The sequence below is a fragment of the Lactiplantibacillus plajomi genome, assembly GCF_005405405.1.
Lineage (GTDB): Bacteria > Bacillota > Bacilli > Lactobacillales > Lactobacillaceae > Lactiplantibacillus > Lactiplantibacillus plajomi.
Genome location: NZ_BJDZ01000023.1, coordinates 1 through 46602, shown reverse-complemented (window position 1 = coordinate 46602; position 46602 = coordinate 1). Strand labels below are relative to the sequence as shown.

General features: G+C 49.2%; 43 protein-coding genes and 1 pseudogene. 15 read left to right on the top strand and 29 right to left on the bottom strand.

The window, feature by feature from the left end; all coding sequences use genetic code 11:
- Window positions 1-188 precede the first annotated feature (188 nt).
- The 4 genes from FFM82_RS09880 to FFM82_RS09865 all read right to left on the bottom strand — a co-directional run bounded on the left by FFM82_RS09880 (window position 189) and on the right by FFM82_RS09865 (window position 7227).
- Window positions 189-851, bottom strand: coding sequence for an ABC transporter ATP-binding protein (locus FFM82_RS09880; protein ID WP_137645674.1), 663 nt, complete (start codon window positions 849-851; stop codon window positions 189-191).
- An 11-nt stretch (window positions 852-862) separates the two neighbouring features.
- Complete coding sequence (locus FFM82_RS09875; protein ID WP_137645673.1) at window positions 863-2338, bottom strand: ABC transporter permease; 1476 nt, start codon at window positions 2336-2338, stop codon at window positions 863-865.
- 201 nt (window positions 2339-2539) lie between these two features.
- A complete protein-coding gene (locus tag FFM82_RS09870; RefSeq protein ID WP_137645672.1) occupies window positions 2540-3100 on the bottom strand; it encodes a DNA-3-methyladenine glycosylase I in 561 nt (186 codons plus the stop codon).
- A gap of 74 nt (window positions 3101-3174) precedes the next feature.
- Window positions 3175-7227 carry an MMPL family transporter gene (locus tag FFM82_RS09865; protein WP_137645671.1) on the bottom strand — a complete coding sequence of 1351 codons (4053 nt, stop codon included), beginning with the start codon at window positions 7225-7227 and terminating at the stop codon, window positions 3175-3177.
- A 181-nt stretch (window positions 7228-7408) separates the two neighbouring features.
- On the opposite strand from FFM82_RS09865, the gene FFM82_RS09860 reads away from it, so the two are divergent.
- Window positions 7409-7987: a TetR/AcrR family transcriptional regulator gene (locus FFM82_RS09860; protein WP_137645670.1), complete on the top strand. Its 579-nt coding sequence runs from the start codon at window positions 7409-7411 to the stop codon at window positions 7985-7987.
- Window positions 7988-8286: 299 nt separating this feature from the next.
- Here FFM82_RS09860 and FFM82_RS09855 read toward each other — a convergent pair whose 3' ends face one another.
- From FFM82_RS09855 to FFM82_RS09845, 3 genes are all read right to left on the bottom strand, one after another.
- Complete coding sequence (locus FFM82_RS09855) at window positions 8287-8991, bottom strand: GTP pyrophosphokinase (protein ID WP_137645669.1); 705 nt, start codon at window positions 8989-8991, stop codon at window positions 8287-8289.
- 38 nt (window positions 8992-9029) lie between these two features.
- A complete protein-coding gene (locus tag FFM82_RS09850; protein ID WP_137645668.1) occupies window positions 9030-9317 on the bottom strand; it encodes a hypothetical protein in 288 nt (95 codons plus the stop codon).
- Between the two features lie 96 nt (window positions 9318-9413).
- On the bottom strand, window positions 9414-10808 hold the full coding sequence (locus tag FFM82_RS09845; RefSeq protein WP_137645667.1) for an FAD-binding oxidoreductase: 1395 nt from the start codon (window positions 10806-10808) through the stop codon (window positions 9414-9416).
- A gap of 251 nt (window positions 10809-11059) precedes the next feature.
- Here FFM82_RS09845 and FFM82_RS09840 point away from each other — a divergent pair.
- Window positions 11060-12088, top strand: a pseudogene (locus FFM82_RS09840) (LCP family protein).
- A gap of 75 nt (window positions 12089-12163) precedes the next feature.
- On the opposite strand, the gene FFM82_RS09835 reads toward FFM82_RS09840, so the two are convergent.
- A complete protein-coding gene (locus tag FFM82_RS09835; protein ID WP_137645666.1) occupies window positions 12164-12418 on the bottom strand; it encodes a hypothetical protein in 255 nt (84 codons plus the stop codon).
- A 232-nt stretch (window positions 12419-12650) separates the two neighbouring features.
- Here FFM82_RS09835 and FFM82_RS09830 point away from each other — a divergent pair, with 232 nt between their 5' ends.
- Window positions 12651-12962: a hypothetical protein gene (locus FFM82_RS09830; RefSeq protein WP_137645665.1), complete on the top strand. Its 312-nt coding sequence runs from the start codon at window positions 12651-12653 to the stop codon at window positions 12960-12962.
- 64 nt (window positions 12963-13026) lie between these two features.
- Here the strand turns inward: FFM82_RS09830 and celB are convergent, their stop codons facing one another.
- The 3 genes from celB to FFM82_RS09815 form a co-directional block, all read right to left on the bottom strand.
- Window positions 13027-14349: a PTS cellobiose transporter subunit IIC gene (gene celB, locus FFM82_RS09825; RefSeq protein ID WP_137645664.1), complete on the bottom strand. Its 1323-nt coding sequence runs from the start codon at window positions 14347-14349 to the stop codon at window positions 13027-13029.
- A gap of 307 nt (window positions 14350-14656) precedes the next feature.
- Window positions 14657-15388, bottom strand: coding sequence for a MurR/RpiR family transcriptional regulator (locus FFM82_RS09820; protein WP_137645663.1), 732 nt, complete (start codon window positions 15386-15388; stop codon window positions 14657-14659).
- Window positions 15389-15463: 75 nt separating this feature from the next.
- Entirely contained in the window at window positions 15464-15751 is a 288-nt protein-coding gene (locus FFM82_RS09815; RefSeq protein WP_170178270.1) for a hypothetical protein, read from the bottom strand.
- A 160-nt stretch (window positions 15752-15911) separates the two neighbouring features.
- Here FFM82_RS09815 and FFM82_RS09810 point away from each other — a divergent pair, with 160 nt between their 5' ends.
- Window positions 15912-16610, top strand: coding sequence for a response regulator transcription factor (locus tag FFM82_RS09810; protein WP_137645661.1), 699 nt, complete (start codon window positions 15912-15914; stop codon window positions 16608-16610).
- Window positions 16603-17997: a sensor histidine kinase gene (locus FFM82_RS09805; protein ID WP_137645660.1), complete on the top strand. Its 1395-nt coding sequence runs from the start codon at window positions 16603-16605 to the stop codon at window positions 17995-17997. Before FFM82_RS09810 ends, FFM82_RS09805 begins: the two co-directional genes overlap by 8 nt.
- A 105-nt stretch (window positions 17998-18102) precedes the next feature.
- On the opposite strand, the gene FFM82_RS09800 is transcribed toward FFM82_RS09805, so the two are convergent.
- Window positions 18103-18639, bottom strand: coding sequence for a GNAT family N-acetyltransferase (locus FFM82_RS09800; protein WP_137645659.1), 537 nt, complete (start codon window positions 18637-18639; stop codon window positions 18103-18105).
- A 344-nt stretch (window positions 18640-18983) separates the two neighbouring features.
- On the opposite strand from FFM82_RS09800, the gene FFM82_RS09795 reads away from it, so the two are divergent.
- The 3 genes from FFM82_RS09795 to FFM82_RS09785 are packed head-to-tail and all read left to right on the top strand — an operon-like array spanning window position 18984 to window position 20213.
- Window positions 18984-19235: a hypothetical protein gene (locus FFM82_RS09795; protein ID WP_137645658.1), complete on the top strand. Its 252-nt coding sequence runs from the start codon at window positions 18984-18986 to the stop codon at window positions 19233-19235.
- 31 nt (window positions 19236-19266) lie between these two features.
- Window positions 19267-19557, top strand: a complete 291-nt coding sequence (locus FFM82_RS09790) for a hypothetical protein (RefSeq protein WP_137645657.1) — start codon at window positions 19267-19269, stop codon at window positions 19555-19557.
- A 14-nt stretch (window positions 19558-19571) separates the two neighbouring features.
- Entirely contained in the window at window positions 19572-20213 is a 642-nt protein-coding gene (locus FFM82_RS09785) for a hypothetical protein (protein ID WP_137645656.1), read from the top strand.
- 28 nt (window positions 20214-20241) lie between these two features.
- Here FFM82_RS09785 and FFM82_RS09780 read toward each other — a convergent pair whose 3' ends face one another.
- Window positions 20242-21630, bottom strand: a complete 1389-nt coding sequence (locus tag FFM82_RS09780) for an Nramp family divalent metal transporter (protein WP_137645655.1) — start codon at window positions 21628-21630, stop codon at window positions 20242-20244.
- 160 nt (window positions 21631-21790) lie between these two features.
- The gene (locus FFM82_RS09775) at window positions 21791-22477 is read right to left on the bottom strand and encodes a TetR/AcrR family transcriptional regulator (RefSeq protein ID WP_137645654.1); all 687 of its coding nucleotides are present in this window, start codon (window positions 22475-22477) and stop codon (window positions 21791-21793) included.
- Between the two features lie 184 nt (window positions 22478-22661).
- Between FFM82_RS09775 and FFM82_RS09770 the strand changes: the two genes are divergently transcribed.
- On the top strand, window positions 22662-23102 hold the full coding sequence (locus FFM82_RS09770; protein WP_137645653.1) for an Rrf2 family transcriptional regulator: 441 nt from the start codon (window positions 22662-22664) through the stop codon (window positions 23100-23102).
- Window positions 23103-23156: 54 nt separating this feature from the next.
- On the opposite strand, the gene lpdD is transcribed toward FFM82_RS09770, so the two are convergent.
- The 3 genes from lpdD to FFM82_RS09755 form a co-directional block, all read right to left on the bottom strand.
- Window positions 23157-23567, bottom strand: a complete 411-nt coding sequence (lpdD, locus tag FFM82_RS09765) for a prenylated flavin chaperone LpdD (RefSeq protein WP_137645652.1) — start codon at window positions 23565-23567, stop codon at window positions 23157-23159.
- A gap of 2 nt (window positions 23568-23569) precedes the next feature.
- Window positions 23570-24133 (bottom strand): UbiX family flavin prenyltransferase, encoded by a 564-nt coding sequence (locus FFM82_RS09760; protein WP_137645651.1) that lies wholly within the window; start codon window positions 24131-24133, stop codon window positions 23570-23572.
- 124 nt (window positions 24134-24257) lie between these two features.
- Window positions 24258-26441, bottom strand: a complete 2184-nt coding sequence (locus tag FFM82_RS09755; RefSeq protein WP_137645650.1) for a glycoside hydrolase family 65 protein — start codon at window positions 26439-26441, stop codon at window positions 24258-24260.
- A gap of 184 nt (window positions 26442-26625) precedes the next feature.
- On the opposite strand from FFM82_RS09755, the gene FFM82_RS09750 reads away from it, so the two are divergent.
- On the top strand, window positions 26626-27417 hold the full coding sequence (locus FFM82_RS09750; protein ID WP_137645649.1) for a hypothetical protein: 792 nt from the start codon (window positions 26626-26628) through the stop codon (window positions 27415-27417).
- Window positions 27418-27555: 138 nt separating this feature from the next.
- Here the strand turns inward: FFM82_RS09750 and FFM82_RS09745 are convergent, their stop codons facing one another.
- The 4 genes from FFM82_RS09745 to pnuC all read right to left on the bottom strand — a co-directional run bounded on the left by FFM82_RS09745 (window position 27556) and on the right by pnuC (window position 32974).
- Window positions 27556-29553, bottom strand: coding sequence for a PTS sugar transporter subunit IIABC (locus tag FFM82_RS09745; RefSeq protein ID WP_137645648.1), 1998 nt, complete (start codon window positions 29551-29553; stop codon window positions 27556-27558).
- A gap of 15 nt (window positions 29554-29568) precedes the next feature.
- Window positions 29569-31212 (bottom strand): alpha,alpha-phosphotrehalase, encoded by a 1644-nt coding sequence (treC, locus tag FFM82_RS09740; protein ID WP_137645647.1) that lies wholly within the window; start codon window positions 31210-31212, stop codon window positions 29569-29571.
- Window positions 31213-31229: 17 nt separating this feature from the next.
- Window positions 31230-31958, bottom strand: coding sequence for a trehalose operon repressor (gene treR, locus FFM82_RS09735; protein ID WP_137645646.1), 729 nt, complete (start codon window positions 31956-31958; stop codon window positions 31230-31232).
- Window positions 31959-32191: 233 nt separating this feature from the next.
- Complete coding sequence (pnuC, locus tag FFM82_RS09730; RefSeq protein WP_137645645.1) at window positions 32192-32974, bottom strand: nicotinamide riboside transporter PnuC; 783 nt, start codon at window positions 32972-32974, stop codon at window positions 32192-32194.
- A 395-nt stretch (window positions 32975-33369) separates the two neighbouring features.
- Between pnuC and map the strand changes: the two genes are divergently transcribed.
- Entirely contained in the window at window positions 33370-34161 is a 792-nt protein-coding gene (map, locus tag FFM82_RS09725) for a type I methionyl aminopeptidase (protein ID WP_137645644.1), read from the top strand.
- Between the two features lie 67 nt (window positions 34162-34228).
- On the opposite strand, the gene FFM82_RS09720 is transcribed toward map, so the two are convergent.
- A complete protein-coding gene (locus tag FFM82_RS09720) occupies window positions 34229-34777 on the bottom strand; it encodes an NADPH-dependent FMN reductase (protein WP_137645643.1) in 549 nt (182 codons plus the stop codon).
- A 132-nt stretch (window positions 34778-34909) separates the two neighbouring features.
- The gene (locus FFM82_RS09715) at window positions 34910-36259 is read right to left on the bottom strand and encodes a DUF2252 domain-containing protein (protein WP_137645642.1); all 1350 of its coding nucleotides are present in this window, start codon (window positions 36257-36259) and stop codon (window positions 34910-34912) included.
- A 174-nt stretch (window positions 36260-36433) separates the two neighbouring features.
- Here FFM82_RS09715 and ndk point away from each other — a divergent pair, with 174 nt between their 5' ends.
- Entirely contained in the window at window positions 36434-36898 is a 465-nt protein-coding gene (ndk, locus tag FFM82_RS09710) for a nucleoside-diphosphate kinase (RefSeq protein ID WP_137645641.1), read from the top strand.
- 273 nt (window positions 36899-37171) lie between these two features.
- Entirely contained in the window at window positions 37172-37555 is a 384-nt protein-coding gene (locus tag FFM82_RS09705) for a hypothetical protein (protein ID WP_137645640.1), read from the top strand.
- 70 nt (window positions 37556-37625) lie between these two features.
- Here the strand turns inward: FFM82_RS09705 and FFM82_RS09700 are convergent, their stop codons facing one another.
- A complete protein-coding gene (locus FFM82_RS09700; protein WP_137645639.1) occupies window positions 37626-37835 on the bottom strand; it encodes a hypothetical protein in 210 nt (69 codons plus the stop codon).
- 238 nt (window positions 37836-38073) lie between these two features.
- Window positions 38074-38448, bottom strand: a complete 375-nt coding sequence (gene trxA / locus FFM82_RS09695) for a thioredoxin (RefSeq protein WP_371852250.1) — start codon at window positions 38446-38448, stop codon at window positions 38074-38076.
- 123 nt (window positions 38449-38571) lie between these two features.
- Here trxA and FFM82_RS09690 point away from each other — a divergent pair, with 123 nt between their 5' ends.
- Window positions 38572-39069 (top strand): MerR family transcriptional regulator, encoded by a 498-nt coding sequence (locus FFM82_RS09690; protein WP_137645637.1) that lies wholly within the window; start codon window positions 38572-38574, stop codon window positions 39067-39069.
- 66 nt (window positions 39070-39135) lie between these two features.
- On the opposite strand, the gene FFM82_RS09685 is transcribed toward FFM82_RS09690, so the two are convergent.
- Genes FFM82_RS09685 through FFM82_RS09670 form a run of 4 tightly spaced genes read right to left on the bottom strand, consistent with a single transcriptional unit; the run spans window position 39136 to window position 44709 of the window.
- Window positions 39136-40293 carry a mannitol-1-phosphate 5-dehydrogenase gene (locus tag FFM82_RS09685; protein WP_137645636.1) on the bottom strand — a complete coding sequence of 386 codons (1158 nt, stop codon included), beginning with the start codon at window positions 40291-40293 and terminating at the stop codon, window positions 39136-39138.
- Between the two features lies 1 nt (window position 40294).
- The gene (locus FFM82_RS09680; protein ID WP_137645635.1) at window positions 40295-40744 is read right to left on the bottom strand and encodes a PTS mannitol transporter subunit IIA; all 450 of its coding nucleotides are present in this window, start codon (window positions 40742-40744) and stop codon (window positions 40295-40297) included.
- Between the two features lie 14 nt (window positions 40745-40758).
- A complete protein-coding gene (locus FFM82_RS09675) occupies window positions 40759-42834 on the bottom strand; it encodes a BglG family transcription antiterminator (protein WP_137645634.1) in 2076 nt (691 codons plus the stop codon).
- Window positions 42835-42867: 33 nt separating this feature from the next.
- A complete protein-coding gene (locus FFM82_RS09670; RefSeq protein WP_137645633.1) occupies window positions 42868-44709 on the bottom strand; it encodes a PTS mannitol transporter subunit IIBC in 1842 nt (613 codons plus the stop codon).
- A 352-nt stretch (window positions 44710-45061) separates the two neighbouring features.
- On the opposite strand from FFM82_RS09670, the gene FFM82_RS09665 reads away from it, so the two are divergent.
- The gene (locus FFM82_RS09665; RefSeq protein ID WP_137645632.1) at window positions 45062-46483 is read left to right on the top strand and encodes a C69 family dipeptidase; all 1422 of its coding nucleotides are present in this window, start codon (window positions 45062-45064) and stop codon (window positions 46481-46483) included.
- The last annotated feature ends 119 nt before the right edge of the window (window positions 46484-46602 follow it).

The window sequence follows — 46602 nt, the reverse complement described above, 5'->3', positions numbered from 1 at the left end:
TCCTAAACACGGTCTCGAAGACCAACATACTTAAACCTGAATTACTAAGAATAATGGCGGTGATCGGTTTGTAATACGGACTTGAAGTCCAAAGGGCATATTCGATCTTTAGCTCCACATATTCCACTGTAATTCAAAAAGCTCTGTAAAACCGGTTTGGTTTTACAGAGCTAATCTTAGTATGTTTACTAAACCTGTTCTAACTTAAATTCGTGCTTAGCCAACCGGTACGACTGGTCGCAAGCCGCGGCCACGTCCGGTTCGTGGGTCACAATGATCACGCACTTTTGTTGCTCGTGAGCAATCTTTTGAAACAACTGGATGACGTCACGGGTGTTGGCTTCATCCAAGTTACCGGTCGGCTCATCCGCCACCACTAACTTGGCATCGCAGACCATTGTACGGGCAATCGCGACCCGCTGCTGTTGGCCCCCGGATAAGCGTTGGACGTTTTTAGTCATCTGCTCATCTGTCAATCCCAATTTTCGTAACATCTCCTGGGCGTACTGCTTATCGCCCCGGTGACTAGAATTGGTAATTGCCATCGCCGTCATCAGGTTATTCAACGGCGACATGTACGTTAGCAGATTGTACGACTGAAAGACAATTGAGACGTGCGACTTGCGGTAGTTTGTTAACCCAATTTGATTGATCGGGTCACCGTTCAACGTAATTTGACCTGCCCGTGGTTTATCCAATCCGGCTAACAAGGATAAAAAGGTTGTTTTACCGGAACCACTCTGCCCAACAATTGCGTAGGACGTCGCGGATTCAAAGTTTAAATTAACGTGTTCGAACAAACTATTTTCTTGGCGGTCGTACCAGTAGCCTAAATCTTCAACTTTTAACAAAGAATCGCCTCCTAATCAATTAGTACCTTCTTCGGTTGTAATCGTAAAATACCGCCGGACGCTAACATAATCGATAGGAACATGATGCCGAGGCCTAAGCCACCCAGTTGCACCAGATCCAACACCGTGACGTTGACGTCCAGATCAGTTTGCTGGCTAGTTGCACCACTGGCTTGTTGGTTAGGACCGCCTTGCATTTGCCCACCGCTTGGTTTTTGACCACTTGGCTGACTGCCACCGGCGTTACCACTCGGCATGCCACCACCACCGGGTTGACCACCCGTTTGACTAGTCGTGGTTGCCGTGGTCGTCTGTTGTGAAACCAACTGGTCGCTTAATTGGTTGCCCACAAACTTACCGCCGAAGCCGGCAACGACGATGGAAACGACAAGCACCATCACCATTTCAACGAAGAACTGGGCCACGATCTTCCAACGGCTTTCGCCGAGTGAAAGTAGCACGCCAATTTCATAACGCCGTTCGCGAACCATCAAAATGACGATCAACGCTAAGATAATCGTACCGGCAATCGCGACTAGCCAGACGATCTTATCGGCAAACGACTTCACGTTGTCCATCGACGCTTTGACTGTCTGGTAACTACTGTCATCGGTGCTTAACGAGTACTTAGACGTGTTGATCAACTGATTACCAGCCTTTTTCACGCTGCTGACCTTGGCCGGATTCGAAATCGAGAAGGTCACGGAGTCAGCCGTGTTCTTATACTTGGATCCTTTAATGGTGTTAGCAAAGCTGGTTGCCGTGTAGACACTATTGGCGGGGTCGGTTGCGCCGGGGCCTTGCTGGGTCGTCGTCGAAGACGTCTTATAAATCCCGACGATTTTCATCGTATAGGTCTTCTTCTGACCAGTCGTGGCCTTCAGCTTAATGGTGTCGCCCACGCTCAGGCTATCCTGCTTAGCAAGTTCACTTTCGATCACCACGTTGTTGGTGCCGCTATCACTGGCAGTGATACCGCGGCCCTTCGTGATTTTACTCGTTTTGCTTTGGAAGCTGGAGACGCTGCTAGTGGCGGTCACGCCGGAAATCGCAATGTTACCACTGCTGCTACTCATCGCGCCGCCCATGCCCTTCATGCCACCACTACTGCTACTACTGGTGGAAATCACGTCAAAGCCCTTGGCGTTAGCGGACGTTGACGCAGTCGCGTTATAGCCGGAAACGTTGGCTAACGCGGCAATTTTCTTTGCATCGCTTAACTTGACCGGCGAAGTCGTCAACTTGGGCCGACTCTTTTGCTTAGTTGTCGACTGCCGCATTTTTTTAAAAGCCGCTTGGCGGTTCGCCGACAGAGTAACGGTCGCGCCAACGCTCTTCTTTGCGTTAGTCGTGGCGGTATCCGCCGCGTTACGAATCAGCAACCCCGCTAAGACAAATAACATAATTGCGGAAGTGACTAAAATTAATAGAATTGAACGGCCCTTCTTTGCCGTTAGATTAAGCCATGCTCGTTTAAAAAAATTCACGCTTAACCCTCCTTCAGTTAGGATTGTGACTTGAACACCTCCTAACTTAACGATTAAATGGGGCTAAATTGTGAACACGGCGAGGACTTTTTGCGCCGTTCGCGCGAATATTTTCAGTTTGTCAGAGCCACTACTCCAATCAGCGGGGTTATATAAAAAAGGGCGCTCGAAAAATTATTTCGAACCCCCTCCAATTAACGATTAGCTTTGATTTTCCGGTGCGAACGCACAACTGATCAAATGGTCATTAATTAATCCGGCTGCTTGTAAGTAGGAATAAACGGTAGTCGGGCCAACGAACTTAAAGCCCCGTTGCTTCATCGCCTTCGTGACCCGCTTCGCTAAATCGTTAGTTGCCGGCATTTGCTGGGCACTAGTCCACGGCTGGCGCACCGGTTGACCATCCACGAAGGCCCACAGCCACTCAGTAAACGATTGCGCCCCCGCCCAGTCGCGGATCACACGGGCGTTATGCACGGTCGCGTTAAGTTTCAAACGATTGCGAATAATCCGCTCATCGGTCATTAACCGATCCACGTCAGCCGGCGTCATGGCGGCTACCCGCGCAACTTCAAAGTGCTGAAAGTCTTCCTCAAAGGCGGCCCGTTTATTCAAAACCGTTTGCCAGCTCAAACCCGCCTGGTAAGTTTCTAAGCACAGTAACTCGAACAGCTCGCGTTGATCGTGGTGCGGTCGTCCCCATTCATAATCGTGGTACGCCTGCATGTTCGCCGAACTGTCGGCCCATGGACATCGTTGCATGGTCAGTTCCCCTTTCAGACTAAAAAAGGTGCCGGAAATCATTATCCGTCACCCTTTCTAGCTAATTAATTCAATTAGTGTTTACGTTTTGTTGGTTCATCCGCAGTCGTTTCATCTTCCATCCGATCGGTTAACGGGTAAGTTAAACGAATCAAACTTGGAATGACGGCCGGAATAAAGAATACCAGGATAATTAACCCGATAATAACAACCATCGCCACTTGAATCAAGGTCAAGACACCGGACGGCATCAAGGCGGCAAAGGTTCCGCTTAAGATCAGAGCGGCCGATAAGACTACGGCCCCGATGACGGCAGAAGCCCGCACGATGCGCGTGCTTGGCGTTGCGGCCGAATTATCGAACTCACGGTACTTCATCATTAAGAAGATACTGTAATCAACCCCGAGGGCAATCAGCATAATGAAGCCAAAGAACGGTGTGTTCCAAGTCAACATATCCTGACCCATAAACCAGCTACTCAACATCCGGGTAATACTCAAGGACATGATGTAGGCCAAGAGTAACGTCCCTAAGATGTAGAATGGTTGCAGTACGGAACGGGTAATTACCATCAAGGCTAACAGAATCCCGATCAGCATAATCGCAGCGGTCCGGACGAAGTCACTCGAAGCAATCGCTTGGGTGTCGTTCGTTTCGGACGTTTGACCACCAATGGCAATCGTCGAACCGTCTAACGCCGTCCCCTTCAAGCTGTTTTCAGCCTGCGTTTGGATAGCGGAAACCTTGTTCATCGCGGCCTTCGAGCTTGGATTACTATCCAGCACGATGGTCAGCTTGGTTGCGTGGTTATTTTCAGACATGTAGGCCGTCAGCGCGGACTTAAAGGTCTTACCCTTCAAGACGCTCTTCGGAACGTAGTAAGTCTTAGCCGCGTCGGAATCTTGAAGACCGGTCAGGTAACTGTTGGCTGAGCCAACCCCCTTATTGATCTTCTTGGTCCCGTCACTAGCCGTAGTTAAGCCACTTTGCAAGGTCTTCATCTGACCAACTAAGCCCTGCATCGTCGTGTACATCGTCTGGTTACCAGCGGCAATTTGGCTTGCCCCACTGTTAAGGGTGGCGGAGTTAGCGTTTAACTTGTTGGTCCCGGTAGCTAAGGCTTGCACACCACTGACGAGGGTCGGCACTTGGTTATTCAAGGTCGTTAAACCGCTTGAAAGCTGGTTAGCCCCGCTCGTTAACGAACTAGAATTATTAGCCAACTGGTTCGTCCCACTCGTTAAGGCGCTAATGGCACTGGTTAACGTTGGAATTTGACCTTGCAGGCTCGACATACCAGAAGAAACTTGCGAAGCACCGTCCGTTAAGCTGTTAGCGCCATCAGCGGCACTCGCAACTCCGTTCGTATACTGCGTTAATTGTGTCTTCAAGCTGCTAGTCCCGTCTGCCAACTGGGTCAACCCACTAGTCAGTTGCTGAGAACCGTTAACCAACCCGGTTTGCCCGGCCGTGCCGTTTAAGCCGGCCTGTAACTTTTGCATACCGGTAATGGCTTCTTGTAATTGATCAATCACTTTCAACGAAGCATCATTAGCGTCAATCGACTTCTTAGCTAAAGTTTGCAAACTTGAAAGCTGACTCAGTTGTGAGCTTAACGACTTCAGCGTCTGTAACTGGGTCGTTAAGTCCTGACCACTGGTGTTCAACTTATTCAAATCAGACTTCAACGCTTCGGCACTCGTATTGGCACTTTGAACGCTGCTGGCTGCCGAATTACTTGCATCGGCAACCTTGGTACTGATCTGCTTACCCAGTGCTTGAAGCGCTGCCGTCAGCACCGCGGTCTGTGAATCGGTCAACTTCGTATCACTCTTCTGGTTGACCGCACCCACGATGGTTTGAATATCACTATCACTCAGGCTAACTGAGGAGCTGGATTTCAATTGGGTTTGTAAGTCGGTTAGTGCCGTTTGTAACTTAGTAGCGTCGCTTTGAACGGCTTGACTATTTTCTGATAACGCGTTCGCAGTCGTCGTTATCTTACTAATATCGGGCATCTGAGTCGACCCGTTACCCAATTTGGTAATCAAGCCATTCATGGCCGTATTGAGTTGGTTTAGACCCGACTGTAGGTCCGCCAACTGCTTTTGACTGGCGGCACTCGTGCCCGCGTTAACGGAATCATTAACTGCCGATTGCATTTGTTGCAAGCCGGCCGTCACACTGGTTGACCCCGTTCGTAATTGCGACACGCTGGAAGCTAAGGTCCCCGTTCCGTTTGCAATGGCCCCTTGCTTACTATTCAAGGTGTTTAAGCCGTTGCTGAGGGTGTTGCTCCCGGTAAATAGGCTGTTGGCACCAGTTGCTAACTGGTTGACGCCGCTAGCTAAGGTCCCGGTCTTACTATTTAACTGGTTCAAACCGCTGTTAACGGTGTAAACGCCATTCGTATAGGTGACCAAGCCCTTGCTGAGTTTCGTTGATCCACTAGCTAATTGGGAAACACCGCTCGACAGGGTCCCGGTACTACTATTAAGCTTATTGACCCCGTTATTAACGGTATAAACGCCGTTCGTATAAGTTAAAACGCCGTCTTGCAACGTCTTCGATCCGTCCGCCAATTTCTTGACGTCCTTAACGCTCCCCGCAATGTTGGCTTTTTTCAACTTACCGTTGGCTTCGTCCAACCCGCTACTGATCTTGGTCAGGCCCTTGCCCGCGGTCTTCATCCCGCCGGTCACGGTACCTAACTGATTCTTAACGTAGAGGTCCTTAATCGCGGAACCCCCTGGTTGGGTAACGGAAGCCACCGTTTTAACGCCCTTAACCTTCTGTAACTGTTTGGTTAAGTTATCAATGGCCTTCAAATCTTTTTCGTTATTTAACGCGTGGTCGGACTTAATGTAAAGTGTCGACGGTTCGGCCGTCCCCTTTGAGAAGTGTTTCTGAACAACCTTGAACCCCTTCTTAGCGGGAATCGAATCGTTTAATTCGGCCAACGTATCGTAGTTTAACTGGTTATTATACGTAAAGACGAATGGTAATGAAACGCCCAGAACGATGATCAGCGCAATAATTGGATAGCGCACCGAGTTCCAAGCGATTCCGTGCCACATCTTACTGGTACTACCACCGGCAAATTTCTTGGTCGGCCAGAACAGCCGCGGACCAAGCAAGGCCATAAAGAACGGGTTCAACGTCAGTAGGACCAGCAGTAAGACCGCAACGGCCACCGCAACCCCAACGGCGGACTTGTAAATGGAGAAGTTCGCTAACCCGAGGGCGGTAAATCCGATCAGTACCGACGAACCACTGTAAAGAATCGTTCGACCGGCAATCTTTAACGCACGCCCAGTCGCGGCTATCGGATTATCGCCGTGACTGAGTTCCTCTTTGAATTGATCAAACAGTAGGATGTTGTAGTCAGTCCCAATCCCGAACAGGACCACGACCATGAAGACCTGGGTAAAGTTCGACAGTGGAAAGTTAAATTTATCAACTAAGTTCATCACGATACTTAGCGAAATGATAAATGATACCCCGACCGATAGTAGCGAAACTAACGGTGTAATCGGCGACTTAAAGACTAACGTCAGGACAATAAAGATAAAAATCACGGTGATAATTTCGGTCTTTTGAATCCCAGCCTCCGTCACCTGAGTAAAGTCATCGTTTAAAATGTCACTCCCGGTCACGTAAGTTTTAACGCCACTAGTCTTGGCCCCCGCCGTGATGTTCTTAGTCATCGCCGACACGGTCTGGTTCTTACCGACCATCAATTGTAATAATTCGGTTGATTTATCTTTCGAAATCAACTGTTTCTTGGCCGCAGCGTTATCACTTGCAGCGGTCATTGACTTCACGTGGTACTTCGACTTTTGCACCTTGAAGCGTTGAATCGTCCCATCGATTTTCTGCTTCTGAATGTCAGTTAGCGGTGAATCACCATTGCTGAAGATAACGACCACCTGACGGGTATTATCTTGATTACGGCCCCAGTGATTTTGAATCACCTGCGCAACCTGACTCTTCGCACTACTTGGCAACTTGGTCTGACCCTTTTCACGGACCAGACTGCTCATGTTCGGCAAGAAGATGATGGCCGCTACCATCACGACTAGCCAAATAATCGCTTGAATTGTAAAGCGTCTACGGCTCCCTTTCAATCTATATCCCTTCCCTAATAAAGAATTTATAAAACGACATCGTGACATTTAATGAACAACGTGTTTAAATAATAACAATATGTTAAATGAAAACAAAAGAAATTTCAATCAACAATTTTCATAAAACTGTCATTAAATAAACACAACTAATCAACATGTTCAAATAATGAGGTGAAGCTAAGTGGTAGGTACTAAAAACAACCGGCGCTCGCAAATGACCAAGCGGCTGATTCAAGATAGTTTAATTCGACTACTGCAAAAACAAACAATCGATGAAATTACCGTGACCGCCGTCTGCAAGGCGGCGGACATCAACCGCGGAACGTTTTACGCGCACTATGAAGACGTTAAGGATTGCATGGAAAAGATGGAAGAAGACGCAACTACCGAATTATTGGCGGTCATCGATGCTAATTCGCATCCCGACTCACTGCAAGCCATCTTGACGGGGATTTTTGAGGTGGTCAAAAAGCGCCACGCCATCACGTCGTTCATTCTAACGACCGATCAGGATTTCCTCATGCGCTTTATCGCAACGACTAAGCGCGAAATCTTGGCCCAAAATCGTAACCAAATTAATGATATTGGCACCCGCGAAAAGGAATACATGATCGAATACTACCTCAACGGTATCGTCGGTGTCGTTCGCTACTGGTTAAAAACCGGGTTAACGGAGTCCCCCGAACAACTTGCGCACTTCATTAACGATTGGTGGTACCGCGGTAAACCAGTCAAAGACTTATCCCAACCACTTAACTAGGCCATCACCCCCACGCTGGTTAACGTTGATGAAGAAAGTGGCGTCAGCCGGTTGCCCGTTTGCAACTAGTCACCGTCACTCTATTATTAAAATCTTAATTTCTAGTCTAAAATAGCATGTTCACCAGCGAAGCGAAAGTAAACTCACTTCCGATTATTTTGGGGTTCAAGTCAACAAAACCTAGTATGCCAAAGTACGGTCATCATTAACTTGACGACCGTCAAGTTTAGCAGTAACGCACTCAAAAAGCGGCAAGTACCGTCAGAAATTTTTCTGACGGTACTTGCCGCTTTTAATTATCACTTCCGCGACTGCTCAGCCGCGGAAGCTGTTTTCGGTTGGTACATCTTACACTTGATTTCGTCCATTTCACGGTCCAACTGCGTAATTAACTGGGCCTTTTTCGTCAATGACTCACGTAACGCTTCTTGGTGGGGAACGTTCTTCTTATAATTCAACTCGTGCTCCAATGACGCCCAGAAGTTCATCGCGATGGTTCGAATTTGTAGCTCAACGTCAACTAAGTGGGGACCGTCAACGGTGTAAATTGGCACCCCTAAAATCAGGTGCAAACTTTGGTAGCCATTCGGCTTGGGGTGGTGAATGTAATCCTTGACCTTCAGCACCTTGATGTCCGCCTGGGTGGCCAACAAGTCCTCGACCGTCTTAACATCGCTTAAAAAGCGGACGATTAGCCGGACCCCGGCAATGTCGTGTAAATTTTCAAACGCCGCGTTCAGTGTCAGTGGTAAGTGCTTACGCTTTAACTTACCCACAATGCTGTCCGGCGACTTGATCCGCGACTGTTTGCTATCAATCAGCGCGTAGCCGTACCGAATTTCGTATTCACGACTAATGTAATCCAACTTATCTAAGACGAGTTTCATCGCCACTTCGTACCTTAATGAATAGGTCTTTAACTGGTCGACCGCCTGGATAAGCTCGGGCTCAGCCGGCAGTAGCTGGTCATCACCCGCAATTATCTGAGAATCTGCTGCACTCACTAAATCTCGCTCCAATGTCTAGACGCTTTCTCTCTTACCTATTGAATCGTTACCATCCATTCACGGGCGATTTGATCATACGCCGTTCGGTAGGGTTGATCCCCGGCAACGTAGGCGAGCTGGCCGTCCGCGTCATTAAAATCGCTTGGAATCAAGCCATGGCCTTCCAAGACATTCAGGTGGCCGACAACCATTCGGTCACCTAAGAAATGCTCAAAGCGTTTCCAAAACCGTTCAAAACTCTCGAAGTCGTGCACGTCAAAAATCTCGTTTCGTAGCACTTCCGCATCAAATTCGAGTCGTACGTTCGAAACTTTCCGTGTCAACCGACTCCCTCCCCATGGATAGCTAATACTTTCATCATAAGCATAATTTAGTCGTTCCGCAACCGTTCTCCGCAACCCTCATCCGAATCTTAATCTCTAATTAATCTTTCGCTTCGGGTTCAAAATATTCATTGGATCAAACAAAGCCTTAATTTGATGCTGCAGTTGGTCAACGTCTTCACCAAGTTCGGCGTTGTTCCACTGGTTTTTCAGCATCCCAACGGCGTGTTCACCGGAAATCGTCCCGCCGAGCGCTAAGGTCTGCTTAAACATTTCTTGAAGGGCCACGATAACCTTTTCCGGTACTTCGGTCTCGTCTTTCGGCCAAACGACGGTCGGGTGCACGTTGCCATCGCCAGCGTGACCGGCCGTATAAATGCCCACGTTCAGGCGCCGGGAGAGGTCAGCAATGTAATCCATTAGTGGTGCTAACTGCGATAACGGCACCGCCATGTCTTCCATAATATGGTTCTGACCGGCAAAGACCGCGGGCAACATATCGCGCCGCAGCTGTTCAAGCTTGGCCATCTCGTCCGCTGCCGTCGTAATTTGTACGTTCGCCGCTTGTTGCTCTTCTAATAACTTCTTAACGACGTTCATGCTAGCTTCACCGCCATTGTCCAGCTTAAAAATTAACATGGCCGCACTGTCCTTAGCGTAGTGGGTCCCCTCGTAACGGTCTAAAGCCGCCACGGTGTTGCCATCCAGCGCTTCCAACATGGTCGGATAGACCCCCGAAATTCGAATGGCAGTAACGGCCTTAGCTAGTGCCGTCATGTTATCGAAGAACGCCACGCCCATAACCGGGGTCCCCAACGGAATCGGCATCAACTTGACCGTCACTTCGGTAATGACCCCCAGCGTGCCTTCCGACCCAACCATCAGTTGGGTCAGGTCGTAACCAAAGGCCTGTTTGAGCGTCCGCCCACCGAGCTTTAGCTCGCGGCCGTCCGCCAAGACGACTTTAACGCCCAAAACGTTGTCCTTAGTGGCACCGTACTTAACAGTACTCATCCCGCCAGCATTGGTTGCGACGTTCCCGCCAATTCCTGACATCGGTTTAGAACCCGGATCCGGCGCGTAAAACATTCCCTGCTTGCGGGCCGCTGTATCCAAGTCACCGTTAACAACGCCGGGTTCGACGACCGCTAGCGAGTCCGCCTTACTAATTTCTTTAATCCGGTTCATCTTCGCCGTTGATAGTAACAGGCCCCCCGTAATCCCGTCCGAACCAATCACGGTACTAGTCGTTTGCGATTGCGGGATAACTGGTAAGTGAAACTTACGGGCGGTCCGCAACGTTCCCTGAATATCCGCGGTCGACTGGGCTTCAATGTAAGCCAGCGCTAAGCCGCTATCATCATCGTTTAAGTTGGCACTGAAAGAATACTTTTTTAACGTGGCGGGGTCGGTAACTACTTGGCCATCGCTAACTTGCTGTTTTAAATAGGTTAAAATATCTTGATCACTAAATGCCCGAAAAATTGTCATCTGCAAAACCTCACTTGATTAGTTAAGTACACGGTTAGTATAGGACACTCAACTAAATTTGACAGGTTTGCTGTCCGTCCGTCAATTTACTCAATTTGTTTACTTACGGATTCAAGCCCACCTAGTGGTATCTATTTTTTGAATTAGGTACACTCAAAATAAGTATTTTCCAGGCAGACGCTTGCTGGCGTATGCTGGTTTTGTAGTCAATAAATTTTGGGGAAAGTTCCACTAAGTGAGGTTTTTAAAAAATGCAACACATGGGGAAATCAAAAGCACGGCCAATTCTACTGGCCATCGCTCTGATCGTTTTAATGGCAGTTATCGGCGTCGGCGTTTTAATTTGGCAGGCACAGGCCCGCTACCAGTCCGACGTGTACACGGGAAATAATGCAAAGGTCAATCCGAACAAGCCACTCAGCGTCCTACTGCTGGGGGTCGACACCGGGGCAGACGGCCGGATCGATAAGGGTAACTCGGACACCATTATGGTTGTGACCATCAATCCCAAGACTAAAAAAACGGTAATTCACAGTATCCCGCGGGACACCTTAGCCGAGATGATTGGTACGAAGAAAACCAACGTCCAGAAGTTGAACGCCGCCTATAACATCGGCGGTTCCAAAATGGCTAAGGCTAGCGTGAGTCACCTACTCAACGTACCAATCGATTAATATGCCACCATCAACATGGGCGGCCTTAAACAAATCGTGGACGCGGTCGGTGGGGTCACGATCAAGAGCCCAATTGACAGCAACTTTGACGGGGTCAAAATCTCTAAGGGCACCCACCACCTCAATGGCAAGCAGGCGTTGAGCTATTCGCGGATGCGTTATCAAGATCCGCGTGGTGATTACGGTCGCCAAATGCGCCAACAGCAAGTCATGCGCGCGGTCCTCGTCAAGCTCACCAAGACCAACACTTACAGCAACTACAGTCAGTTAATGAGTTCCTTAAAGGGAAACCTCAAAACCGACCTCAGCTTTGATGACCTAGTAGCGTTGGCCACTCACGACCACGCAAACTTGAAGGCCATTCAATCAACCCAGATTATCGGTCAACCGGCTTGGATCAACACCAGTTCCTACCAGATTTTAAGCACCGCGACCTTGCAACAATCGTCGAACCAAATTCGCAAAGAACTCGGTTTAAAATCCGCCAAGCTAACCAATATGGAAACTAAGCTAAACGCCTTGAACACCACTTACGATGGTCAGACTAATTTAAACTACGATACTAACGGGTTAGATAACATCACCTATACGGACGGAACCCATTAACAATAAAAGCGTATTCGGACTTACCACGTGCTGGCAAATCCGAATACGCTTTTTGCGTTGATTGATTGTTATGAATTAGCGGCTCCAAGCCTTCAACTGGGTAAGCAAGCCACCGGTATCGTCGTTAAATTCATACTTATTATGGCCGCGCGCCGCACTAGCATGGTCGTGACCGACCCGTAAATCACTGACCTTAAATGTCAGCTCCAACGGTTTAAACGCCTGCGTTGAGTGAATGACGATCCGATCCGCTTGGCGCTGTGCCACCACGTAAAAATAACGAGCCGTTGTCGTCTGCAAATCAATTTGTTTTAAAATTCCCGTTTCCATCTAAGCCGCCCCCCGTTCCTTTTTCTACACCCCCAATATAATTGATGAAACGCGTTTCAGGTCAAGCTTTAAATGCTATTTTTTTAATTGAAACAATAATTATTACATTTTAGTAACAGCGGAGCAAAAAAGCTAGGCAATTTAGTCAAACGGTTGTACTATATCAGTAGGAAAATATTCGGGTGATGTGCCGTGACCATCATTCAACCTCACCATAAAGGAGTGACCCGCAATGATTAATTCCAATCCAGTTCATGATCAAAAGTACTGTTACTTCATCGAACTCACCGGTGACCGCCAGACGGAACTACTGTCAGCTTTAACTCCGGCCGAAGCCGCCCTCGGTGATTGGGAGCGGGTTTACGCTGCCAAGTTACCAACGTGGCGACTCTGGACCGACGCTAACGCCGACACGGTACGCTACGCAGTGACCCACCTAATCGCCCGCCACGGGTTACCGCAAAATGATTACTGGCTGATTCAGTACGAGGGGGATAACCATCGCCACCCGAAGATGTTGCACCCTCAATTTCATACCCGCTAAGGTGACCCTTAGCCCATTAAAAAAGACTTGCCGCGGGCAAGTCTTTTTTTGTTCTATGTCAAATTTAGGCGTTGGCAGTTTGACCAGCCGCTTCTTGAGCAGCAAACTTCTTTTCTTCCTTAACCTTATCACGATCCAAGGCTTTGAAGAAGAAGTAGTAAATGGCCCCGTCAACAACGATGTTAACGATTTGAAGTACCGCACCAGAAATATGACCGGTTGCTAAGAACCCAGAAATAATTGGTGGCGTGGTCCAAGGAACCATGACACCCATCGTTTTGGCAACTAACCCGGTGGACATTGCCACGTAGGTTGCCGTAACGTTCCATAATGGTGCCACGATGAACGGAATGGCCATCCGGTAGTTCATAACGATTGGTAACCCAAAGACGATCGGTTCGTTAATGTTGAAAATCGCTGGTCCAATGATTAACTTACCTAAAGTCTTAAATTCAGCACTCCGTGAAACAAAGGCAATCATGAAGGCTAACCCTAAGGTCGCACCGGAACCACCCATGTGAACGAAGTTATCGAAGAATTGTGACGTTACGACGTTTGGTAACGCCTTACCAGCTTTGATTGCGGCCGCGTTTTGAGACATCGCTGCCAACCAGATTGGTGACATAACCCCGGAAACCACGTTGGCACCGTGAATCCCGAAGATCCAAAGCAGACAGATAACGAATTCGGCAACTAACGCCCCTGGTAACGTGTTACTCAATAAGCCCAGTGGTTTTGCCAAGACGAAGGAAATAACGTTTGGAATGCTTTGCATTGGCGTTGCTTCGATGCCCATCCGTAAGACCCACATTAACGTCAGGATAACGAACCCAGGAACTAACGCAGCGAACGAGTTGCTGACAGCCGGTGGAACGCTTTCCGGCATCTTGATCGTCCAGTTGCGGTGAACCATGAACACGTAAAAGTCGGTGATGAATAAACCAATTAGAAGAGCAGTAAACAAACCGGCTGAATCAAGTTGTGTCAATGGTACCCAAAGTGCCCCTGCTTTATCGGTGTTCAGCGGAATGGTTAACATCCACGCACCGAGTGAAACGATTGAGGCTGAGATTGGATCGACTTTATAACTCTTGGCCAAGTTATAAGCAATCCCGATAACGGCAATCAATCCCATGATGTGGAATGACGCGTTCGTCGGATATTGAACAATGGTTGCCCAGTTCTTACCAAAGGTATTTGCCATAAAGGTCTGATAACCTTGAATTGGGAACTGCGCGATAATCATGAAGACCGACCCAATGATGATCATTGGTACGGCTAGTGTCATCCCGTCACGTAACGCGATTAAGTGACGTGAACCAGCAATCTTACCAAATAATGGGATGAGTCGGTCATTAACGAAACTACTATTTTTATTTTCGCTCATGTCGTTGACCCCCTAGAATAATTTCGACAGAAATCACATTCTGAAACAAACCGTTCCGGATATCACGGAACGTCACTAATCGAAATTGATAATGGCCAGTTATCTGATTAGTTAAAGACGCGAAGTAATTTGTTTCATAATCGTCGCATTTAAGTGACTCGAACGCTTTTTGAATGCGCTTTCTATATTTTCATTATACCGTTGAATGCCTAGTTGTATACCCTTTCAAGCAAAGTAGAACGTCGTTCCTATCAAAAAAACATGTTCCATTTAAGAAACATGTTCCAACATTTTTTATCTGAATGGTCTACGACAACGGCTGAACCATGATGGCCAGTTGTTCTAAATAGTAGACGACCGGTAGCTGTGATAACGCCCGCCCACCACTAATCGCTTGGACTTCGGGGATGTCGTAGGTTAACGTAATATCCGCAATTTCTGCCAACGTTGAGTGGGCACTCGCGGTGATGCCAATCAACTTGGCCCCGTTCTGCTGATAATAGAGCCCCTGTTGAATGACGTTATTCGTCTGGCCGGATACCGACAAAATCAGCAAAACGGTGTCCGCTAAGTCGATTTTCCCGACCGGGCGCGGTTGAAACGCGTTCGCCAGTAACATGCTATAAATCCCGAAATCGGCTAGTAGGTGGTTGCCATAATTAGCGAGTCCCGCGCTAGTTCCCGTCCCTAATACCACCACCATTTTCGCGTCGTGAATCATCTGGCTAGCCCGCTTAATCTTGGTCGTGATGTCCGGTAAGTTCATCCGGTCAAAGAACGCGCGCATTGGGACGATTGTCTGAGATAGCGGCTGTTCGGCGTCTTTGCGCATCTGCTCTTTTAACATGAACTTGAACTCCGAGTAACCGTCGTAGCCCATCCGCTTTAAAAACCGCAGAATTGAGGTTGCGGATACGTGAATTTGGTTGGCAAGTTGCCGGATCGTCATGGTACTGACTTCCACGGGGTGCCCCATGATATACTTATAAATTTCGATTTCCAGCCGGTTAAGCTGTTGCACCTGATCATACGAAAACATCCGATCACCTCAAGCCTTTAATTGGTCTATCAGAAAATTGATTGTGACAACCAAGATTTGTAGGAACAAATTCCACTATAGGTCCCCCCAGCGACCATCAATTTGCGGTTTGATCTCTAAATCCGCCATTGTTAGATCACAGGTGGCAACGGCCGCCGTGAGTTTTGCCGTAAACTCCGCCGTTTTATACGGCGAATCAATCGACCAAGTCTTAAAACTCGGGGTCCGGTTAATTCTACCAAGCGCCGCAATTGCGGGGACCTCTTTGGGGTCAACCGCGGGAGCCGATTTTCGAACGTTCACGTTGTAACCGTAGTGCCCACTGTGGTAAAGCGCGTGCATCGCATCGCCAAATAGTCCCATCATCTCCACTTACCTTCCGTTTAAGTTAAATCAAGTTTATCATAACTTACGCTCAGCTTTACAAGCGCTACCAATTTTAATCAAAATAAATCAAAAATCACGTTTCTATCATACTTATCCGTTATAATGGGGAACAAATTTACTTATCAGGAGGCGCTTCATGAAAAACACTATTTTAATCGTTGAAGACGAAGCCGGTTTATCCGGTTATTTAACCAAAGAACTGCAATTTGAAGACTTTAACGTGCTCGTAACCGGTGACGGTCTAAGTGCCATGGCCACTTACCAGGAGCACCAAAACGAATTATTGCTGATTCTCCTCGACTGGATGCTACCGAAACTAGACGGGATGGAAGTCTTGCGGCGGATTCGTAAGCACGATCAAGTACCGGTCATCATCATGACCGCCCGCGATTACGTCGGCGATAAGGTGGCCGGCCTCGATAACGGTGCCGATGATTACATTACTAAGCCGTTCGAAATTGAAGAACTATTGGCCCGGATTCGGGTCGTTCAACGACGGGCGGAGAACCAAGTCGATCAAAATCAGGTTTATCAACTCGACGCCGTCACCCTGGATACCAAGGCCCACCGCGTCACGGTTGCCGACCAAGACGTTCAGTTGACCCACCGTGAATACGACCTGCTTCAATTCTTCATGGCCCATCCCGACCAGGTCTTTAGCCGCGACGACTTACTCGACCAGGTTTGGGGGGCCGACTTTCTCGGTCAACCTAACGTGGTCGACGTTTACGTTGGCTACCTACGCAACAAGCTTGCTCAGCCCGACCAGGACCCAATTATCGAAACCGTTCGGGGTGTCGGCTATAAACTAAAGGAGTCGAGCGCCCATGCATAAACCTAGTGGTACGCCAACCTACGAGCGGGTAATCAACCAGGCCATGCGGCGACTCATTTTAACGATCACTACGGTCGTCAGCCTGGTGATTCTAGTCATGGTGGGCACCCAACAAACCTTAAATACGACCCACGAAGCTCAAAACTTAATGACCAGTTTACACGAAGCCAACATTAAGGACGTCCCGAGTTTCATTCACTGGAATAACGCGACTACCCGGAATACCAAGCAGGCCGCCTTTATTCGGGTCACCACCCCGAAGGCAACCGTGACCGGGTCATCGAAAACCAAGCAAACAATTTTAACGTCGCCCTCGTCCAAGGCGTTCTTTGCGCATCAAGCAACCCAGCTCATCGGCCCCTTCGTTCACGTGCAAGGCTTCGGCTTCTTCCTTAGTTATCAGCAAAAGGACGGGAAAAATACGTACCAACTCTGGGTCAGCCTACAACGCTTGATCACCAGCCTGCTGATTATGATCTGCCTCATTATCGTAGCAACTTCGTTAACCATGTGCTTCGGCGCTTGGTGGGCCCATCGCTTAGCAATGCGTCTGAGCGCACCGACCATTGCGCTCCTCCGCGAAACGCAATCTACGTCAAATAGCCCCGACAGTGACCAGCCAACGCTAACGGTCCCAACGAGTCCCGAGGAAATTCATAACTTAGGTCAAGCTTTTAACGAGCTCTTGACCTTACAAAATCAACGGCTCCAACACGAACGCCAATTTATTTCCGACGCGTCGCACGAATTACGGACACCGATCGCAGCCATTCGGGGTAATTTAAGCTTGATCCGCCGCCGCGGCGACGCCCACCCAGAAGTGGTGCCCGAATCCTTAAAGTTCATCGATGAAGAATCGTTGCGGATGCAGCACCTGATTGAAAACTTACTACACCTGTCCCGTGCCGACCGTGCGCAGCTGACGTTGACCGACCAAGACTTGTCATTTATCGTCTTGCAGCTGGGAGAACACTACCAGCCAACGTTAAAGCAGCCACTTAACTTAGACGTGGCTCCCAACGTTCACGTCGCCGGCAACGCCGAAATGTTGCAACAAATTATCGTCGCGTTACTGGATAACGCTCAAAAATATTCGCCCGCGGACCAGCCGATTTCCTTAAGCTTGAAGCAAACCGCTGATCGCATTGAACTGGCCGTGGCCGACCACGGTTTTGGCATTCCAGACGACCAAAAGCAGGCCATCTTCCAGCGCTTTTACCGCGTTGACCAGTCCCATTCGCAAGAAATCGAAGGTAGTGGCTTAGGCTTAGCCATCGTGCACCAGTTGGTTCAATTGAACCAAGCCCAGATTAACGTGACGGATAATCAGCCCACCGGTAGTATCTTTACGATAACCTGGCCACGGCCTGACTTGAAAAATAAATAAGCTCTTATAAAAGTGGTTTCCCGACCAATTCAATCGGGAAACCACTTTTTTAATCCAGTTCTATCACAGTGTACTTTCAACTAAGAGGAATAATTTTCAACCTCTTTATGCGTGCCAATCATTTCTTAGAATCCCGTATTTCACCGAATCATAATACTGCCCCTGCCAGTAACGAACTTGCGGAATGCACGCCTCTTGCTTTAATCCCACCGTTTCAGCTAAGCGCATCATTCGCGTATTTCCCGACCAGGTAGTTAAGCCAATGTGGGGAAGGGTGGCCTTTTCTTGGAATAAATGCGTCAACCACTTCGTTAACGCGCTGCGCCCAATGTGTTCACCCCAATATTTCTGATTGTAAATGATAATCCCCACCTCTAACCAGCGTTGAAGTGGTCCGTCCACAAAATGCCAATTGACACCGCCGACAATCACGCCATCCCGTGTGATCACCCAGTTACGCGGTTGGATTAACCAATCACGGGGACCGATAATCGTCTCAAATTCCGTTTGGGTCGGGAGTTGATCATGAAAATACGGTCCGTTCCAGCGGGTCCACTCTGCATCCGGATCACTGAAAGCTAGTTGCCACAACGTCGTTAATTCCGCTCGCTGAAGCGGTCGAATGGTAATTGTTGCTGTCATTTGATCACGCCCTCTCAATTCATAGGTCTACTATATCAAAGGTTCAGTACATATTGTTGCGGTTAGCTACACCATCAGCACGCTCCTAATGCGATGTTGTCGAAACGTGTTCGGTCAAGCTGATACTTGCGCTTGCTACGCTAAGTGCCAATCGCATAACCCGCAATCAGCACTTAGCTAGGCAATGCTCAGTATCAACCCGCTTGACCTCACACTCTAAGAATTTCTTATCCAAACCTTATCCAAACTCGATGGTTCGACCGGACCGCAGACGGTAAACTTAAGTCATTCAATCAAACAAAACAAATTAAATTAATCAAAGTACACGCAAGGAGATCTTAACCATGTTATTAGATACCGATCCTAAAATTAAAAACATCAGCGCCGCCCAGATTGTTAAAGTGATGTACCCACTAGTGATCGCCAAAACCGAAGCCGGCGAATACGTCAAAGTCCAACTCAGCGACGAACAAATGCAGGACCCGCTATTCTGGGACACGCTGAAAAATATCAACAAGTCTAAGCTGTGGGTGCCACTTGGCAAGCATTTTCACCAGTTACTCTCCAACGACTGGCTCATGCCAACCACCAACTAATCCGTCCCCCATTTAAAAGGAGTTGTTCAATATGAATAAATTATTGTCAAAATTAACCATCGCCCTAATGGCCGCCGGTACACTCTACGCGACCACCGCTACGGCGTCCGCCAACGTCCAACCAACGACGACAACGCCCACGACCCACCTCGTTAAGCGGGTCACCCGTTCCGAAAAATTAGCGTTGGGCACCCCGAAGACTAAAACGACGTTAGCCGCGACCCCGGCACCCCTCAAGAGTTCAATTCAGAGTCGGGTGCTCGCCACCGTTGATACCAGTAGTCAAAGTCTAACTAAACTGAAATACGCCAACCGTGCCTAGGAGGTGCCCTCACGATGAGCCAACTTACCCAGCCAATCATCCGTCAACTCCAGCGGCACTACCAGCAACCCGTTTTACGAACCGCAAGTGGCAGTTGGTACAGCGGCGCCGACGTGCTCGAAGACATCCGGCTCTGTACGACCAGTTTTCGCCAGCAAAACGTCCATGCGGGCCAGGCCGTTTTGATCAGTGCCACCGCAACCTCGGCCATCCCCAGCCTATTACTTGCGAGCTGGCAGCTCGGCCTGACCGTGACCTTAAAATCGCCCGAACAACACCTACCGACCCTGACACCGCAAGCGTACGCCGCGATGATCTACTCGGCCGACCAGATCAACCAACTGGCAGGCCGGCTTGACCCGCATCAAATCAGTGTCCTGACACTGATTTTAAATACCGCCCCGAACTTCAGTTACCTAGTCCACGATTGTGCGGAATCGATGAAACGGCAGAGCCGCCCGGACCTGATTCTCCCAGCCCATCAGCTCCAGCTAACGCAGGCCGCCGTGTACGAACGCGCACGCCACCGAGCACCACAGACGACTTTGACTAGTCCTTACGACCTTGAAGCCGGCCTAATCCCCTGCCTAAGCAACCTGCTGACCGGCACCCCCTTTACCATGACAACCACGCAAAACGCGCCCCTACCAAACTAGTTTGGTAAGGACGCGTTGTTTAATTTGATTAAGCTAAGCCTAACGTTTGTAGAATCAACCAGACGTTTAGGACGATTAAAATTGCCGTGACGATCCAGGCCGTGTATTTGACCCAGGCCCGGTTCTTAAAGCTTCCCATTAACTTGGCATCACTAGTGAATTTAACCAGTGGAATCATCGCAAATGGTAAGGCGATACTTAAGAACACCTGCGAGAACGTCAACAGACTTTCGATTTTGGCTTCGTTCCCATGGTAGTAAATGGCAAAGGCCAAAACCGGCGCAACGGAAATCAACCGCGTTAATAGCCGTTGGGCCCAGAGTGGCATCCGTAAGCGGATAAACCCTTCCATGATGATTTGCCCGGATAAGGTCCCGGTAATCGTTGAGCTTTGCCCGGATGATAACAGGGCAATCGCAAACAACATACTGAGGACCGGACTGGCAATCGCGCCAACGATTTTACTGTCGCCCAGCGCATTATATAAGTCGACGAAGCGACCCAAATCACCGTTCGTGCCATAGAATAAGGCGGCCCCTAAAATCAAGAGCAAGCTGTTAACGACAAACGCCACCGACAACTGAATGTTGGAATCAATCGTTGTAAACTTGACGGCCTTGGCAACTTCCTTTTTATCACTCCGGTCGACGGCCCGAGTTTGTGAAATTGACGAACCTAAGTACAAGTTATGCGGCATCACGGTCGCACCAACAATCCCAAGTGCTAAGTAAAGCATCGACGAGTTCGTGACGATCTTAGTCGTTGGTACGTAACCCTTGAACATTTCTGGAATGTTCGGTTGGGAAATAATCACTTCGTATAAGAAAACAAACAAGATAACCGCGACCAGCGTGGCCACGATGGCTTCAATCTTTCGAAACCCTAATTTCATTAACAATAACAGTAACAAAACGTCGGCGGTGGTAATCAAGATACCGACAATCAGTGGAAATCCAAATAATAGTTTTAACGCAATCCCGGAACCGATGATTTCCGCCATGTCGGTGGCAATAATGGCCAACTCCGTAATAATCCAGAGGAAGATCCCCGTGACTTTCGACGTGCGCTCACGGGTCAACTGCGCTAAATCTTTCCCAGTAACAATCCCAAGCCGCGCGGCCATTGCTTGTAGCAACATCGCAATTAAACTCGAAAGCAAAATTACGGAAAGCAACGCGTACTTATACTGTGAACCCCCTGCAATCGACGTGATCCAGTTACCTGGGTCCATATAGCCAACTGCAACCAGAGCGCCCGGTCCGGTATAGGCAATCAAAGTTCGCCAGAAGTTGGCGTTCTTTGGTACCCGGACACTCCCATTCACTTCGTCCAAGCTCTTACTATCGGCACCCGTTGAGTGCACGCCCTTTTCTGTGGCGTTCAGTGTCGTGTGGTCCTTCGTTTCTGCTGATTTCATGATGAAACCCTCTCTTCTATTGGTTTAGAATTCAGGTTGTGGACTACTGTGTGATCCTCAACAGTGCGGCTCAAAAATTGAGCACTCACTTTAATTCCACTTGGTAGTATATCATCATGAAGGAATTAGTCAATTAAATTTAATTATTAATTTGGTGCTCCTAAACTGGCTCACTAGTATGACCCGCAACGTTTATCGCGATTCGGCGGGGGGTTAAACCATTTATTAAGAAATCGCTGAGATATTGAACGGCCTGCTCATTTGGTTGGAGACTCAGTAAATTTTCCACGAGGTAGCCCGCTAAGGTCGAAAAAATTAATTGTAAAATGACCCGGTTCGGCCAATCGACGAGTTCACCAGCCGCTTTGAGGCGAGTCATTGCCTGGTCCGCCTGTGCCAAAATGGTTGGCGAGACCATTGCCAGTACTTCCGCCCGGTCAGCCGCGTTACTGAAAAATTGGGATAGGATCACAATCAACGCGGAGCGGTTATTAGCAACGAAGGCGACCCGGTCGCGAACGAGCGCAACCACGAACCCTTCTAAGGTGGGGACACGCGGTAACTCAATGGCCTGATCCAAAGTCGTTAACATTTCTGGTAAGACGTCCTTCACAATTGGCTGCATGATGGCGTCAAGAATTCCCGCTTTATTAACAAAATTATGAAAAATCGTTCCCTCAGCCACGTTGGCACACTCCGCAATTTCGCGGGTACTGACCTCGGCGTATCCGCGGGCCGCAAATAGGTTTAGCGCGGCCGCCAAGATTCGTTGCTGGGTTTTACTGATACGGCCATCCTTACTTAACGCAGCCGCATAGTGGGCCTGGATGGTTTCTAGTTCGCTCATGATTGACTTCCTTTTTGCAGTGACTGCTCAATTTTTGGTAGCCTCATCATAAACGATTCGGTTGACTAAAACAACTATAATTATGAAAAGTTACACGTCATTACGATACGAAACAATCAATTGCTTTTAAACGCCCGCTAGTTTAAAATAGCTGTAATTATTAATGTTACAAGGAGGATCTGCAATGCGTGTATCTACCCGTTTCAGCGACGCCATCCACCTCTTGGCGTACTTAAAAATTTACGCTAACACCAAGTTAACGTCCGACGCCATTGCCGCCAGTATCGAAACGAGCCCGGTAGTGGTTCGTCGATTGATGGGCAAGTTGCGCCAAGCCGGGCTGATTACGACCACTGCCGGCACTGCCAACCCGGAGCTTGCCAAGCCGCTTGGTGAAATCTCACTGCTCCGCGTTTTTTACGCCGTTGAAGGCGACAAACCGCTGTTTGCGGTCGACCCCAAGACCAACCCGGCCTGCATCGTCGGCGGCAATATCCAGACCGTTTTAAAGCAGTACTACCAAGACGCCCAGACGGCCGCCGAAGCCCGTTTAGCCCGAACGACCCTACAAGACATCGTAGACAACATCCTGGTTGAACAGGCTAAAAAAGACGCCCAAGCCTAAAAAAACGTGTGCTTTTGATTAACTCAGTTGAGCTGATCAAAAGCACACGTTTTGCTATTTAGGCTGTTCATCTTTACCGTAATACTGTGGCCGAGCGGCATTAACCGGGTGCGCCGCTAACCACGCGATTATTTGGTGCGCTAGGTCATCGGTCATCGGTGCGGCCGCCGCGATCTGTGCCTTGATAATTTGATTCACGTGTATCCCGGCCGTTACCGTACAACTACCGGTCAAGTGCGGCTGGAGCGCCGTGGCCAATCGGATCGAAATAAAGTCGTCCTTATGAAAGCGGCCGTCATGGCTTGGAAACCGAACCGTCTGGGGCGTTCCCTCAGCAGTGACCATCGTGACGTCCCCAATGTGCGGGTTACTCCCCCCAGTGACAACAACTAGTAAGTCAAAGCCGATAACTTGGAGGGTTGCCGTCATTTGGTAACCCGCCCGTTCCGTTTTAAACGTCGGCACGGCTAATCCCCCTCCCAGCGGCCATCCGCATCGTTTTGAATATGGAAGGCGTCCAAAATTTTCATCGTTTGGTGATTGACCAAGTCCTGAATGGTTTGCGGATGGTTATAAAAGGCCGGAATCGGCGGAATAATCTGAGCACCCAGCTGAGCGAGCTTCGTAAGGTTTTCCAGGTGAATTACGCTTAACGGTGTTTCACGTGGAACAATCACTAATTTACGCTGTTCTTTGATGGTCACGTCAGCGGCCCGTGCAATCAAGTTATCGCCGAACCCGTACGCAATCCCAGCGACCGTCTTCATGCTGGCCGGCACAATCACCATGCCGTCATTTAAAAACGAGCCACTTGCAATGGTCGCACCCTGGTCGTTGATGTGGTAAGTAAAATCGGCCAGCGCTTTTAGCTGCTTTAACTGGTAATCCGTCTCTAACTCCAAATTTTTCTGCGCCCAGGCACTCATTACGAGGTGGACTTCAACGTTGGGATTTTGATGTAACTTTTCCAATAGGTCCACGGCGTACACGCTGCCCGACGCACCGGTCATTCCGACAATAATTCGTTTCATATTTCACCATTCCTAGCGCATTTTACTGCTATTTTCTGCAAGTCTACCCTTTTATCATAAAGCCGGGCCGACTCGTGAACAACTCGTGTTTGGACTGGTTAATATTCCATTCTGGACTAACAGCCTATTCAGGATTCAGCGTAATCAAACGCTGTTTCTGATCAATCGTGACGGTCGTTGGCGCGCCGCTAACGCTTAACTTTTCCGGAGTCACCGTGATGGCGTAACGCTGCTGGCGGTACCGTAACTTAAACGTGCAGCGGGTCCAACCGTGGGGTAAGACCGGGTGTAAAGTCGCGTAGTGGTCGTCAACGGTCAAGCCCATCAAGCCCCAGGCAAAGGTGATCCAACTACCACCCATGGCAGCCAAGTGCAACCCGTCAGCCGTGTTACCTTGTAAATTTTCCAAGTCGGTATTGACCGTCCGTTTAAAGAATTTGGTCGCACCGCTAGCTTGTCCCAACCGCGCCGCGGCAATCGCATAAATGGCCGGTGATAACGACGAGTCGTGAGTCGTAATCGGTTCGTAATAGTCGTAACTCGTCTGAACCTCCGCATCCGAAAACTGTTCTGGTAGTAAGACCATCGCCAACAGTAAGTCCGCCTGTTTTAGCACCTGCAGCCGGTACAATACTAAGGGGTGGTAGTGCATTAGCAAGGGGAAGTGGTCGCGCGGAATCCGGTTAAGGTTGATTCGCCGCTTGGTTAGAAAGCTATCGTCCTGCGCGATCAAGTCACCGTGCTTTTCAAAGTACATCCTTGCAGCCGCGGCCTTAAATTGCGTCCATTCGGCCGCGGTTACTCCGTAGCGTTGCAGGTCCGCTCGCTGGTAGTGCGTCGTTAAGTAGCGCAATTCGAACTGCACGAGGTAGTTCGTGTAGGCGTTGTTATCAACTAACGCGGTGTATTCATCCGGTCCGGTGACGGTGTTCAAGACGAAGCCCTTTTGCGGGTCAAAGTTCCCGTAACCAAGGTAAAACCGGCTGGTCGCCAGTAATAACTCAACCCCGTAATTTTGCATAAACTCGTGGTCGTGCGTGATTTGATAATACCGAATCACGAGGTAAGCAATGTCAGCGTCAATGTGAATCGCCGCCGTGCTAGCTGGAAAGTACGCTGACGACTCCTCGCCGTTAATTGTCCGCCACGGGAATAGCGCCCCGCTCAGTCCCAACGACTTGGCGTAAGCCTTAGCGTGCGGTAATTGCTGGTAACGAACCATCAGTAACCGCCGGGCTAATTTAGGGTGATTCCAGTAAAAGAACGGTGCTTCGTAAATTTCGGTATCCCAGAAATAGTGGCCGCTATAACCGCTCCCGGTCAAGCCCTTAGCGGCAATTCCTTGGCGACCACCATGAATACCCAGCGCCTGTAATAACCCAAATTGGGAAAAGCGAATACCGCGTTGCGACTCCGCGTCACCAGTAATCTGAATATCACTGGTTTGCCAAAATTCCCGGAGGGCCGTTTGCTGAGCCGCCGCAATCGTTGCAAATGGCTGCATCAGTTGCCGCTTGATCAGCGCGGTCAGCGTGGCCCGTCCCAGGCTATGCCAAATGGTCTTGGTCAACGCGACCGGTTGCCGATCAAGGTCGAATTGACTGGTCCAGTTACCATCCGCTAACCAGTGCCCCGGCTGGTCGTAATGCGTCACCGTGCTTAGCTGCTGGCGACTATGCGACGCGGTAAAGGTCGTGCCGCGAAAGTCGGTTGCAAACGACGTAATTTGTTGGTGCGCCAAAATATCACTGGTATCAAATCCGGCCAACCGCGGATCAAAAGCTTTCGGTTGCACCATCCCGCGCACGTGCAGTCCAGAAATCAACCGCAACTGCCCGTGGTCAAAATTCAACGGCTGAATTTGAATCCGTTGTGTTAATAACGCCGCCATTTTTAAGCTGGTTAACCGTTGCAACTTAATCTCCAATTGGCGACCGGTCCGCCGTTCTTCCCAGGTCATGCAGTGCTCAAACTGGCCGGTTTTCATCGAAAGGTGGAACCCCTGTGCTAAAATCGTGCCCTGATTCAAATCGACTGGTTGGCCGTCTAACCACAGTTCGAACCGCGTCGGTGCGGGTAGTGGTACCATCATTTGATTACGTTGCGGAAACCCAAACTGCGCCTCACCGTATTTAATTGGTTGGTAATCGTAAAAACCGTTAACGTACCCGACCGTATCGGTTAGCGGACCAGTTTGAAGGCCCGGAATTTCGGCAAGATCCTTAATCCCGATCAACCCGTTGCTGACCGTTAATTGTGAGGCCAGTTCCGGTGTTGGTTGCGTTGCGTCAATTGTCCATAAACTCATGCAATGCCCCCTAAGTAAAAATTCACAACGGGCTTTTCGTACCTGCCGTTCGCGTCCATTATAGTCCTAACCGTGCGCAGACCACAGAATTGGTTCGGCGGGAGAATTTCAAGGCACTTTCACGTGTGGTTGCCACGAAATTGACCTATACTTAAGGCGGTGTACCAGTTAGGAGGGGATACCAATGGCGAAACGACGAATTACCCACGATCCAGATCAATTCGTTAACGCGGCGGACGATCGCCGCCGCCTGCAAGTCGCCGTGCAAACGGCCTTACCGACTAACGTCCACGTGTTAGCCCGTAACTTTGCACGCTCCAGCGCAAGCTCCTACTGGCTGCTCATGTTAGACCAGCCCGGTGGTCAACGACCCGCTTTTTTAACCCTGCGAATCGCGGACCACACCTTGTGGCTCACCAACCACGACCAACTGACGGTCACTTGGGAAGCCGGTAATTTCACGGCCGTCCAACAGACGCTACGCAACCAGCTAACACCACCGATACTTCGACGTTATAGTTACCAATTAAGTACGGCGGACATCATCACGTTACGGTTGATTTTACACCTTGAACAACACCAGCTGATCTGGCTCGTCCAGCTCTCCCCGGTGATCGCCCGGGCGTATAAAAACCAACGACTTGACCTGCACGCTGACTTTCCGAGTGCCAAGTTACTGCTGGGCAACATGAACAACAGCAGCTTACAACTGGTGCCAGTTACGCAACCAGTCTTTCAAGAACGGCTCGGTAAGTACTTCGGTCGCAACTTACTGTTTTCCCAGTTTACCAGTCACAAATTACTGCGTTTGTTACCGACCAACCAATGGATTCGGCCACTGCTCCGCGAATTACCACCGACCCCTAATTTAGAGCAACAATTAGCGGCGGCTTACGGCACGGACTTTGTTCGCATCTACGTTGAGGCCATCCGGCAACAAGCCCGGTTAGCCACCGTTACCGCTGGCCGCCGGTAATCGATAACGCGAGCGTGTGCCAAAAGTTGGTTAAGCTCACCAGCTGATTTTTGGCGCACGTTTCGACTATTATGATTCACAAACAAAGGGGCACCGCTGATTCTGTAGCGGTGCCCCCTTTTTAAGGTCAATTTTTAATTAAGCCGCTTGGCCCAAGTGACGCTTCTTCGGCGCAACTTTAACCGCCGCAGCGTCTTCATCCTTAAAGCCAAACATCCAAGTCAGTGTGAAGGACACGATGATTGTCACGATTGACGCAATCCAGAAGCCCCAGAAACTAAAGTCGGAGCCCTTCGGATTGATAAACGAGGTGAACCCAATCAGTGAACCGGTAAAGCCCCACATGTTGACCCGCATCAACCCGGTCAGTAACCCGCCGACCGCGGCCCCGATGCTGGCCGTGACGAAGGCCCGCCCGTACTTCAAGTTAATCCCGTACATCGCCGGTTCGGTGACCCCGCAGAACGCGGAAATCGTAGCCGGCCAAGCTAATTCTTGAATGTTCGCTAATTTCGACTTCAAAGCAATCGCTAAAACGGCGCCCCCCTGTGCGACCATCGTTGCGGAAACGATGGCGTTGAGGTAACTGTGGCCGGTGGTTGCAATGTCGTTGGCCACGATTGGAATAATCGCCCAGTGTAACCCGAAGATAACCAGCACTTGGTAGAAACCACCGATAATCAAGCCCGAAATGGCCGGACTAAGGTTGTAAATGGCCACGATCCCGTTAGCTAACGCCGTGGATAGGACCGTAATAATTGGTCCCAGGAATAATAGGATGGCACCGGAAATCACGACCACTTCGATCAATGGTACGAAAATCATCCGTAAAACGGCCGGAATCACCCGTTTCAACCACGGTTCCAACTTACTTGCTAACCAGGCGGCCGCAATCATTGGGAAAATTGAGTAGGTGTAGGACGCCACGTGGACTGGCAAACCGAAGAAGTCGGCGTTAACGCCCATTCCTAAAATCGTGCTGGTGGCTTTACCACCCGCTAAGGCCACGATCGACGGGTAGGTCAGCACCCCACCGACGATTCCCATGATCACCGGGTCGGCACCCAGCTTCTTGCCCGCCGTAAAACCAACGAAGATTGGTAGGAAGTAAAAGACCGAGTCACTCATCGCGTTGATGATGACGTACGTCGGGGCGGTATCACTCACAAACTTAAAGGTAATCAGAACGGCTAAGATACCCTTTAAAATCCCGGAAGCAGCCAGCAACCCGATTACTGGAATCATCGAACCGGTGATGACCCCGATTAAGTTGCTAAAGCCCCACTTAACGGTACCCCAGGCCGTCTTCGGCCGCTTAGACGCCGCGTTGGTTTCGGCGACGACCTTGGCCGTTTCGGCGTCGTTAGAAAATTCCGGTCCGATCTGCTTAATGACCGCGTCGTAAACGTCGGTCACGGCTGGACCGATAACAACCTGGTATTGGCCGCCAGCCTTGGCCACGTCAATGACGCCCTTCAAGTCACGGACAATGTCATCGTTGGCCTTGCTTTCATCCTTTAAGTAAAACCGTAAGCGGGTAATGCAGTGAATTAAACTATTGATGTTTTCGACCCCGCCCACGTTCTCAACGATGTCGGCCGCTAACTGGTCATACTTACCAGCTTTGGGTAATTTACCCTGGCGCTTCGCGTTATACGTGTTGGCGTTTAGGCGGCCGGTCGCAGCCACCTGCCCGGCTTCCAACGTACCGGTTACGGGATCCAACTCAGCTAACTTATCACTTGAATTAGTTACGGCTACAATGACCGTCGTTTGCTTATTGCCCGCTTCGACCGCCGCCAAGTCCATCGTCGCGATTGAATCCCCGGCTTGAACGGTGTCCCCGGCCGCCACGTTCAGCTTGAACGGTGCGCCCTTTAAGTCGACCGTGTCAATACCCAGGTGGACCAACACTTCTAGGTTGTTGTCCGGCGTGGTAAAGCCGATGGCGTGCTTAGTTTCCGCCACCATCGTCACCGTCCCGGTCACCGGTGCAACGACCGTTCCGTTACTAGGCTTAATGCCGAAACCCAAGCCCATCATTCCGGCCGAAAAGACCGGGTCCGCCACGGCTGACAACGGCATAATGTCACCGTTGATCGGCGTTAATAGTTTTACAGTTTGTGCGTTTCCCATGTTATTCCCTCATTTCTAACTTTGCCAGAGTGCAATCGATTGGTATGGTTGTAGGACCATGTCCGGTTGAACGGTGACCGCCGCGTTGCTGATCAATACCTGTGCGTTCAGCATGTCACCCGGAATTTTAACCGTTGTGGCCCGTGGATAAAAGTTATTTAAGACGAGTAGTTTCTGTTGACCGAGCGTCCGCCAGTAACCGAAGACCTGGTCGTCATCGAGCCGCCACGTCTGGTAGTCACCGTCGCTGATAATCGGCATCGTTTTGCGGAGCTTGATCAGTTGTTGGTAATAATTGAAAATCTCGCCGTGCTTGAGTTCGGCTTCAACGTTGATTTTCGCTTGGTTAGTTGGTTTCAACCACGGCGTCCCGGTGGTAAAACCGGCCGTGGCGCTACCATTCCACTGCATCGGGGTCCGGCTGTTATCGCGGGCCTTACTTTTCACGATTTCAAAGGCGGCGGCCGGGCTCAAGCCCGTTTTAATCAAGTGGTCGTAAGCGTTACGGGCTTCGATGTCCACGTAGTCGGCCATCGATTGGTAATCCGGATCGGTCATGCCGATTTCTTCACCCATGTAGATGAACGGCGTCCCCCGCATCAGGTGAATGACGGTCGCTAAGAGTTGGGCCGAACGAACCCGGTAATGGTCCGGATCGCCGAAACGGTTGATGGCCCGCGGCTGGTCATGGTTATTCCAGAACAACGCTTGCCAACCGTGGCCGTCGTTCATGCCGACCGCCCATTCGTCTAATAAGTGCTTCAACTTATCGAAGTCGAACGGCACTTTCGACCACTTTTCGCCGTGATCGTAGTCGGTCTTTAAGTGGTGGAAGTTAAAGACCATCGACAGTTCGTGATTGTCGGGCACGGTATAGCCGATACTGTTCGGAATCGTCGTGGATGACATTTCACCAACCGTTACACTGTTGGCTTCCTGACCAAAACTGGCCGCGTTTAGTTCCTTCAAATAATCGTGAACGACCGGGGTATCGGTGTAGAGCATCTTCTCGTTGGCCCCCGGCTGAACGTCGATTAACGCTTCGGCTTTACCAGTCACGTTGATAACGTCGAAGCGGAACCCGTGAACCCCCTTTTGCCGCCAGAAGTTCACCACGTCGGCACAGGCCTTGCGCACTTCGGGATTGTGCCAATCCAGGTCAGCCTGCGTCGGGTCGTATAAGTGCATGTAGTACAACCCGGTGTTGCCGAACGGCGCCCACGCCGGCCCACCAAACTTGGACTGCCAGTTAGTCGGTAAGCTACCATCCGCTTTTGGTGACCGAATATAATAAAATTTTTGGTACTTCTCGTCACCGGCCAACGCTTTTTGGAACCATTCGTGTTGAATCGAGGTGTGGTTGAGCACCATGTCGAGCATGACGCCGATACCAGCCGCTTTCAACTTCGCAACCAATTCCTCAAAATCAGCCATCGTCCCGAACATCGGGTCGATCCGGTAATAATCCGCAATATCGTAACCGTTGTCATTTTGGGGTGAAACAAAAAACGGGTTAAACCAGATCATGTCGATGTTTAAGCGCTTTAAATACGGGATCTCTGAAATGATTCCGCGCAAATCGCCAATGCCGTCCCCGTTACTATCCTTGAACGACTTCGGGTAAATCTGGTAAATCACTTGTTTCGATAATTCAGTCATGAGCGACTCCTTTCGTGTTAAAACGGTTGTGGTTGCCGGCGGGCAAAGTCCCGGAAACGGAATTTATCCGCGCGGTGTCGTGATTCCGTATACTGAAACGCACGGGCGTCTTCTAAGCTGGTCACACTTCGCACGACTGCGATCCACATACTGTCATCAACGTGCAAGCGTTCGCGGTCTTCGGCCGTCGCCGGTTCCATCGTAATTTCCTTAGTGGCATAACTAATCGCTAACCCGAGTTCCTGTTCAAAGTAGGCGTACAACGAATCTTCAGCGGCTCGCCGCGGTAAGTTCGGGACGACCGACTTCAAAATGTAGTCCTTGTCGATAATGTCCGGCTCACCGTTCAGGACCCGGACCCGCTTAATCGCCGTAACCGGTACCGTCGTCTGCTCGCCACCCAGGCTTGCAAACGACCCGTACGGCAGGCTGGCTTGTGGCTCGAATTCGTAAACGATGTTGGTCGTCGTAACGTTCAATTTATGGGCCAGCTCCTTATAACTCACGATACCCGATACTGGGAACGCGTACTGGCGGTGTTCGATGACCAGCGACCCCTTCCCGCGAATTTTTTGAATATAACCGTTGTCGGCCAATCCGGCTAAGGCCTTGCGTCCGGTCTCACGCGAGATACCGTAAAGTGCACAAAGCTGGTTTTCGCTTGGCAAATACGTCCCAAGTTTGTAAACTTCTTGATCAATTTTTTGCTTTAAATCGTCGTACACTAACGCAGACTTGTTAAGCATCCAAGCAACCCCTTTCTGTTAACGTTTTCAAAAATGATAATAAACTTGTTTAGATAAGCTGTCAACGCTTAACGATTAATATTTTTAAAATGCTGATATATCAACGTTTATACGGTTAATTAACTTATATTTTTAAGCCGTACAAGCTGTATGAGATGTCTATACATGTTTCAAAAGCCGTAAAAAAGCGTCCGGTTTTATCCGGACGCTTAGTGTATCAAGGTTAACTAATTTTAATGGTTGGTACTGAAACTAGCCGAATCAATCGTGGCAGCCTCATCAGCGGCGGCCTGTTCCTGTGCAATCAGCCGCGCACGCTCACGTTTATTATACCAAGGTGAGACGGTGAAGGCTAGGATATCGTTGATCAAGTAGATCGAACTATTAATAAACATTGCCAGCGTTGCCGAACCCTGCCGGAACGAAATGAACCACAAAACCATTTGTGCCAATCCAGAAGCGACCCACCAGAAATACTGGTTGTTGTACCGCAAGAAGCAGATTACACCGGCAGTTAAGCAAATGGCGAAGCTAATCGCATCGACCCACGGCCGCGGGTCATCGGTCAAAGCACCAATCAGGTAACCGGAGATTCCGTAAACCACGATGGTAGCAACAATCGCGATGATCCAGGTCCGCCCGGTAAATTTCCGAATCTTGGAAACCATGTTAACGTTCCAACCGGCACTCAGCAAGACCGGGATATCCAGCGTAACCACGTAAGCTAACTGTTCACCGATACTCAGGTAGTTCTTAGCTGAGAAGCCAACCACGATGAAGCAGGCCGCTGAAATCAACCCTAACCAGCCGTTGACCGATTTCGCCGCGTTGATGGCTAACACGCAAAGAACCCCCAAAGTGGTTCCGATAAATGTTAGAATGGATAACGTTGTAATTGGGGCGTTGACTAAAGTCATCACCTGACAACCCAAACTAAAGAAGAATAAGTAGTAATTTTGTTGTGGCCAACCTTTCAATTGGTGCGATAAGAATTTCAAATAGTGAGTCAAAATCAAGTTCCTCTTTCCGTGAAAAAATTGCGGTTGTCGCTGTTTAGTTGGCCAACTATCACAGTACACTACCATATGTAGTGGTTCCGTTCGAAACAACACTATATATTGTATCATTATCTTTGACGATGAAAAGCCTTATTTTTTCAAATCAGGGGAGCAGACCGCTTCCCCGACCGGAAGAATCCCCGCCAAGCGGGTCTTTTTGCGCTTGTTATTTTTTTTGACTTTTTTTCATTGAAAAAGTGGCCGTTTGGTTAACTAGTGTCCGCTAACAAGCGCGCGCCACCGGACAACCAACCGCTTTCAGGCAAGCGATTTTGTCGCCCGTTAATGGTTGCTGTATACTAGTAGTGGACATTTTTGAACAACAATATATTTAATATTTTTTGGAGGCTCACATGATAACGCTTAAATCAGATCGTGAGATTCAAGGGATGCAAGAAGCCAGCGACATTATGGTTGGTCTCTTCCACGCCCTAGAAGATTACATTAAACCCGGGATTACGACTTGGGACGTTGACCATTTCGCGTACGAATACATCACCGACCACGACGCCACCCCTGGTGAATTGAACTTTGAAGGTTATAAATACTCAACCTGCGTCAGTGTTAACGACATGATTTGCCACGGTTGCCCAAGCAAGGACATTCTGGTCAAGGACGGCGACTTACTGAAAGTCGATACGGTCATTAATTACCACGGTTACCTGAGTGATTCCTGCCACGCCTTCGTGGCCGGCACCCCGTCACCAGAAGTTAAGAAGTTGATGGACGTGACGCTGAAGTCACTCTACCTCGGAATCGACCAAGCCGTTGTCGGCAACCGGATCGGTGACATTGGCTGGGCCATTCAAAATTACGCCGAAAACGAAATGGGTTACGGCGTCGTGCGCGAATACATCGGTCACGGCATTGGCCCGACGATGCACGAAAAGCCCGACGTTCCCCATTACGGTGAAGCGGGTCACGGCACCCGTTTAAAGGCCGGCATGACCATCACCATCGAACCCATGGTCAACATTGGCGACTGGCGTTCCGGTGAAACCGCCGATGACGGTTGGACGGTGCGGACGCTTGATGGTAGCTTAAGCTGCCAATACGAACACACCATCGTCATTACCAACGACGGTCCTAAGATCTTATCCTCTTTCGACCACGACATGGACGCAAAGTACCTCTGGAAAAAATAATGATTGTGTAAAAAACGGACGCCCCGGTCAATGACCAGGACGTCCGTTTTAAGTTGGCACGTCTTAATTAGTTAATAAATTTAGCAGCAAATTCGCTGAACTGCTTACCAGCCCCTGCCAAGAATGATTGGGTACTTTCATTGGTAATCTTGCCCGTTTCATCCGCTAACTTATCGGTGTTAGCAATGTAGAGTTCTGGTTGTTGCATCGTTGGCATGTCTAAGAAGACCAGGGATTGCCGTAAAACGTGGTTGGCAAGCACACCGGAAATGCCCGAAATCGATTGTGACGCAACCAGGGCCGGCTTCCCACCCCAAACGCTTTGACCCCAAGGACGTGACGCAACGTCGAGGGCGTTCTTCAGTGCGGCCGGAATGCTACGATTATGTTCCGGAGTGACAAAAATAATTGCGTCTTGTTCGGCAACGGCCTTCCGGAAAGTCGTGTACGCGGCCGGCGAGTTTTCATCAAGATCTTGGTTATAAAGCGGTAAATCAGCGATGTTCAAGTACGTCACGTCCGCGTCAGCTGGCAAACCAGCAACGATCGCATCAGCCACCCCTTTAGAATAAGAATTTTTACGAATAGAACCTACAATTACACCATATTTTGTCATCGTTTTAACAATCCTTTCAAAATCAATATTATCATCTACTTACTAATAGTAAGTATACCAAACAATCGTTAAAGCGCAATCATAATGACTTGAAATACTAAAATAATCGGGTAACCATTGATCCTACAAGGATTACGGGTTGTCCAAAAAGTCTTGGTAATCTACCTCGACTTGTTGCACGTAGGCGGCCGCCCACTTAGCCATCGCCTCATCAAACTTGGTTGAGTGCCCCACGTAACCGCGAATCATCGCAGCGGTCGGGCTTTGAGCGTGGGCCTTGGCTAGAATCATCGCGCAGGTCGTCACGTAGGCTGAGAACTGCCCCCAGTCGAGGGTCGTCATATCGATTGATTCCTTCATATCGCGGAACTGCCGGACGTAAAAGCTCTTATTTTGCATCTGGAAGTAACCCAAAAAGACGTCCGACGTGGCTTGTAAGATGCGCTGGGCACTCACGATCCGTTGCCCTTCGGAGAGCTCGAGTGCGGCCGTCAGTGGTTGCCGAGACTGACTACCGACTTTCCGGGTGGGTAGGGCTTCCTTAATTTGCAAAACCATGTGGCTACCATCGGTACTCGTCAGTAAAACTAAGTAACACAGTGACCCGAAACTCCCGACCCCGACACTGTGCCGAATAATATCGGTCACCTCGTATTGCGATAACAAGAGCGCAACGTCGGTACGAACGTTGAGTAGGTATTCCTTGATGCCGTCCTTAATGGCGCGGGTCGTTGCGGCGTCGACGTGCACCGAACGTGGCGGGTTATCTTTAAATTGCCGTTCCCCACGACTATTGGTGACCGTAAACTTACGCACGACCTGTTCCGAATTGCGCTTTTGCGCCTTCTTAACCAAGTCAGCAATAAAGTCGACGGTTTCCGGCGTATCCCCACCGAAATTCAAGACGGCCTGCACTTCGTTATCGCGGTAAAAGCGGTCCAGCGTCGTTTGGTCGAACATCTGTGCCAAGGCTTCACGGTAACTCGCACTGGCCGTTCGTACCAGCTTATCCACCTTTTTCGGTTTGAAGCCAACGTCGCGGGCCGCCAAAATAATGCTGACTAACAAGCGGCGCAAATCCCATTCAAACGGGTGGATACCCGCTTCATCAAAATCGTTCAGGTCAAAGACCAAGCGGCGTTCAGGCGAGGCGTAGAAGCCAAAGTTACCAACGTGCGCATCACCACAAACCACGGCGGGGATATCGCTAGTCCGCTGATAGTCCAAATCATCGTCCATCAATTCAACCGACCCCCGGAAAAAAGCGAAGGCCGAGGCCGCCATCCGCTCGCGCCGTAACGGTAAGAGCTCCGGTACCAGCATGGCCCGTACCCGCCGCAAGTAGTCGCCCGCGTTTCTGTCGACCGGAATAAACGTCCCGAGTTGTTCAAACGACGTTTTTTGTCGGCGCGCCTTACCGAGTGCAATTAATTCGGCAACCGTATGCCGTTGTCGAATATGTGTTAAATCAAGTGGTGGCATAAAATCAATCCCTCTTTATAAACTTACCCCCATTATAGCGGGTTTACTTTGAAAAGCGAAAGCGGAACCAACCGCGTTGTTTCAGAAAGCTTGGAAATATAGTTGACGCACTCAGCGATTTCACCTACAATTTAATTAAAAAAGCGCTTACTTTGCTTGAGGAGGTTCTACGTTATGGCAAATTCAGAAAAGACACTCGTTCTTGTTAAACCAGATGGCGTTGCGGAAGGTCACATTGGTAACATCATTTCGCGACTCGAACGCAAAGGGTTCCAAATTTCAGCACTCAAAGTTGTGAAAGCAACCAAGGAGCAGCTCGAAGCTCACTATAATGAACAAGTCGAGAAACCCTACTTCAACGAAATCGCAACGTACATGATGGAAGGGCCGTTAGTAGCAATCATCGTTAGTGGGACCAACGTCGTTAAAGCCGTGCACCGCTTAGCCGGCAATACCCGGCCAGCCGACGCGCTACCGGGAACGATTCGCGGCGACTTTGCCCACGATTACGCGGACGGGATCTTACGGAACATCGTTCATACCTCTGATAGTCGTGAGAACGCCCACCACGAGATTGCCATCTGGTTCCCAGAACTGGCGGTTTCGTCGCGGAAACCTTTAAAGCCGCAAAAAAATTAATCGTAACTTGAGCGCGCGTTTCAAAAGACGACTAGCTGGTGCGCATTAACACCGGCTAACTTTGGCCGTCCGTTTGGTTGATTATCATATGGAAACGAAAGTAGGTGCTTGCCCGCACCTACTTTTTTATTCCACCAGGTACGCGTTGTTAGGCAATTAAACAAAGCTAACCGGTAAGGTGACCCAATTAACGCACCCAATCCGTCGATATTTTCGCACAAACCACTTCCAACCAGTATGCTGGAGCTATCAATAAAGGTTGGGGGACTTTTAATGAACTTAGTTGTGGGACCTTATTTACGGCGTAATTCGATGCACGCATCCAAATTTTCAATGTACACCGCGCTAAAGCGCATCGATCAGTGTTTGCAATTGATTAAAAAGACTGGGGCAATTGGACTGACCGACTCGACCGCGGCACTGGGCCTAAACTTGACGCATTTAACCGGCGCCAGCGTAATCGTCACCAACGGCGCGCATAGTTTCAACGTGATCGTCCAAAATCACGATAAAACCATCACACTAACTGGCTGTCTCATTCAAGATACCTTTCATAATATCGTTAACCCGTTAAATCCGAGTTATTTAATTTCACTGAACCGGCAATTAATTTCATCCAGCGACGACTTGATTGAAACGATCTACGACTACCTGTAAGACCTAATAAAGAACGACCGCTTGGAAGGCTTTCTTCTAAGCGGTCATTCTTTATTATTGTGTATTCAGTCTAACGAAAAACGGCGACCGGTTCCGTCAACATGTTTTGCACTGCTTGAATCCGTTGGTGTGCTTGTGGCGTTTTCGGCGTGATTGTTTCAGCCGGGTTCACCACGTAAACGCGTGGCTGTGCCGGTTTCGGCGCGTGTAGCGATTCGAAAATCAGCAATCCACCAAAGGCGACGATCCCCAGTCGTAGCGCCCAAATCAATTTATTCATAAGCGTCCCCCCTCAGACGATTAAAACGTAAGTCTAATGTACCACGGCGTTACCCATTTATATCCATACGACCACTCCGTTTTAATTATTAATAATTTTTCCGTCCAAACTTGCTTATATTCACCCGTTTTAACCCAAAATTTTTAATAGACTTTAATTTGACAGATGTTAACATTTATTACAAAAATAAATTACATAATAAAAGGACCTACGTTACTAGGTCCTCCTTGGCTAGCGTCTATTCTGTTGCCGTTACTTCGGCTAATTTTTGATTCAAGTACTTTTTCAACGCCGCTTGCGGGTGAAAGCCAACCACCTTTTCCGCCGGTTGACCATTTTTGAAAATGACCAACGCCGGAATGCTCATAATTTCAAAGCGCTCCGCAACAGCCTGGTACTGATCAACGTCGAGTGACGCGAACTTGATCTGACCGTCGTAGGCTTCGTCTAAGGCTTCTAACACTGGTGTCTGCATCTTACACGGCCCACACCAGTCCGCCCAAAAATCAACCACGGTCAGGGCCTGACCGGCCGCAACGGTGTCAAAAGTCGTTTCGTTTACTGGTTCAATCATAATGCGTACTGCCTCAATTCTATTAAGATTACGCTTTATGATAGCATGTTTTAAGCCGGCGACCGGCTTAAAAGTTCGTTACCAAACGCATATTAGTTCCACCGCAGCCCTCAATTCGCTATAATAGCGTTATAGAAACGATATACGAAGGGAGTTTTTCTTATGGCAACCACTAAAGACCACCCGTTAGTCGCCTCAGCCGCGGCTAAGCAGCTCGGCATCAAGGCCGTCACGTTACGTAAGTACAGCACGATGGTTGAAAAGCAACTCGCTGACGAGACCCGCTTTCGTGACACCGACAACGGCCACCGTCAGTATAGCACCGCCGACTTGGCCACTTTCCAAGCGGCCATCGACTTGTCCGAGCAAGGGGTCGCCCTGGCCGAAGCGTTGGCCCGGACGTTCGGGACGAAGCAGCCCGCCATTACGGTCACCGTTCCGGTGAAGCCCCAGCCTAAAACAGCTACGACCAGTTCCACGCCGGCAACACCAGCTCCGGGACCCAGCAACGCCGAGTTAGCCCGGCAACAGGACATTATCATCCGGCGCCTAGACTCACTTAATACACGGCTTAATCAAGTACTGGCTCAATTGGACCGGCAGGACGAACGCGCTCAGCAGCAAGCAGCAAAGCCCTGGTGGCAATTTTGGAACAAATAACCCGTTAATCACAAAAATACCGAATCAACTATGGCGGTTTGTTGATCCGGTATTTTTTATTGATTTTTATTTAACGGCAGCTAAATGTTTTTCGTAAGCAGCCTTAATTTCGTTGATCAAGTCCGCGTCTTCCAAGTTGGTCGTTTCACGGATAACTTGTTCGATCGGTTCGTCTTTCAACATTTGTTGTAACTTAACGCTTTCGCTGTCGTTCGGGAAGTTAAAGAAGAACATTTCCCCAACAGTATCAACTAACGCGCTGTAACTACGCCCACGTTCCTTCAATTCGCGAATTGGGCGAATGAACCGTTCGTCAAAGCCTAACTTCCGAATTGGCGTCCGACCAACCCGTTCGATATCATCAGAGATATACGGGTTTTCAAAACGGCTTAAAATCTTCTTTTGGTAAGCGTGGTGAACTTCAGGATCAAAGCCCCACTTCTGAATCAGTAAGTCCCCGGTTTCGCCTAAGACGCGCTTAGCTTGGTCGACAACGCTATCGTCCTTAACGGCTTCACCGATGGTCTTGTAGCCCTTGATGTTACCAGTGTAAGCAACGGTTGCGTGGCCGGTGTTAACGGAGAATAACTTCCGTTCAATGTATGGTTCCAAGTCGTCCGCGTAGTCGACACCCTTCAATTGGATCTTCGGGTTCTTCATTTGGGACTTGTCAACGACCCATTCCTTGAATGGTTCGACGGAAACGAACAGGGGATCGTCGTGTTTTTGAAGCGGCACGATCCGGTCAACGGCGGCGTTTGGGAAACCGGCATTTTCGTCAGCCCAAGCCTGTTCACTGTCGTCCAATGATTCATAAACGGACTTCTTTAATGATTGACTCCCACCGATCATGTTTTCGCAAGCAATGATGTCGATTGGTGTCGTGTTGTTGTTCGCATGCCGTAACTTTAACCCGTCGGCAATCAGTGGCGCGATGAACTTCAAAATCTTAGGTCCGATCGCGGTCGTGACCATGTCAGCTTTGGCAATTTCTTCGGCAACTGCTTTCGGATCCTTGCCGTTGTTAATGCCCTTAACGTCGTGAACTTCAATATGCTTTTGACCTTCTGCAGCCAATTCAATGGTGTACTCATTGCGTTTATTTAATTCATCAATCAAGGTTTCGTTAACATCAACGAAGGTAATCTTGAAGCCGTTGTCAGCCAAGGTTTCGCCAATAAAACCCCGACCAATATTACCTGCACCAAAATGTACGTCTAACATTCTAATCAACTTCCTTTAATAGATTTATGATTTCATCTTCAGATTGAGCGTCCGCTAATTTCGCCACGTTGGTGACATCGCTGCAGTATACAGCAATCTGAGATAAAAGGTTCAAGTGTTCGCCGTTCAACCCGGCAATACCGAAGATAACCGTGACGGTCTTGTCATCGTCGTCATTGCCAGGGTCGCCCCAGCTAACACCCGTTGGGACTTGGACCACGGAGATCCCAGTCTTCTTGATGTACTTCATGCCATCTTGCGTACCGTGCGGGATGGCAATGAAGTTACCCATATAAACGGAGACATCCTTGTTCCGCGCTTGCATCGCGTCAATGTATTCCGGCCCGACACAGCCGCCATCAACCAATAATTGACCGGCTAAGCGGATGCCTTCTTCTTGCGTGGCCACTTGGCGGTCCAACGCAATCATTTTCTTATCTAAAGCTTCCATTCTGTTCACCTACTCTATTTCGTTAGTTCGTTTAAAAATGCCTTGCTAATTAACTGATATAGTTGTTGGCGATTACCGGTCATAAAGGTTTGGGTATTGCTCAAACTCTCGATGACTAACGCGCTCAACTTACCCATCAACCGATTTTCAAAATCGCTGATGCTTTCCGGACCAAGCATTAAGACGATCCGTTGTAACCGAATTTCGCTATCATCCATACTCTTAAAGGTGATTGGCTGATCCAGCTCAAAGATGGCACAGTACGGAGCGCTGACCTGTTGACTTAACGTGTGGACTAACGCCAAGTTGGTGTTGGGGATACCAACTGGCGCCAGGCTCAAGCGGTGTAACAACCGCCCCGCGACTTCTAGGGGATCGTGAACAATTTCAGAATCGATGTGCTTAGTGACTTTCACGAGTGTTTCGGCCACCGTGTCGTCACCGTTACGAATCGGGACGATCGTAAATCGATTCAAAATTTGTTTGGCGGTTGTCATCCGCTGATAAACCTTGTCAAAGTCAAGTCCGGTCGAACTCGGCGTAACTGCATCCGTGTCAACCCGTTGCGTACTCGGAAAATACTGGTGAATGTAATCGCGTAAAGCACTCACTTCGTTTTCCAACAACAACGGACTAACAACGCGGTAATTCAGCTTAAATCCTGGTAACGCCGTCGTTGAGAGAATCATGTCGAAATCTTGCAGGTTAATGTGACCTAAGTTGCCAATGCGAGCCACTTTAATCGTGGTGATTTCTGGAATCAGACGCGCCAAGCGGGTTTTTAAAATCCGGGCGGTCGTCATCCCATTCGGGCAAAGAACCAACACCCTTAAGACCTGGTGACTAAGCTGCATTTCGTACGTGCTGGCAAAATGAATTAACAAGTACGTTAGTTCATCCGCCTTAAAATCTTGATCCGGGAAACAGCGGTCAAAACCACGAACCACTGCCGAATATAACTTGGGATACTGCTCGCGAACTTCCTTTAACTCCGGACTTGCGGGTACCGGACCGTTGACCCCGTTGCGTTGCAACGCAATCTGCATGTGGGCCGTTAAGTTATTGAGTAACCGGTCATCGGTCCCAAACGACCATTGAAAGTACTCCGCAACCGCGTCGATGAACTTCTTAACCTGGTAAGTTAATTGCAAGTCGTAATTTGATAATGACGCGTCCTGGTCGATTCTGAAGGTCAGTCCCTTGATCTGTTGGGCCAAGAAATCAATTTCAGCACCGGTAATCGTGGCTTTAACCGACCGCGGTAGCTGGGTCATAATCGCCAGCGCAATCCGCTGGTATTTCAAGAAGTTATCACGGCTAATCCCGCGTAGATAGCTCACCCCGTGACCATTTTGCAACCGCATCACCCCGGTTGTCAGCGTGATGATCAATTGCTGGAGCTGCCCGTCCGGCACCGACGCGAAGTACTTCTTCTTCAGATCCCGAACGGCCCGGTAGCACACGAGCAACGTTGCGGCGTCTAGTAAGTTAAGAAAGTACGACTGTTCGTCAATAGCGGAAACGGCCAATCCCCGTTTTAATTTACCGATCGTTTTGAAAAATTCGTAATCATTAATTTCGTTATTTAAGATGGTGGCAAACAAGTTGCGGATGTTTGCTTCGGTCCCCGCAACTTGAATCCCCCGTGACTTCAAGCGTTCAATCGTCAAGTCGTAATCATCGAACGGCGTCGATAACGCCGTCAGATCATTCGAAATCGTTGCAATACTAACATCAAAATCTAACGCGAGTTCCTTAAGTTTCATTGACTGCCCCGACATTAGCAACCGGCACGCCAACGCGTTTTGGCGCGTCTGTGAATCAAAAGCCGGTGCAATGTCGTGACCCGCGGTAAGTTGGCTTTTAAACGCCGTTAACGCGGCGTCATCACCAACTAAGCGGAAGCGATGGGAAACGTTAACAATTTTCAAATCAGCGTTTTCTAAGACCAGTTCTAAATTATTAAACTCGCGATAAATCGTCCGGCGACTACTACTGAGACCGGTTTCAATCTGACTCATTGAGAGCCCGGTCGGATTTGCAATTAGTAGTTGCAACAACTCGTCTTGACGCTGTGTGAACTTAACCATGGAGCCACCTCATATAAATGGTATTATATTGAATTATTTCAATTCTGATACCATTTTATCATACTTAGGTGAGCTCAATAGGTCATCCGTGACTAGGATCTGGACTTGCGTGTAACGATTACGTAAGTTCTTGGCGGCTTCAGCACTCGAAACAACTAGTAGACTGTTCCGGTCTGATAATTCGTCAATTCCTAAGTTCTTAACGGCGACGTTCTTATTGGCTTTCTTGATCCGGTCCTTCATTAAGGACGTTGCCATGGTAGCCGTACCTAAATGACCATCGTGATGAACAAAGACGATTTCATCAACCACGCTCAGGTTTAAATCGGCAGGTAACGCGCTCGGATCATCAGTTTTAGCTGCTGGCGCTTCCGAAACGGGAGCCGGTTCATCACTGACTTGGTCCCGCGCCTTTAAGTTAACAACGACTTGATCGTACTTCGGACTGCTCAAGAAGTTATCCACGGATAAACGTAAAGCGTGCGGTGCCTTTTGGGCGGCCCGGTCAGCCAATTCATTTTGCGTAATGACTAATAAACCAGATTCATCTTTCAGATTACTAATGGCGGTGTTCGTAACGGACATTTCAATGCCGGCCTTCTTGACCTTGTCACGGAGAAGTGAAGCACCCATTGCGGATGAACCCATCCCAGCGTCACAAGCGAAGATGATGTGATCAACGTCTTTATAAGAAGCAATCACGTCGGCTGGTTCAGCATCGCTGGTTGCGGCTTCGGCACTACCACCGTTCTTCATATCGCTCATCTTACCTTGAGCAGCGGCTAAGTCTTCCGTAGCACCCGACTTGTCACGCTTCAAGATAATGGCAGCGACGATGAATGAAGCTAAGGTTGCTAAGGTAACCCCAATCAACAAGCCGATATAGTTTGACACACTCTTTGGTGACATCAATAGTAATGAAATAATCGAACCAGGTGAAGGCGTCGAACGTAACCCAACGTTTAAGATACTGAACGTTGCGGTCCCGGTGACCCCACCAGCGATAACGGCTAAGAATAAGGCTGGCTTCATTAAAACGTACGGGAAGTAAATTTCGTGAATCCCACCTAAGAAGTGAATGATGATGGCACTTGGTGCGGAAGCCTTAGCGGTACCCTTACCAAAGATAGCAAAGGCAAGTAAGACCCCGAGCCCTGGACCTGGATCCGGTTCAAGTAAGAACAGGATTGATTTCCCAGCATCCGCAGCGGCTTGAATCCCAAGTGGCGTCAAGATACCTTGGTTAATCGCATTGTTTAAGAACAAAATCTTGGCTGGTTCAATGAAGACGTTCGCCAATGGCAACAACTTCATCTTGACAATCCAACCAACACCGGCAGCCATTGCAGCGCTGGCAGCGCTAACAACTGGGCCAATCGCAAAGTAACCAACGATGGCTAACAACATCCCGATGATTCCGGCTGAGAAGTTGTTGACCAACATTTCAAACCCACTCTTGATCTTATCGCTAACGGCGTCGTCCCATTTCTTAATGGCCCAGCCGCCTAAAGGTCCCATAATCATGGCACCGATAAACATTGGAATCGTAGAACCAACGATAACCCCCATCGTGGCAATCGCACCAACGACCCCACCACGATGTCCGGCAATCATATTCCCCCCGGTAAACGCTATCAATAATGGCAATAAGTAATTAACCATCGGCTGGATCATCTTAGCTAAGCCAGCGTTAGGGAACCACCCACCGGCCATGAAGATGGCGGTAATTAACCCCCAAGCAATGAAGGCACCGATGTTCGGCATAACCATGTTACTTAAGGAACTACCGAATTTTTGAACGCGAGCCTTAATGCCCACTTTTTTCTTTGCAGCGGGAGCGCTTGGCGTTGCGTTTGTATTTACATTTTCACTCATGTTTAAAGCTCCTTTCTTCTTTTCAACGTCTCTATCATATCGGCTGCGGAAAACGGTTTCAAGAAGTTCTAGGTAGACCCGTGGCACGATAAGTTGTGCCAAAACTAAACTCATCAATTCACAAGATGGAATTTTGGCACAAGTTAGCTAAAAGCTGATATTTAGGCAATGACAGTGCTGTCATTTTTTATGCATTAGCACAAATATATTTATTTTCACAATTGAAATGGCACAAAAAATCAATTTTTTTCGTTCACCGTCGTCAGAACGAATCGTTAACAATTGAATTTTAAACAATTTGAATAAAAAAAAGAGACTCCTATACTGGAATCATCGAGGGGGAGATTCATTTATGAAGAAAGATTCTGATTGTACTGAAATACTCGTTGGGAAGGCAGCCAGCATGGACGGCTCAACCATCGTCGCCCGCAACGAAGACGGCTACGGCCCGATTAACCCGATCAAGTTCGTGGTTCACGCTGCCCATGATCAGGTTAACGCCACTTACCACTCCGTGACGACCGGCGTGACCGTGCCATTACCCGACCACGCGTACCGTTACACCGCCACCCCACAAGCAGACCAACACGATGGCCAATACGAAGAGGCCGGCATCAACGAATTTAACGTCGGTATGAGTGCCACCGAAACAACCGCCACTAATCCGCGAGTACTCGGTTACGATCCGCTGGTTCACGACGGCATTGACGAAGAAGCCATGGTCACCCTGGTGTTACCGTACATCAAGAGCGCAAAGGAAGGCGTCCAACGACTCGGGGCGCTCCTGGAAAAGTACGGCACTGGTGAGTGCAATAGCATTGCCTTTAATGATCAAAACGAAATCTGGTTATTTGAAACGGCTGGTGGCCATCACTGGGGCGCCGTCCGGGTTCCCGACGACACCTACGCCATCGTGCCTAACCAGACCGTGGTTCAGGAAATGGATTTGAGTGATACCGCCAACTACCTGGGGGCCAGTGACCTCAGTGACTTCGTTGACCGTTACCACTTAAACCCAACTCCCGGCCACTTTAATTTCCGCGAAATTTTTGGTACCCATAGTGAGGCCGACGCCTACTACAACACGCCACGGACCTGGTACGGTCAAAAATTATTCAACCCAGAAATCGACCAACAACCAACCGACCAGGACATGCCGTTATTCCGCCACCCAAGCAAGCAACTAGCCATTGAAGACGTTCAGTTCTTCTTGTCATCGCACTATAACGGCACCGCCTACGATCCGTTCGGCACCTTTGCTTCGGGAACCACCCGTGAACAAAAACGTTACCGTTCGATCGCCATGGACCGTAACCAATGTTCTTCCATTTTGCAAATTCGTAACGACGTGCCAGCCGAACGCGCTGCGATTCAGTGGGTTGCCATGGGCTTCTTCGCCTACGCCCCGTACGTGCCGTTCTTTACTAATATCAACGATACGCCGGCCAACTACCAGAACACGACTAACGCCGTTGACGTTAACAACGTGTACTGGTTATCCAAGACGCTCTCCGTATTGATCGAACCACACTGGCACGACTTTGCCGAAGCGGTCAACGCTTTCCGTGACGGTTGCCAATCATACGCCCGCGGCCGGGTCGCACAAACTGATGCTGCGACCACAGATAAACAAGCCATGACCGCCTTTTTAACGGCGGCAAACGCCGAAACGGCGGGTGAAATTTCGCACCGGACCCACCTACTCTTCGACCAACTCGTCAAGCAGGGCCTGTTACTTTCAAACACAACTTGGGAAAAGGGGCAAAACCTTTAACCAGCAGTGGTGACTAAAAAGGGGCTGTGACATAACTAGCCTCTGTATAAGCAAATAGGACGAGAAACCGAATTTTGGTTTCTCGTCCTATTTGCTTACGCTTTTGATTTTTAAAACTG

What these genes read in the sequence shown, in the direction of transcription:
- FFM82_RS09845 (WP_137645667.1), bottom strand. Translation starts at nt 10,808, where the DNA reads ATGACAATTTTTCGGGCATTTAGTGATCAAGATATTTTAACCTATTTA.
- FFM82_RS09670 (WP_137645633.1), bottom strand. Translation starts at nt 44,709, where the DNA reads ATGAGTGAAAATGTAAATACAAACGCAACGCCAAGCGCTCCCGCTGCA.
- celB (WP_137645664.1), bottom strand. Translation starts at nt 14,349, where the DNA reads ATGAGCGAAAATAAAAATAGTAGTTTCGTTAATGACCGACTCATCCCA.
- ndk (WP_137645641.1), top strand. Translation starts at nt 36,434, where the DNA reads ATGGCAAATTCAGAAAAGACACTCGTTCTTGTTAAACCAGATGGCGTT.
- FFM82_RS09785 (WP_137645656.1), top strand. Translation starts at nt 19,572, where the DNA reads ATGAGCCAACTTACCCAGCCAATCATCCGTCAACTCCAGCGGCACTAC.
- FFM82_RS09790 (WP_137645657.1), top strand. Translation starts at nt 19,267, where the DNA reads ATGAATAAATTATTGTCAAAATTAACCATCGCCCTAATGGCCGCCGGT.
- FFM82_RS09800 (WP_137645659.1), bottom strand. Translation starts at nt 18,639, where the DNA reads ATGACAGCAACAATTACCATTCGACCGCTTCAGCGAGCGGAATTAACG.
- FFM82_RS09745 (WP_137645648.1), bottom strand. Translation starts at nt 29,553, where the DNA reads ATGGGAAACGCACAAACTGTAAAACTATTAACGCCGATCAACGGTGAC.
- FFM82_RS09835 (WP_137645666.1), bottom strand. Translation starts at nt 12,418, where the DNA reads ATGGAAACGGGAATTTTAAAACAAATTGATTTGCAGACGACAACGGCT.
- treR (WP_137645646.1), bottom strand. Translation starts at nt 31,958, where the DNA reads ATGCTTAACAAGTCTGCGTTAGTGTACGACGATTTAAAGCAAAAAATT.
- FFM82_RS09675 (WP_137645634.1), bottom strand. Translation starts at nt 42,834, where the DNA reads ATGGTTAAGTTCACACAGCGTCAAGACGAGTTGTTGCAACTACTAATT.
- FFM82_RS09870 (WP_137645672.1), bottom strand. Translation starts at nt 3,100, where the DNA reads ATGCAACGATGTCCATGGGCCGACAGTTCGGCGAACATGCAGGCGTAC.
- FFM82_RS09805 (WP_137645660.1), top strand. Translation starts at nt 16,603, where the DNA reads ATGCATAAACCTAGTGGTACGCCAACCTACGAGCGGGTAATCAACCAG.
- FFM82_RS09750 (WP_137645649.1), top strand. Translation starts at nt 26,626, where the DNA reads ATGGCGAAACGACGAATTACCCACGATCCAGATCAATTCGTTAACGCG.
- FFM82_RS09705 (WP_137645640.1), top strand. Translation starts at nt 37,172, where the DNA reads ATGAACTTAGTTGTGGGACCTTATTTACGGCGTAATTCGATGCACGCA.
- FFM82_RS09700 (WP_137645639.1), bottom strand. Translation starts at nt 37,835, where the DNA reads ATGAATAAATTGATTTGGGCGCTACGACTGGGGATCGTCGCCTTTGGT.
- FFM82_RS09820 (WP_137645663.1), bottom strand. Translation starts at nt 15,388, where the DNA reads ATGTTTTCGTATGATCAGGTGCAACAGCTTAACCGGCTGGAAATCGAA.
- FFM82_RS09810 (WP_137645661.1), top strand. Translation starts at nt 15,912, where the DNA reads ATGAAAAACACTATTTTAATCGTTGAAGACGAAGCCGGTTTATCCGGT.
- FFM82_RS09755 (WP_137645650.1), bottom strand. Translation starts at nt 26,441, where the DNA reads ATGAGTTTATGGACAATTGACGCAACGCAACCAACACCGGAACTGGCC.
- FFM82_RS09830 (WP_137645665.1), top strand. Translation starts at nt 12,651, where the DNA reads ATGATTAATTCCAATCCAGTTCATGATCAAAAGTACTGTTACTTCATC.
- FFM82_RS09795 (WP_137645658.1), top strand. Translation starts at nt 18,984, where the DNA reads ATGTTATTAGATACCGATCCTAAAATTAAAAACATCAGCGCCGCCCAG.
- FFM82_RS09760 (WP_137645651.1), bottom strand. Translation starts at nt 24,133, where the DNA reads ATGAAACGAATTATTGTCGGAATGACCGGTGCGTCGGGCAGCGTGTAC.
- FFM82_RS09715 (WP_137645642.1), bottom strand. Translation starts at nt 36,259, where the DNA reads ATGCCACCACTTGATTTAACACATATTCGACAACGGCATACGGTTGCC.
- FFM82_RS09775 (WP_137645654.1), bottom strand. Translation starts at nt 22,477, where the DNA reads ATGAGCGAACTAGAAACCATCCAGGCCCACTATGCGGCTGCGTTAAGT.
- FFM82_RS09690 (WP_137645637.1), top strand. Translation starts at nt 38,572, where the DNA reads ATGGCAACCACTAAAGACCACCCGTTAGTCGCCTCAGCCGCGGCTAAG.
- FFM82_RS09780 (WP_137645655.1), bottom strand. Translation starts at nt 21,630, where the DNA reads ATGAAATCAGCAGAAACGAAGGACCACACGACACTGAACGCCACAGAA.
- FFM82_RS09680 (WP_137645635.1), bottom strand. Translation starts at nt 40,744, where the DNA reads ATGGAAGCTTTAGATAAGAAAATGATTGCGTTGGACCGCCAAGTGGCC.
- FFM82_RS09720 (WP_137645643.1), bottom strand. Translation starts at nt 34,777, where the DNA reads ATGACAAAATATGGTGTAATTGTAGGTTCTATTCGTAAAAATTCTTAT.
- FFM82_RS09770 (WP_137645653.1), top strand. Translation starts at nt 22,662, where the DNA reads ATGCGTGTATCTACCCGTTTCAGCGACGCCATCCACCTCTTGGCGTAC.
- FFM82_RS09665 (WP_137645632.1), top strand. Translation starts at nt 45,062, where the DNA reads ATGAAGAAAGATTCTGATTGTACTGAAATACTCGTTGGGAAGGCAGCC.
- FFM82_RS09685 (WP_137645636.1), bottom strand. Translation starts at nt 40,293, where the DNA reads ATGTTAGACGTACATTTTGGTGCAGGTAATATTGGTCGGGGTTTTATT.
- FFM82_RS09815 (WP_170178270.1), bottom strand. Translation starts at nt 15,751, where the DNA reads ATGGGACTATTTGGCGATGCGATGCACGCGCTTTACCACAGTGGGCAC.
- treC (WP_137645647.1), bottom strand. Translation starts at nt 31,212, where the DNA reads ATGACTGAATTATCGAAACAAGTGATTTACCAGATTTACCCGAAGTCG.
- map (WP_137645644.1), top strand. Translation starts at nt 33,370, where the DNA reads ATGATAACGCTTAAATCAGATCGTGAGATTCAAGGGATGCAAGAAGCC.